This is a genomic window from Amycolatopsis sp. NPDC024027 (assembly GCF_040638975.1).
Classification (GTDB): Bacteria; Actinomycetota; Actinomycetes; order Mycobacteriales; family Pseudonocardiaceae; genus Amycolatopsis.
Genome location: NZ_JBEZYY010000002.1, coordinates 344,663 through 400,092, shown reverse-complemented (window position 1 = coordinate 400,092; position 55,430 = coordinate 344,663). Strand labels below are relative to the sequence as shown.

Sequence of the window (55,430 nt, the reverse complement as noted above, 5' to 3'; positions counted from 1 at the left end):
GGCGTCGTTCTCCGTGGCCTTCTTGATGTACTGCTGGGAGATGGTCGACCCACCGCCCTGCCCGCCGGTGGCCTGGTTGAACACCGCGCGGAGGATGCCGGTGACGTCGAAGCCGGAGTTGGTCTCGAACGTCGCGTCCTCGGCCGAATACACGGCGTGCTTGACGACGTCGGGGATCTCGCCCGGCTTGAGCAGCTGGCGGTTGCCGCTCTTGGGCACTTCCTTCCCCATCACCGTCTTGCCGTCGGCGTAGTAGTAGGTGATCGGCTGGCTCTGCAGGGCCGCGACGCTCTCCGCCGTCGGCACGTCGACCATGAAGTAGGTGATCACGAACGCGATCGCGGGAACGACGAAGAAGACGCCGACGCAGGCGTAGGCGACCCGCCGGATGATCTTCCAGCGGCGCTTCTTCCGCTGCGCCGGCGTGAGGACCTTGCGGCCCTTCTCGTCGAGCTCCTGCTGGGGCTCGACGTCGTCGGCGAACTCGTCGAACCGGTCGTCGTCGTACGGCTCGTAGCCGTCTTCGGTCCCGTTGTGCGCGTGGTGGGTGATGAGATCCGGCTCACGCTCGGGTTCCGGCTCCGGACGGCGGCCGCCGGGCGGGGGCTGCCGGAAGCCCTGCGGCGGCGAGCCGGGTGGCTGACCGGGACGGCGACCGCCGGACGGGGGCGGCTGGCGCCGGCCGGCGGCCGCACCGCCCTGGCCGCGGGGCGCCTGCGGGCGTCGTGGCTGCTCACCGGGCCACTGCTGGCCACCTTCGTCGCCGGCGGGCCAAGCCGGACCGCCCTGCCCGGCGCCACCGCGCGGCGGGTTGGCGCGCCGGGGCGACTCACCGGGCCACGCCGGTCCCGCCTCTTCACCCGGCCACTGGCCGCGGCGGGGTGCGTCTGGCTCCTGGTTCGGCCAGGAGCGGTTGTCGTCGGTCACGGATGGGCCTCCCGGATCAGTACCCGCAGGGGCACTGACCTGCGTGTTGCGATGGTCGTACGGTGGCTCACCGGCGTGCGGTCCTTCGTGGATCCGCCGGTTCCCCTGTGCCCAGGACGTATGACCGGACCAAGTGGTTCCAGTGGCACGCCCGGCACACTTCGACGTCGTACACGGTGAACTCGGCGAACGAGCCCGCCATCCTGGCCAGCTCTTCGGGGTTCCGGGCCGAGCCCGCGACGTGCTTGAGTTCGTCGCCGTAGACCCAGGACACCAGGGTCAGCGGCTCCTGGCGGCAGATCGGGCAGGGGAGATCACCGTCCCGGCCGTGGAACTTCGCCGCCCGCAGCAGGTACGGGCTCGCGTCGCAGGCTTCGTGGCTGCCGACGCGCCCGGAGCGGACTTCGGCCAGCAGCGCACGGCGCTGCAGCGCGTAGTCCACGACCTGCCGCTGGTTAATCACGAGAACAGAGTACGGGCTCTTCCTGTGACGTCCACGCCCCCTAGCGCCGCCAAGCCCCGGACCGGCCCGGACACGCCGGACGTTCGATAACTCTCCGGTGAATTTCGTCCCCGATGGGTGGTGGGGGAGGTTAGCTTCGCCACTTCGATGTATCGGCGCGATATAGTGGCTGAGTAGGTTGGATCGAGGCGCTCGTTCGGAGCAACGCGGGTGATCTCGGTTTGTTCCCGGAAGGGGGTGCGGTGTGCTGGAGTTCGCGATCCTCGGTCTTCTGCACGAAGCGCCCATGCACGGGTACGTGCTGCGCAAGCGGCTGAACGAGACGCTCGGCACGTTCCGGACGTTCTCGTACGGCTCGCTGTACCCGACCCTGCGGAAGCTGCTGCGGGCCGGGTACCTGGTCGAAGAGCTGGACGAGGCCGACGACCGGGCGTGGTCGCGGCGCGGACGGCGCGTCTACAAGCTCACCGCGGAGGGCAAGGAGCGCTTCGGTGAGCTGCTCGGCGACGCCGGGCCGCAGACCTGGGACGACGAAGGTTTCGGCGTCCACCTGGCCTTCTTCTCGCGGACCCCGGCCGACGTGCGGATGCGGATCCTCGAGGGCCGCCGCCGCCGCGTCGAAGAACGCCGTGAGGGTATGCGGGCGGCGCTGGCCAGGGCCGAGGAGAAGATCGATCGCTACACCCGTGAGCTGCACCGGCTGGGGCTGGAGACCAGCGAACGGGAGGTGCGCTGGCTCAACGAGCTGATCGCGCACGAACAAGCCGAACGGCAGGGTCCGGATACCTGAGCCGCCCGGCCCGGGCCGCAGCGTGGCGGCACCAGACCTACTGAACGAATACGGATTGAAGGAGAAACCCCCATGGGCGAGAACCGCCGCGTACGGGTGGCCATCGTGGGCGTCGGCAACTGTGCGGCGTCGCTGGTCCAGGGTGTCCAGTACTACCGCGACGCGGACCCGGCCACCCGCGTCCCCGGTCTGATGCACGTCGACTTCGGCGGCTACCACGTCCGCGACATCGAGTTCGTCGCCGCGTTCGACGTGGACGCCAAGAAGGTCAGCCGCGACCTGTCCGAGGCGATCTTCGCCTCCGAGAACAACACCATCAAGATCGCCGACGTGCCGCCGCTCGGCGTCACGGTGCAGCGCGGCCACACCCACGACGGCCTCGGCCGCTTCTACCGCGAGACGATCGAGGAGTCCGACGAGACCCCGGTCGACATCGTCGCCGCGCTGCGCGAGGCGCAGGCCGACGTGCTCGTGTCGTACCTGCCGGTGGGCTCCGAGGTGGCGGACAAGTTCTACGCCCAGGCCGCGATCGACGCCGGCGTGGCGTTCGTCAACGCGCTGCCGGTGTTCATCGCCTCCGACCCGGAGTGGGCCAAGAAGTTCGAAGACGCCGGTGTCCCGATCGTCGGTGACGACATCAAGTCCCAGGTCGGCGCCACCATCACGCACCGCGTGCTGGCGAAGCTGTTCGAGGACCGCGGCGTCCAGCTCGACCGGACGATGCAGCTCAACGTGGGCGGGAACATGGACTTCCTGAACATGAAGGAGCTCGAGCGGCTCGAGTCGAAGAAGATCTCGAAGACCCAGTCCGTGACGTCGCAGGTCGACCGCGACCTCGGCAAGGGCAACGTCCACATCGGGCCGTCGGACTACGTGCAGTGGCTCGACGACCGCAAGTGGGCCTACGTCCGGCTCGAGGGCCGCGCGTTCGGCGACGTGCCGCTGAACCTGGAGTACAAGCTCGAGGTGTGGGACTCGCCGAACTCGGCGGGCATCATCATCGACGCCGTCCGCGCCGCGAAGATCGCGCTCGACCGCGGCATCGGCGGCCCGATCCTGTCGGCGTCGTCGTACTTCATGAAGTCGCCGCCGGAGCAGTACGACGACTCGACCGCGCGCGACGCCGTCGACAAGTTCATCCGCGGCGAGCTGGAGCGGTAAAGCTGTCATCGTCGAAGGCCGTCACCGCTGGTGGCGGCCTTCTTCGCGTGGTGGACTAAACCGGTGGGGCGGGGTGGGCGTTGGCGGGGTGTGAGTGCGAGTGTTGGCGAAAGCGCGCCGGGGGACCTGGGCACGCCGACCTTTCACGACCTCTTCCGCGAGTACTTCGGCCAGATGACCCGGCTGGCCCACCTGCTCGGCGCGGACGACGCGGAGAACGTGGCGCAGGAGGCTTTCGTCAAGCTCCACCAGCGCTGGGACTCCCTGACCGACCACTCCCGGGTGGCCGGCTACCTCCGCACGATCGTGGTGAACATGTCGCGCTCGCGGACCCGGCACCTGCGCGTCGTCCGGCGGACCCCGCAGGAACGGCCGCCGGACGAGCTGTCGGCCGAGGTCAGGGCGGTGGCGAACTGGGAGCACCAGCGGCTGCGCGCGGTGCTGGTGCGGCTGTCCCGGCGACAGCGCGAGGTGCTGGTGCTTCGCTATTGGCTGGACCTCAGCACGGCGGCCATCGCGGAGACCCTGGGCATCTCCCAGGGCACGGTCAAGGCGACGACGCACCACGCGATGGAGTCTCTGCGCAAGCACCTGGGGGACGACCTGGGAGGTGAGCGATGACCGACCTCGAACGCAAGCTGGCCGAAGCACTGCGCGGACAGGCCGGGGAGGTCGCGCCCAACCTCGACGCGGCCTGGGCCGAGCAGCAGCGCCGGCAGCGGCGGCCGTCGCGCCGTCGCCGGGCGGCGGCGTGGGGTGCGCCACTGGCCGCGGTGCTGGCGGTGCTGACGAGCGTGTTGCTGGCCACGAACCTGAACACCGCGCAGAGCCCGGGGCCGGAGCCGGCGGCCCGCCAGGGGCAGGAGCTGGTGCTCGCGCGGCCCCTGCTCTCGCTGCGCTTGAACTCCGCGGGTGAGCTGAAGGCGCTCACCGACTTCGTGGGGCAAACGAACACCTGGACCTCGTACGCCTCCCAGGCCCTCGACGACACGGGACGGCCCGTGTTCTGCATCGAGGCGCTGCCCAAGGGAGCGACTCACAGCGGGCCGGAATCGTACTTCGGCGTCGAGTCGCCGTCGTGCGTTCCCGTGTCGGGATCTCCCGTGCGCGCCGGGTACATCGGCAAGAACGGCGGGCCGCTGCCCGCGGGCAAGGCGGTCTTCCTCGTCGACCGGGCGGTGCACGTGCTGCGCCTCTACGACGCCGCGGGTGACCTGAGCCAAGGCAAGCTGATCACCTCGACGGACTCGGGCCAGGTGTTCCTCGCCGACGTCAACCCGGGCTCGCCGCCGGTGCGCTTCGAGGTCAGCTGAGGCCGAGTGCGCCCGGCAGGTCGGTGATCTTCTCCACCACCGCCGTGGCCTGCTCCAGCACCTCGGGATCGGGCGGAAAATGCGGGTTGGGCACCGCGTACACCGCCATCTTCGCCGCCAGCGCGGACCGCAGCCCGTTCGTCGTGTCCTCCACGGCCGCGCAGTCCGCCGGAGCCACGCCCAGCAGCCCGGCCGCCCGCAGGTAGACGTCCGGCGCCGGTTTTCCGGCCCCGACCTGCTCGGACGACACCGCCGCTCCCACCGGCAGGCCCGTCACGTCGAGGAACCCCTTGATCAGGATCACCGGCGACGAGCTCGCGATCGCCACCGGCCACCGCGCCGACACCTGCCGCACGACGTCCACCGCACCCGGGATCAACGGTGGCTCCGCCGCGTACCGGGCGGCCATCCGCTTGACCACGACCGTCGCGATCTCCGGCGGCGTGAGCCGCGCGCCCAGCTCCTCCACCAGGTAGCGGGCCCACTCCGGGGTGCTCATCCCCTGCTGCGCACGGGTCGCCTCCTCGCGCCAGGTGCCGCCGTGCTCGGCGACGACCGCGCGCCGCACTTCGTCCCAGATCCGCTCGGAGTCCACCAGCACGCCGTCGAGGTCGAAGATCACCGCGTCCATGGCCCGAGCCTAGCCTGTGAGCCGACTTACTTAGCTACCCTTACTAAATTTTGTTAGCCTGGCTAAGTGACTTCCGCGATCGCCGACCTCGCCCACCGGCTGCGGCCGCTGGTCTTCCGGCTCTACCACCAGGTGCGCCGCCAGACCCCGCGGCTGACGCTGACCCTCACCCAGGGTTCGGTGCTGAGTGAGCTGGTCAACGGCGGTCCGCGCCGGATGAGCGCGCTGGCCGAGTACGAACGGGTCAAGCTGCCGTCGATGACCGACGTCGTCGGCCGGCTCGAACGGCTCGGGCTCGCCACCCGCCGCCCGGACCCCGCCGACGGCCGCGCGGTGCTGGTCGAAGTCACCGACGAGGGCCTGCGTTTTTACGCCGAACTGGTGACGGCTCGCGAGGAGTTCCTCCGCGAGCGGCTGATCGCCATGGACGAACCCGACCGCGCCGCGATCGAGGCCGCCCTGCCCGCTCTCGCCAAATTGCTCGTCGACACCAAGAAGGAGGAACTGATCAGCGATGAGCGCTGAACACCACTCGAGCCTGCTGGACGCCGTCAAGGACCAGCCCAAGCAGGTGTGGATCACCGCGTTCGCCGCGGTCATCGCCTTCATGGGGATCGGCCTGGTCGACCCGATCCTGCTGTCCATCGCCAAGGGCCTGGACGCGACGCCGTCCCAGGTCACCCTGCTCTTCTCGTCCTACCTCGGCGTCCAGGTCGTCGCGATGCTGGTCACCGGGGCGGCGAGCGCCCGCTTCGGCGCGAAGCGCACGGTGCTCGCCGGGCTGACGCTGATCGTCGCCGCCACCGCCCTCTGCGCGGCCGCCGGGTCGATCGAGCAGCTCGTCGGGCTGCGCGCGGTCTGGGGGCTCGGCAACGCGTTCTTCATCGCGACCGCGCTTTCGGTGATCGTCGGCGCCGCGACCGGCGGCCAGTCCGGCGCGATCCTGCTCTACGAGGCCGCTCTCGGCGTCGGCCTGTCGGTCGGTCCGCTGCTGGGCGCGCTGCTCGGCTCGATTTCCTGGCGCGGCCCGTTCCTCGGTACCGCGATCCTGATGGCCGGCGCGCTCGTGCTGTGCGCGGTGTTCCTGAACAGCGACAAGCACGAGAAGCGCGAGCCGATCAAGCTGCTCGACCCGCTGCGCGCGCTGAAGCACACCGGCCTGCTGCGCACCTCCGTCGCCTCGGCGCTGTACACCGCCGCGTTCTTCGCGGTGCTCGCCTGGTCGCCGTTCGTCCTCGGCTGGAGCGCGATCGCCGTCGGCCTGGTGTTCTGCGGCTGGGGCCTGTGCGTCGCCGTCGCCGGGGTCGCCCTCGCGCCGCGGCTGGCCGCCCGGCTCGGCGAGCGGCACGCCGCCGCGGCCGCCGTCTTCGGGTATGCCGTGCTGATGCTGGTCCTCGCCGTGCCGAGCAAGCCGGTGCTGGTCGCCGGGATCATCGTCTCCGGGCTGGTGTCCGGCCTGCTGAACACGCTGTTCACCGGCACCGCGATGGCGATCAGCGACGCGCCGCGCCCGGTCGCCAGCGCGGGCTACAACTTCTGCCGCTGGCTGGGCGGCGCGGTCGCCGCGACGCTCGTCGGGCACGTCGCCGAGTGGTTCGGCTCGCCGCAGGCGCCGTTCGTCGCCTCGGCCGTGCTGTGCGTCGTCGCGGGCGCGCTGCTCTCACTGCGGGAGAAGAAGGCGGACCCGCACACCCTGCCGAAGGAAGCCGTGCTCGTCGGGGAAGAGTTCTGACACCTCCGTTCGGGGCAGCAGTACACCCGCCGTTCATCTGAATGTCTGGAATGGCTGGTTTTGGGAGCTTAGGTTCAGTGCGTTCCCGAACTCCCACCATGGAGGCGAAGTGCTCGACCGCCTGCTCCCGCTGCTGCCCACCCACCCGGGCGGCCGCTCCCCGATCACCTGCGAATACCGCTGCGGCAACGCGTGCGCCCACCCCGAGGCGAACGAGTCCGCGAACGAGTACTTCGGCGACGTCGTCAAGGACATCTCGCGCCGCCGGGTCTTCAAGGCCGGTGCCGTGATGGCCGCCGCGGCCGGTGGGTTCGCCGCCCTGTCCGGCACGGCGGCGGCCGCGCCCGCCGGGCACGCTCCGAGGCCGCCGCGGCCGGTGCCCGGCACCGACTTCACGCCGGTCCCGCCGAACAAGCTCGACGCGGTCAGCGTCCCCGACGGCTACGCCCAGCGCGTCGTCGTCCGCTGGGGAGACCCGGTGGTCGCGGGCGCGCCGAAGTTCGACTTCGCCCGGCAGACCGCGGCCGCGCAGGCCAAGCAGTTCGGCTACAACAACGACTTCGTCGGCCTGATCCCGCAGGACCCGCTGGGCCTGTCGAACCTGCTCGTGGTCAACCACGAGTACACGACCGAGGTCCACATGTTCCCGGCCGACCAGTACGACCCGGCCAACCCGACCGAGGAGCAGGCGAAGATCGCCTGGGCCGCGCACGGCCTCTCGGTGCTGCAGGCCCGCCGCGACCCGATCCACGGCGGCCTCGAGGTCGTCCCGAGCCGGTACGGCCGCCGGATCACCCTCGACACGATCTTCGAGGTCCGCGGCCCGGCCGCCGGCTCGAAGTTCCTCAAGACCTCGGCGGACCCGAGCGGGCGCAAGGTCCGCGGCACGCAGAACAACTGTTCCGGCGGCGTGACGCCGTGGGGCACGGTGCTCTCCGGCGAGGAGAACTTCGACCAGTACTTCGCCAACTCCGACAAGGTCACCGACCCGGTCGCGGCGGCGCGGCTCAAGCGCTACTCCGTCGGCGCCGGCACGAGCACCCGCAAGTGGGAGCGGTTCGACAAGCGCTGGGACGTCTCGAGCGAGCCCAACGAGCCGAACCGGTTCGGCTGGGTCGTCGAGATCGACCCGAACGACCCCACCTCGACGCCGGTCAAGCACACCGCGCTCGGCCGGTTCAAGCACGAGGCCGCGAACATCAAGATCACCGCCGACGGCCGTGTCGCCGTCTACTCCGGTGACGACAGCCGGTTCGAGTACATCTACAAGTTCGTCTCGAAGGGCAAGTACAAGCCGGGCAACAGCGCGCACGCGCGGCGGCACAACTCGGCGTTGCTCGACGAGGGCACGCTCTACGTCGGCCGCTTCACCGGCGACAGCCCGGCCGCGGAGATCGACGGCAAGGGCACCCTGCCGGCCGACGGCGAGTTCGACGGCACCGGCGAGTGGATCCCGCTGGCGAGCGGCGACAAGTCCTTTGTGGACGGCTTCACCGCCGAAGAGGTCTACGTCTTCACGCGCCAGGCCGCGGACAAGGTCGCCGCCACGAAGATGGACCGGCCGGAGGACATCGAGCCGAACCCGGTCAACGGCCGGATCTACGCGGCGCTGACCAACAACAGCGACCGCGGCGCGACGGGCAAGGCCGGCGCCGACGAGCCGAACCCGCGGGTCGGCAACAAGAACGGCCACGTCCTGGAGTGGGAGGAGGACCGCGGCGACGCGGCGTCGACCCGGTTCTCCTGGCGGCTGCTGCTGGTCTGCGGCGACCCGAAGGCGGCGGACACCTACTTCGGCGGGTTCCCGAAGGACCAGGTCAGCCCGATCTCCTGCCCGGACAACGTGGCCTTCGACCGGCACGGAAACCTGTGGGTCGCCACCGACGGCAACGCCCTCGGCGCGAACGACGGCCTGTTCTCGGTGCCGGTCGCCGGTCCGGAGCGCGGGCACGTCAAGCAGTTCCTCTCGGTGCCGGTCGGCGCCGAGACGTGCGGCCCGGTCGTGACCGACAACCTGGTGCTCGTCGCGGTCCAGCACCCGGGTGAGAACGCGGCGAGCTCGGCGAACCCGACGTCGCACTGGCCGGACGGCGGCACCGCGCAGCCGCGGCCGGCCATCGTCTCGGTGTGGAAGAAGGGCCGCTTCGGGCTGCCCGGCCGCATCGGCGAGCGCTGACGCACCGGGCCCGCGCCGGCCGAATTTCACTCTTAAGTGGACGGTTCTCGGCCGGTGCGGGCCCGCACCGCGCGCCATAGTCGAGAGGTGATCTTCTCGGGGCGCACGGCGGCGGTGGCGGTGGTGGCGATCGCGGCGGCGGTCGTGCCCGCCTCCACGTCCACCGCCGCGGACGCGCCGCCGGTCTGCGGCGGGCTCGCGGCGAACCCGAGCGTCGAGCTCGCGGCGCGCAACGGCGCCCCGGACGGGTACGTGTTCGCCCCGGCCGCCCCGGTCCCGCCCGGCACACCGGCCGCGAAGGTGCCGAAGCTGCTGACCGAGCGGGAGTACGCCGTCGACGGGCAGCGGGCGGCGGTCGTCCAGACACCCGACGGCAAGACCAGCACCGCCTACCAGACCGAACGGTTCGTCCCCGGCGGCGTCTACACCCTCAGCGTCTGGACCGCTTCGCGCGCGCCGAGGTACGAACCGGCCACCGGCCTGCGGTTCTACGACGCCACCGGCACGCAGATCCAGGAGACCAAGCTCGTCGCCGACCACTTCGCCGGCGACGGCGCCCTCGACCGGCAGGACTTCCCGGCGGCGACGGCGCCGGCGAAAGCGGCCGCGGTGAAGTTCTTCGCCACGACCACCCTCGACCGGCTGCACTGGGACTGCGTCGACCTCCGGCTCGCGGCGTACTCGGTGAAGAAGGAAGTGCAGAACCCGGCGACCGGCGCGTGGGCCTCGTTCGCGACGATCACCGCGGGCGAAACCGCGCACTACCGCATCACCGTGACCAACGAGGGCACCGAGGACCTCACCGGGATCACGGTGCAGGACCCGTGGTGCCCCGGGACGTTCGAGCCCTTCGCGCTGGCCGCAGGCGCGAACCGGCAGCTGACCTGCGACCACCCGGACCTCACGGTGGCCGACAGCGGGCACGTGAACACGGCGAAGGTGACCGGCGTGCACCACCCGGGCGGCACGCTCGGCGACAAGACGGCGTCGGCGACGATCACGGTGTTGCCGCCGCCGGCCATCGCGAAGATCGGCGACTTCGTCTGGGCGGACCGCAACCGCGACGGCTTGCAGGACCCGGCCGAGCCCGGCGTCGCGGGCGTCAAGGTGACGCTGAAGGACGGCGCGGGCGGCACGGTCAGCACGGCGACGACCGACGACAAGGGCAAGTACGGCTTCGAGAAGCTGAAGGACGGCACGTACCAGGTCTGCTTCGCCGTCCCCGCGGACTTCACCGTGACCCGCCGCGATGCCGGCAGCGACGATCGCGATTCCGACGCCGGCCCGGACGGCTGCACCGCGCCGCGCACCGTGGGCGGCCCGTCCCACGAAGACTTCACGGTCGACCTCGGGCTGCTCTCCCCGGTGAACCGGGTCGGCGACTTCACCTGGGCCGACTCGGACGGCAACGGCCTGCAGGACGCGGGCGAACCGGGCCTCGCCGGGGTCAAGGTGGTGCTGAAGGACGCGAGCGGCAAGGAAGTGGCGAGCGTGGTCACCGGCGCGGGCGGGGCGTACGGCTTCGACGGCCTGGAGGACGGCACCTACCAGGTGTGCTTCACCGCCGACGGCCACCACCCGACGGTCAAGGACACCGGCGACGACGCCCGTGACTCCGACGCGGACCCGGCGTCCGGCTGCGCGGGCCCGCACCCCCTCGGCCCCGGCAAGCGCGAAGACCACACGGTGGACGTGGGCTTCGCGTAGCTACGGTGGAGGCATGACGGATCTTCCTCTCGCCCTGGTGACCGGCGCTTCCCGCGGAATCGGCGCGGCGGTCGCGCACCAGCTGGCCCCGACGCACCGCCTGCTCCTCGGCGGTCGCGACGCCGACGCGCTGGCCGCCCTGGCGAAGGAGCTCCCGGGCGCGACGCCGTGGCCGGTGGAGCTGACGGACTCCGCTTCGCTCGCTTCGGCGGTCGCGGACATCTCGTCCCTCGACGTCCTGGTCCACTCGGCGGGGGTCGCCCGGCTCGGCCGCATCGAGGAGGCTTCGGCCGGCGCGTGGCGCGACAACTTCGAGATCAACACCTTGGCGGTGGTCGAGCTGACCCGCCTGCTGCTCCCCGCCCTCCGCGCGGCCCGCGGCCACGTGGTGGTGATCAACTCGGGTGCGGGCCTGAACGCCCGCCCGGGCTGGTCCCCGTACGCGGCGAGCAAGTTCGCGGTCCGCGCCTTCGCCGACGCCCTCCGCGAGGAGGAGCGCGACATCCGCGTGACGTCGGTCTACCCGGGCCGCACGGACACGGAGATGCAGCAGGCGATCTTCGCGGGCGAAGGCCGCGAGTACGACACGTCGCACCTGCTGAAGGCGGACTCGGTGGCCACCGCGGTGGTGACGGCGGTGTCGGCCACCCCGGACGCCCACCCGACGGAAGTGATCCTCCGCCCGCGTTAAGCCCGCAGCCGGGCCGCCGTCTCGGCCACGCCGGCCTGCACCTTCGCCCGGTCCACCTTCACCGGCTCGCCCTCGGCCACGACCTGCTCACCCGCGACCCAGACGTCCCGGACCCGCCGCGAACCGGCCGCCCAGACGAGGTTCGACAGCAGCTGCGCGTCCGGCACCTCCAGGCCGCACGCGAACGCCGGGTCGTCCAGGTCGATGTGCACCAGGTCGGCCCACCGGCCCTCCTCCAGCGCCCCGATGTCGGGCCTGCCCAGCGCCGCCGCCCCGCCGCGGGTGGCCAGCAGGAAGACGTCCGCCGCCGTCAGCACCGTCGAGTCGCCCGTGGCCAGCCGGGCGAACATGGCCGCGAGCTGCAGTTCCTCCCACAGGTCGAGGTCGTCGTTGGAGGCCGGGCCGTCCGTGCCCAGGCCGACCGCGACCCCCGCCGCGCGCAGGTCCGCGATCCGCGCGATGCCCGAAGCCAGCTTCGCGTTCGAGCCCGGGCAGTGCGCCATGCCGACCCCGTGCGCGGCGAACAACGCGATGTCCTCGTCCGAGAGGTGGATCGAGTGCGCCGCCAGCACCCGGCCGTCCAGCATGCCCAGCTCACGCAGCAGCGCCGGCACCGAACCGTGGGAAGCACGAACCGCGGTGTCCTCCGCCGCCGCCTCGGCGACGTGGATCTGCACCAGCGCACCGCGCGAAGCAGCGGACTCCGCGGTCGTCCGCAGGCCTTCCGCGGACAGCATGTACGCCGAGTGCGGGCCGTAGCCCAGCTCGATGCGGTCGCCGTGGCCGAAGCGGAGGCCATCCGTGTCGATCCAGCGCTCGATGCCGGCCAGCTGGGCGCGCCAGTCGAGGCCGGGCAGCTCCATCACCGGCGGCGCGACCAGCACGCGGCCGCCCGTCGTGAGGACCGCGTCGACCAGCTGCTCGCCTTCGAAGTACATCTCGGCGCTGGTCGTGACGCCGTGGCGGAGCATCTCGACCGAGCCGAGCAGCATGCCGGTGCGGACGTCCTCGGGGCGCAGCTTCGCCTCGGCCGGCCAGATGATCTCGTTCAGCCAGGGCAGGAGCGGCAGGTCGCCGCCCATGCCGCGCAGCAGCGTCATCGGGCTGTGTGCGTGCGTGTTGACCAAGCCGGGCAGCAGGATGCCGGTCAGGGTGGTGACCGGTGCGGCGGATTCGGGGGCGGTGGCCACCGGTCCGCAGTACGAAATGCGCCCATCGGCGTCGACATCGACGACCGCGTCACGGAGAAGCGAACAGGACGGGTCGGCCGGGAGAACGACAGGGGCGTGGAAACGGCGTTGCATCTCTGGATACTACGCACCGGGAATTACGAGACGACTCCGCTCCGCCACGCCCAGGCCGCGGTCTCCACCCGGTTCCTGGCGCCGATCTTGCTCTGCACCGACGCCAGGTGCGTTTTCACCGTCGACAGCGACATGAACAGCTCCGCGCCGATTTCGGTGTTCGTCAACCCGCGCGCGGCCGCCTTGACGACGTCCAGCTCCCGGGCGGTCAGCGGCTCGGACGGGGGCGCGACCTGCCGCTTCGCCGAGCCGGACCCGTTGAAGTGCTTCAGCAGCCGCACGGTGATCTGCGGCGAGACCAGCGCGTCGCCGCGGTCGGCCGCCCGGACGGCTTCGATCAGCAGCGCCGGGCCCGCATCCTTCAGGAGGAAGCCGTGCGCGCCGTTGCGCAGCGCCGTGTGCACGTACTCGTCGAGGTCGAACGTCGTGACGACGACCACCTTCAGCGGGTCGGTCACGTCCGGCCCGGCCAGCTGCCGGGCCACCTCCAGGCCGTCGAGGCCCGGCATGCGGATGTCGAGCAGGCAGACGTCCGGGCGCAGTTCGCGGGCCTTCGAGACCGCCGAGACGCCGTCCGCGACGTCGGCGACGACCTCGATGTCGTCCTGCGCGTCCAGGATCATGCGGAAGCCCATCCGCACCATCTCCTGGTCGTCGGCGATCAGTACCCGGATCACTCGTCCCCTTCCGTGTCTTCTCCGGCCGCCAGCGGCAGCCAAGCTTCGACGCGCCAGCCGCCGTCCGGGCCCCGCCCGGCCGACAACCGGCCCTTGAGCAGCGCGACGCGTTCGCGCATGCCGACCAGACCGTAGCCGCCCGACCCGCCGGCCGGCCGGTGTGCCGTCGCGCGCCCGTCGTCCGTCACCCGCAGGTGCAGCTGGGCGCCCACCACCTCGGCGACGACGAGCGCCTCGGTCGCGCCCGAGGCGTGCTTGCCGACGTTCGTCAGCGACTCCTGCACCAGCCGCAGCGCCGAGCGGCCGACCTCGTGCGGCAGATCCGGCGGCAGGTCCAGGTGCATCGACGTCGGCACGCCGTGGTTGGCGGTTTCGACCAGTTTCCGCAGGTCGGCGCCGAGGTCGGTGGTGGCCTGCTCGCTGAACTCGCTCGACCCGGCCGGTGCGTCGCCCCGCATCGAGCGGACCAGCCGCCGCATCGCCGCGAGCGCTTCGACGCCGGCGTTCTCGATCCGGGCCATCGCCTCGACCGCGACCTCGGGCTTCTGCGCGGCCATCATCCGCGCGGCCTGCGCCTGCACGACGATCCCGGTGACGTGGTGGGCGACGACGTCGTGCAGCTCCCGGGCCAGCGCCATCCGCTCGGCCGTCTGCGCGTCGCTCACCGCGGCCTGCACGATCTGGGTGCGCTCGGAGTCCCGCGACCGCAGCATCAGGCCGACGGCGATCGAGATGCCCAGCATCAGCGTCGCGGCGAAGGCCAGCACCGACAGGACCTGCGGATCGGTTTGCAGGCCCCGTCGCGCGTCGGAGTTGAGGATCGCCGCGAGCGCGACGACGCTCGACAGCACGGCGACCCGGGCCCAGGACTGGCCCAGCCCGCGGGCCCGGGTCAGGTTCACCACCACGCCCATGCCCGCGATGACCTGCGTGGCCGGCACGCCGCCCGGGACCGGGTAGTCGTAGGAGTGCAGCTGCAGGAACGGCGTGATGACCGCCGACAGCAGCATGATCCCGGCGAGGCCGAGGAGCGCGTCCGCGGGCCGCCGCGGGGACAGCACCGCGATCACGGCCGCGAGGATCGAGCAGAACAGGATCGGGAACCCGCGGGCGGTGTTCGAGTAGGTGTAGCCGAACTCGAAGAGCAGGGCGAAGGCGAGCAGCCCCATCAGCGGCCACTGCCCCATCGCCAGCTCGTTCACCCGGCGCAGCAGCCGGGTCCGCGGAGTGGCGCGCGGGCCGCGGTCGCGGGCCGCGACCGCGGGCACCAGCGGGCCGACGAGCAGCAGCAGGCCGAACAGCAGCGCCTGGGTACCCGTGCCGCCGTCGATGTCACCGACACCGGCGTACCGGCCGAACACGGCGACGAGGCCGGCGACGACCAGGAAGCTGATCACGCAGAACGCCACGCCCGCCCGCGCCCGGCGGGCCACGTAGTAGACCATCAGCACCCCGGCCACGACCTCGGTGATGGTCACCTTCGGCAGCACGCTGGAGTACGGCGGGATGCGCAACGTGTGGATGATGAGGGTGGAGAAGATCAGCACCCCGCCGCCGGCCACTGCGGCGACGGCGGCGCGCTTCTGAGCCCAGAGCCCACACGCCGCCATCACGAAAATGCCGGGGAAGAGCCCGAAGTCGACGAAGCGCGGACCGGCGTCGTCGAGCGCCGCCTGCGTCGTGTAGATGACGTCGAACAGCAACGCGGCGAGCAGGACGGCCGAGGGCACGCCGATGCGCCGCACCAGGGCGGTGACGCGGGTGGAGAGCGTTTTCGGTGGAGACGCGGCGGGCACAACGTGACGTTACGTGATCCCCCGGCGCCCGCACCTTGGCCGAGTGGCCCGCACTCCCTCGGCCGATCGGCCGAGGCGGGCCGGGGCGTGACTGGCCGTCTGCCCGAAGTGGGCGCCCCCGATCTCGGCGAAGCTCATCGGCGTCAAGATCCGAAACGGCAGGGAGAACCTCGTGGACCCGAACACTCCACACGCGACGAGCGGCCCGGTGCTGTCCGGCCGCGGGCTGGTGAAGCGCTACGGCACTCAGCACGCCCTGGCCGGCATCGACATCGACATCCAGCCGCGGGACGCCGTCGCCATCGTCGGGCCGTCCGGCTCGGGCAAGACGTCGCTGCTGCACGTCCTGGCCGGCATCCTCCGGGCCGACGACGGGCAGATCTTCCTGGGCGGGCAGCGGATCGACCACCTCGGCGAGAAGAAGCGCAGCGAGCTGCGCCGCACCGAGTTCGGGTTCGTCTTCCAGTCGGGGATGCTGGTCGCCGAGCTGTCGGCCGAAGAGAACGTCGCCCTGCCGTCGCTGCTGGCGGGGCTCGGGCGCAAGGAGGCCATCGACGCCGGCCGCCTCTGGCTTTCGCGCCTCGGCCTGGCCGGCAAGGAACGCCGCCGTCCCGGCGAGCTCTCCGGCGGCGAGGCCCAGCGCGTCGCGATCGCGCGGGCGCTGACCCACCGGCCGAAGGTGATCTTCGCGGACGAGCCGACCGGCGCGCTCGACACGCGCACCGGCCGCGAAACGATGGACGCCCTCCTCGGCGCCGCCCACGAGACCGGCGCCGCGGTGCTCGTGGTGACGCACGACCGCGAGCTGGCCGAGTCGATGCCGAAGACCGTCGCGATCCGCGACGGCCTGATCGCGACGAGGCTGGCGGCGTGAACTCCCTCCAGATCGCCCTGCGGGTGCTGAAGGTGGACCGGCGGACCCGGACGTCGGCGATCCTCACCGCGATCGGGGTGGCCGTCGCGACCGGGCTGGTGCTGCTGCTGGCGACGCTGCCGTTCGCCACCCAGAACCGCGAACAGCGGGCCCTCTGGCAGGGCGAGCAGTTCTACAGCCGCGGCACGGACGGCCCGGTCACCATGCTCTTCACCGCGACGAAGGATTACTTCGACGGCAAGCAGATCCTCCGCGTCGACGTCGCGCTGGCCCCCGGCGCCACGTCCGCGTCGGTCCCGCTGCCGCCGGGCGTGCCGCAGCTGCCCGGGCCGGGCGAGACCGTCGTGTCGCCCGCACTGGGCCGGCTCCTGCAGGCCAACCCGGCCGGGCAGCTCGGCGACCGGTTCGGCAAGCCCGTCGGCGCGCTCGGTGAAGACGGCCTCCGGTTCCCGGAGCAGCTCGTCGCGTTGACCGGGCACACCCCGGACGCCATGCCGGAGCGCTCCTCGCAGCTGTCGGGCTTCCCGAGCGGCAAGGCGAGCCCGGACGCGCTGCTCATGCTGCTGTCCTGGGTCGGGATCATCGTGCTGCTGGTGCCGAGCCTGGTGCTGGTCGCGTCGTCGGCGCGGCTGACCGCGGCCCGGCGGGAACGGCGGCTCGCCGCGATCCGGCTGGCCGGGGCGACCCCGGGGCAGGTCACGAACATGGTGGCCGCCGAGACGACGTTGTCGGCGGGCATCGGTGCGCTGCTCGGGCTGCTGATCAGCCCGGCGCTGCACGGCCTCGCGTCGTTCGTCCCGTGGGCCGGCGGCACCTGGCTGGCCTCCGACTTCGCGCTGCCGGTCGGGCTGACGGTGTTCATCGCCCTGGCCATCCCGGTGCTCGTGGTGCTGGCCGGTGTCCTCGGCCTGCGCCGGGTCCTCAAGAACCCGCTGTTCGCCACCGGCGGCCACACGAAGAAGCCGCTGCACTGGTGGCGGCTGCTGGCGCTGCCCGCGGCCGGGGTGTTCTTCCTGGTCGCGGTGACGACGGCGAAGGAGTACGGCGGCATCGGGTTGGTGATGGCGGGGCTGTTCTTCCTGGTCGGCTCGGCCGCGATCGTCGGGCCGTGGGTGACGTCGGCGGTCGGCGGCACGTTCGTCCGGATCTGGCGGCGCCCGTCCGCGCTGCTCGCCGGCCGCCGTCTGCGTGACGACCCGAAGGGCGCCTACCGGGCCTCCGCCGGGATCGTGCTGGCGGTGTTCGCCGGGTCGATGGCGCTGACGCTGCTGCCGACGTTCGAATCGATGGCCGGTGGCGGGCGGTCGTTCGCCGACTCCGTGCTCTACGTCGACACCGACGGCCAGCACGCGCGCACCATCGTCGACCAGGCCAACGCCTCCCTGCAGAAGTACGGCCAGCCGGACAAGGCGGTCGCGGTCGGCGAGGTCTACCTGGTGAAGGGGCAGGCACCCAACCGGTACGGCCACCGCGCACTGGTGATGACCTGCGCCGACGCCGTCAAGCTGACCCGCTTCGGGCTCACGCCGGAGAACTGCACGGGCGGCCCGGCCGTCTTCGGCGACTCGGCGCTCGACCTGGCCCAGTACAAGATCGCCGACAACTGGGAAGGGCCGGCCTCGGCCGTGAAATCGGGGACCCGGGCGGAAGCCGTCCGCGTTCCCGACCCGGACCTGTCGAGCACGTCGATCATCGACCCGGCCGCCCTGCCGGACGGCTTCACGCCGAAGTACGTCACCGTGGTCGCGCCGACCACCGACGCGAACCGCGAGATCGTCCGGACGGCACTGGCCGCGCCGGCCGCGGGCGAAGAGATCGGCAGCCGCGACCAGTACCTGTTCAACCAGCAGACCGAACTCGGCGACCTGCGCCGGGTCACCGTGATCGGGTTGATCGCGGCGGGAATCCTGGCCGGCTGCAGTGCGGCGGTCGCGACCGCGGGCTCGGTGATGGACCGCCGCCGCACGTTCGGTGCGCTGATGGCCGCGGGCACGCCGGTGCGGGTGCTGGCGAGGGCGTTGCGGATGGAAGCCGCGCTGCCGGCGCTGGTCGCCACCATCGGCGCGGGAATCGTCGGGGTACTGGTCGGTGTTGGGCTCTACAGCATGGTCGACGCGCGCGGCATCGTGCTCAGCCCGTGGCTGCTCGCGCCGGTCGTGCTCGGGGTCGGGGTGGCCCTGCTCGGCGCTTCGGTCTGCACGCCCGCGCTCAAGCGGGTCCAGGCCGAGCCGCTGGCCGAGGAATAGGCGTCCGCTCCCGGAGTCGGGGCCGGGGCGGATACCGGGGGTAGTGAGCTGAAGGGGACTTTCTCCGCAGGGGATCCGGGGAGAGTCCCCTTCAGCCTTTCTTGGATCAGCGCCGTTCGAAGATCAGCGCTTCTCGAAGATCAAGTCGTGCGAGACGCGGCCTTCGACATCCGCGCGCTGCTCGAACTTCGTCACCGGCCGCCACTCCGGCCGCGGCGCCCAGCCGCCCGGTTCGTCGGCGTACCGGTTGCGCAGCGCGGGCTCGGCGGAGCAGACCTCGAGCATCTGCTCGGCGTAGTTCTCCCAGTCGGTCGCCATGTGGAAGGTGCTGCCGGGCGCGAGCCGCGACGCGACGAGCGCGGCGAACGAAGGCTGCACGATCCGCCGCTTGTGGTGCTTCTTCTTCGGCCACGGGTCGGGGAAGAACAGCCGCACACCGTGCAGTGTCTCCGGCTCGACGTGCTCGGTCAGCAGCACGACGGCGTCGCCGTGCAGCAGCCGCAGGTTTTCGACGCCGAGCTTTTCGGCGCGCAGCATCAGCTGGCCGAGGCCCGGGTCGTAGACCTCGGCCGCGACGTAGTTGAGCTCCGGCGCCGCGGCGGCCAGCTGCGACGTCGTCTCGCCCATGCCGGAGCCGATCTCCAGCATCACCGGCGCCTCGCGGCCGAACCACGCGGTGAAGTCCAGCGGCCCCGCGGGCAGCTCGCTCACCGTGCGGCCCAGCCGCGGCCAGTGGTCGTCCCACGCCCGCTGCTGCCCGACGGTCATCCGGCCACCGCGCTTGACGTAGCTGACCACGCTGCGCAGCCGGGGTTGGTGCTCGTTTTCCACTCGCCGAGGCTAACGAACGGCTTCGAACACCCCGAGACGAGATCGCAGGCCCGCCAGCCCGGCCACCGGGATCGGGTCCGGCGTACGCCCGGTGTGCGCGGGCAGGACGTCGATCCAGCCGGGGTGCCGGTCGGTGTTCATCACCGTGGTGGGAATCGCGTGCCCCGATTTCCCGCGTTCGGACGGCATGAACTCCCAGTAGCCGGATTCGCCGTCCGCGGCCCACGGGACGAATTCCCACCCCGGACGCGGGCCGAGCAGTTGCGCGATCCGGTCTTCGACGCGGAACCCCTGTTCCCGGGAATCGAGCTTGCCGTCCGCCATCGCGCGCAGCCACCACGGCGCGGGGATCTGGCCCGCCATCCCGGCCGAAGCGCGGAACAGGGCCAGGACACTGTCCTGAGGCGCGCGGTGCACCCACGCGCGGCGGAGTTCGGACGGCGTCGCCGCCGTCATCGCGGCCTGTGGGAGTTCGATCGCCCGCGACCATTCGAGGTCGAGCATGGGTTCGAGCCGGGGAGCGTCGCCTTCGACGCGGGCTCGGGGAATCGTGCCACCCAATTCTTGCCCGGTGTCCACCGTCAAGATTCACCTCCAGGGGGAGTTCAGACGGGTCCGGTGCGTTCACTTATGAATCTTGCCTGGTCATAGCAGTATGTCCGGTGGCTGTGAGAGAAGCCACAGTTGTTTCACCTTTTGTTAACAAGGTTTTGTGCGCTATTGAGACGGCGGTCACGCTCAGGCGTCGCGCCGTGCCGTCACGAGCACGCCGGCCACGTACAGGGCAACGGCGATCGCCGCGAAGTAACCGAGGTTGCCCCACGGGCCGAGCGGCGCGGACGGCAACCCCAGCGGGCCCGTGGTGAGCCCGCTCGCGCCGACGAACTCGTCGGCGGCGTGGAACGGCATCCACTGGTAGACGTACTTGCCGAAGCCCGGGATGAAGACGAACAGGCCTTCGAGCACCTGGGTCCACACGATGACCACCGTCAGCGCGAAAGCCACGCTGCGCAGCAGGAGCGCCACGCCCACCCCGGCCACCGCGGTGAACAGGAAGACCAGGCCCTGGCCGAGCACCGAGCGCCAGTCGGCGCCCGTGTGCAGCGCGAGGTCCGCGTCCGGCCGCACCAGCGACGCCAGCCCCCAGGAACCGAAGCTGATGACCAGCCCGAGCACCGTGCCCAGTGCGCCGACGACCACGACCTTGGCCAGCAGCGCGGGCACCCGGCCCGGCACCGCCTGGAACGTCAGCCGCATGGTGCCCCAGTTGAACTCCGACGCGGTCGCGAACACCGCGAGGACGAGCAGCACGGTCCGGCCGTTGCCGCTCACCAGCTGGGTGTTGCCGACGGTCGGCGGGATCTCCGGGCCGGCCAGCGCGAAGATCAGCATGGTGAGGGCGAGCGGCGCGATGATCGCGATGGCCAGGCACCACCACGGCGCGCGGGTGCTGAAGAGCTTGATGCGCTCGGCGCGGAGCAGGTTGGCGATCATCGGGAGGCCTCCGGGGCCGGCACCGCGAATTCGACGGCGTCGCGGGTGAGGTCGAGGTAGGCCTGCTCGAGCGAGCCGGTGATCGGGCTCAGCTCGTGCAGCGTCGCGCCGGCGTCGAAGGCGAGCTGCCCGATCCGGTCACTGTCCACCCCGGACACCACGAAGGCGCCGTCGGCTTCGGTGAACTCGGCCTGCCCGGTCAGCGCCGTCCGCAGCCGGTCGGCGTGCGGGGTGCGCACCCGCACGCCGTGTTCACTCGTCTGTGCGATGAACTCCTCCATGGTGCCCTGGTAGATCAGCCGGCCGCGGCCGATCACCACCAGGTCCTGCGCGGTCTGCGCCATCTCGGGCAGCAGGTGGCTGGACACGAACACGGTCCGGCCGTCGGCGGCCAGCGAGTGCAGCAGCTGCCGGATCCACGCCATGCCCTCGGGGTCGAGGCCGTTCACCGGCTCGTCGAACAGCAGCACGCGCGGGTCGCCGAGCAGGGCGGCGGCGATTCCGAGCCGCTGCTGCATGCCGAGGGAGTACTGCAGGACGCGCATCGAGCCGACGCTCGTCAGCCCGACCAGCGCCAGCACCTCTTCGACGCGCTTGTCCGGGATGCCGTTGGTCGCGGCCAGCCAGCGCAGGTGGGCGCGCCCGCTGCGGCCGGGGTGGCGCCAGGTGGCGTCCAGCATCGCGCCGACCGTCCTCAGTGGATCTTTCAGCTGCGGGTACGGGACGCCGTCGATGAGCACCCGGCCCGCGTCGGGGCGGTCGAGGCCGAGGACCAGCCGCATCGTCGTGGACTTGCCGGCGCCGTTCGGGCCGAGGAAGCCGGTGACGCGCCCGGAGCGCGCGGTGAACGTCAGTTCGTTGACCGCGGTCGTGGCGCCGTACCGCTTGGTCAGTGCTGTCGCCTCGATCATGGGCTCCCCCGTCCGTCCAGGCGAGCCTACTGCGAAACACCGGATCCGGGTCGCCCCCCGACAGTGCGACCCGGATCCGGTGTTTTCCCCTGTTCCCCTTTTTTCTCCCCTATGCGTCCCGCTTCTTCGCGACCCCGAGCGCGACGAGCAGGAACACGAGCGCGATGCCGGCGAAGTACGCCAGCGCCCAGCCGGGGCTCAGCGGCGAGTCCGACGGCGCCGGGCCGTCGACGACGGCGGAGCCGCGCAGGAACTTGTTCGCCACGTTGAACGGCAGCCATTCGTGGATGTGGTGCCCGACCTTCGGGATCAGCTGCACCAGCTCTTCGGCGACCAAGTAGTAGATGAGCAGCGCGGCGATCGCGCCCGCGCTGTGCCGGATGAGGATGCCGAGCGCGACCGCCAGCACGGCGCTGATCGCGAACACCGGGCCGAGCCCGGCGACGTTCATCCAGTCCTGTGAGGTGTGCAGGCCGAGGTGGTCGTCGGGCCGCATCAGCATGGCCAGACCCAGCGCGCCGAACGCGCCGATCTCACCGATCACCAGCGCGGCCAGCGCGACGACGACGGCCTTGGCGACCAGTGCCGGCGAGCGGTGCGGCACGGCCTGGAACGTCGTGCGGATCGTGCCGAAGCGGTATTCGGTGGTCACCGTGAGCGCGGCGAGCACCATGACGACGGCGATGCCGAACTGGGAGCCACCGAACTGGGTGGCGGACAGGGCGACCGGCGTGTCGGCGGGCGTGTTGGCGGCGAGAATGGCGGCGAAGCCGATGGACAGGACGAGGGTGATGAGCGCGCACCACCACGGCGAGCGGGTGCTGAACAGCTTGATGCGTTCGACCGCGAGCAGGTTCATGATCTTGGTTTCCCCGGTTACTTGGCGGACTCGAGCACGTGCTGCGCCTCGGCGTCGAGGCCGGTGTGGTACTCGACGGAGTCGCCGGTGATCTGCATGAAGGCCTGCTCGAGCGAGCCGGTCTGCGGGCTCAGCTCGTGCAGCACGATCCGGTTGGCGGCGGCGATCTCGCCGATCTTGTCGCTGTCCATCCCGGACACCACGAGCGCGTTCGCCTCGTCGGCGACCCCGGCGCTCGCCCGCTGCAGGACCTCGCGCAGCTCGGCCAGCTGAGGCGAGCGCACCTTGACGGTGTTCTCCGCGGCGCGGGAGACGAATTCCTCGGTGGTGGACTGCGAAATCAGCTGCCCGCGGCCGATCACCACGAGGTTGCTCGCGGTCAGCGCCATCTCCGAAAGCAGGTGGCTCGACACGAACACCGTGCGGCCTTCCTCGGCCAGCCGGTGCATGAACTTCCGGATCCAGAGGATGCCCTCGGGGTCGAGGCCGTTCACCGGCTCGTCGAAGAGCAGCACCTCGGGGTCGCCGAGCAGGGCGGCCGCGATGCCGAGCCGCTGGGACATGCCGAGCGAGAACCCGCCCGCGCGCTTGTTCGCGACGCTGGTCAGCCCGACCGTGTCGAGCACCTCGTCGACGCGGGTGGCCGGGATGCGGTTGGACTTCGCCATCCACAGCAGGTGGGCGCGCGCCGAACGGTTCGGGTGCACCCACTTCGCGTCGAGCAGCGCGCCGACGGTGCGCAGCGGTTCCTTGAGGTCGTGGTACTTCTTGCCCCCGATGGTGACCTGGCCGCCCGTCGGGTTGTCCAGGCCCAGGATCATCCGCATGGTGGTGGACTTGCCCGCCCCGTTCGGACCGAGGAAGCCGGTGACCTGCCCCGCGGCCACGGAGAACGACAGGTTGTTCACCGCCAGTGTCTTTCCGTACCGCTTGGTGAGGCCGGTTGCCTCGATCATGACTGCTCCTCTTCCGCCCCTCGCTTACGACGCGTTCATCGTCGCGGGTCGGGGATGGTTCGCGCGTCACCCTGTAGGCCGAACCGGTCCCCCTACCTGAGTAGTACCTTGCTGGCTCTTCGGCCGATGCGCGATCAGTGATGACCCTGAGTCGACCCTGATTCGACGCCATTAATGAACTGTGGTTCAATAATGCCGTGGCCCGGCCGAGGAGCATCACCGACGAGCGGCTGCTGGGTGCGGCGGAGACCGTGATCGGCCGCTGTGGCCCCGGTTTCACGCTCGCGCAGGTCGCCGCGGAAGCGGGTGTCTCGGTCGGCACGGTCGCGCAGCGCTTCGGTTCCAAGAGCGGCCTGCTGCAGGCGATGAGCCGGCGGGCCACGCGGCGGGCGGTCGAGCACATGCGGGCGTGCGCCGAGCGGGCGGACGACCCGGTCGACGGCCTGCGCGCCGCGGCGGTGTCGGTCTACGCGGTGCTCGGTGACGCCGAAGAAGCGGCGAACCACCTGGGCCAGCTCGGCGTGGACATCGGTGATCCGGTGCTGCGGTCGCTGCTGGGCGAGCACTTCACGGCGGTCGAGGACGAGCTGCGGCGGCTCGTGCGTGCCGCGGCGGGTTCTCTGCCGCACGCCCCGGCCGTGCCGCGGGCGGCGCGTGCGGTGCTCGGCGTGATCAACGGGGTGTCGATCGACTGGTCGATCCGGCCGCACGGGCGGCTGGCCGACCGGCTGGCGGAGGACGTCGACGCGGTGCTGTCCGCGTGGCGGGGACGGGAGGACACATGAGTGAGCTTGCGAACGAATCAGGATCAGCACTGAGTTTGCAGGGCAAGGTCGCGGTGGTCACGGGAGCGACCCGGGGCTGCGGGCGGGCGATCGCGGTGGAGCTGGGCCGCGCGGGCGCGACGGTGTACGTCACCGGCCGTACGACGCGCGAAACGGTGTCGCCGATGAAGCGCCCGGAGACGATCGAAGAGACGGGCGAACTGGTCGAGGCGGCCGGCGGCAAGGCCGTCGTGGTCCGCTGCGACTTCACCTCCGTGTCCGATGTGGACGCACTGCGGGCGCGCGTCGAGTCCGAAGTGGACGGAATCGACATCCTGGTCGACGACGTCTGGGGCGGCGACATGTACTTCCACTTCGACGCGCCGTTCTGGGAGACGCCACTGGAGGACGCGCTCACCCTCACGCACAACGCACTCGACACGCACCTCATCGCGCTGCACAAGCTGCTGCCGCTGGTGGTCGCCCGCCGCGGGCTGGTGCTGGAGGTGACCGACGGCGACAACGACGACTACGTCGGCGCGGGCCTCCCCTACTACCTGGCCAAGTGCGGCATCCGCGCGCTCGGCCGGGCGCTGGGCGTCGAGCTGAAGAAGAACGACTGCGTCGGTCTCGCCGTCACCCCGGGGTTCCTGCGCTCGGAGTCGATGCTCGACCACTTCGAGGTCACCGAGGAAAACTGGCGCGACGCGGTCGGCAAGCTCGCCCCGGTCGACTTCAAGATCTCCGAGACGCCGTACCTGCTGGCCCGCGGCGTCGCGGCCTTGGCGCAGGACCCGGAGGTCGCCCGTTTCGCCGGGCGGACGCTGGCGTCCTGGACGCTGATGAGGGAGTACGGCTACACCGACGTCGACGGCGACCGCCCGGACTTCGGCCGCTGGATCACCGAGGTCCGCAACGCGGGCAAGGACCCGGCGACCACGCCGCCGGACGGCTTCCGCTGATTCAGGCGATGCCGGGGCGGGCGAGACCGGTTTCGTAGGCCAGCACCACGGCCTGCACCCGATCTCGCAGCTCCAGCTTCGCCAGGATCCGCCCGACGTGCGTCTTCACCGTGGCCTCGGACAGGAAGAGCGCGTCGGCGATCTCCAGGTTCGACATGCCCTTGGCGATCAGCACGAGCACCTCGCGTTCGCGGTCGGTGAGCACGTCCAGCTCGGCGGTGTCCCGCATCGGGGAGCCGCCGGTGCCGACGAAACGGTCCAAGAGACGGCGGGTCACCGACGGCGACACCACCGCGTCACCCGAAGCGACCGCGCGCAGCGCCGACACCAGGTGGTCGGGCTGGGTGTCCTTGAGCAGGAACCCGCTCGCCCCGCCCTGCAGCGCCGCGTAGACGTACTCGTCGAGGTCGAACGTCGTCATCACCAGCACGCGCGCGGTGCCGTCGGCGACGATGCGCTTGGTGGCCTCGACGCCGTCGAGCACCGGCATCCGCACGTCCATCAGCACGACGTCGGGACGCAGTTCCTCGGCCATTTCGATGGCCTGCGCGCCGTCGCCGGCTTCGCCGACGACGTCGATGTCGGCCTGCGCACCCAGCACCATGCGGAACCCGACGCGCATCAGTTCCTGGTCGTCGACGACCACCACCCGGATCACTTGTCCAACCTAACCGGCAAGGCCGCGCGGACCTGCCATCCTCCGCCCGGGGCCGGGCCCACGTCCAATGTCCCGCCGTACACGTGCGCGCGTTCGCGCATGCCGATCAAGCCGTTCCCGCCCGGCAGCCGGGGGTCGCGCCGCCCGGTGGGGACCAGCTGGGGGACGCGGCCGGCGCCGTCGTCGGACACCAGTACCTCCACCAGGTCGCCGGTCCGCTGGACGCGCACCGCGGCGGTCGCGCCGCGCCCGGCGTGCTTGAGCGTGTTGGTCAGCGATTCCTGCACGATCCGGTAGACGCCCAGCGAGACGCCGGCCGGCAGGTCGCCGAGCTCGCCGAGTTCCAGGTCCACCGGCACCCCGGCGGCGCGCATCCGGTCGGCCAGCTCGGCGAGGGCGTGCGCGTCCGGCTGCGGTACCCGGGGCTCGCCGTCCGCGTCGTCGCTGCGGAGCACGTCCAGCAGGCGCCGCAGTTCGCCGAGCGCCCCCCGGCCGGTCTCGGAAATCGTTTGCAGGGCCCGTTGCGCGAGCTCGGGGTTGCTCTGGATCGCGTACGAAGCGCCGTCGGCCTGCACGACCATGACGCTCACCGCGTGCGCGACGACGTCGTGCAGCTCGCGCGCGATCCGCCCGCGCTCCTCGGCCACCGCGATCCGGGCGGCCTGGTCCCGTTCGGTCTCCAGCAGGTGCAACCGGGCCTCCACTTCCACGTCGTAGGCGCGCCGGGCCCCGACGAACTCGCCGAGGGTCCAGCACAGGGCGATCCCGAACGCGAGGAGCAGCACGGAGATGCCGAGCTCGTCGGTCTGCTCCAGCGCCAGCTGCAGCGCCGACGCGGCCACGACCGCGCCGACGAAGATCAGCCCCTGCCGCCGCCCCGCGTAGACGACGACCGAGTAGATGCTCAACGCCAGCCCGGCGACGCTGGCGATGCCCAGCGCCAGCGTCGCGTGCACGACGCTGAGCACCAGCACGACGTAGGCCGACCACAGCGGCGACTTCCGCCGGAACACCAGCGGCAGCACCATCGCGATGTCGACCGGCACGGCGACGTACCAGGGCGGCAGCCCCCCGAGCTCGTCCAGGCCGTCCGCGGTGAACAGCAGCAGGTCGAAGAGGCCGAGCAGGACGGCGAACACGGTGTCACCCGCCATGGGGTGGGCACGCATCCAGAGGCTCAGCCGTCGCACCACACAACACTAGGTCGCCCGGTGGAGTTCGCGCGTCGGTCGCCGGTAGCACCTTCGGTGCGACCTGGGGATGAGGCACATGGCACGATTCACCGGGGGTGGTCGCCTACGACGGGGAGGGCTGGGGGCCGTGACGTCACCGGAGCAGGGCCGGCTCGCGGGCCCGCTGTCGATGTCGGTGGCCAACCTGTGCCACCGCCTGCAGCCGCAGGTCTCCGCGCGCACCGCCGCCGGGTTCGCCGAAGTGCTGCGCCGCCTCGGGGCGCCCCTGCAGGTGGCCGTGGCCGGCCGGATCAAATCGGGCAAGTCGACGCTGGTCAACGCCCTGATCGGGCGCCGGGTCGCGCCGACCGACATCGGTGAGTGCACGCGGCTGGTGACCCGCTTCCAGTACGGCACGGTGGACCGCGTCGAGATCGTCTTCACCGACGGCCGCAAGCAGGTGCTCCCGTTCGCCTCCGACGGCATGATCCCCGCCGAGCTGGGCGTCGACATCGAGCAGGTGTCGCACATCGAGGCGTACCTGACCAACGCCGTCCTCCAGGGCATGACGGTGATCGACACCCCGGGCCTCGGCTCGCTCGACGCCGCTTCGGTGTCCCGCACCGAGCAGCTGCTGGGCGCGGCGAAGCACCGCAAAGACGAGGACGACGAGGGCTCGGACGAGCTCGACGACACCTCGCGCAACGCCGTCGCGGGCGCGGAAGCCGTCCTGTACGTCGTCACCCAGGGCGTTCGCGCGGACGACCAGCAGGCCCTCGCCGCCTTCACCGCGGCCACGGCGAGCCGCGAGGCGGGCCCGGTCAACGCGATCGCCGTCCTCAACAAGGCGGACACCATCGCGCCCGAGTCCGTCGAGGGTTCCGGCGGCGACGTCTGGAAGGCCGCGACGCTGCTCGCCGAGAAACAGGCGTCGACCTTGAAGCCGCGGGTCGCCGACGTGCTGCCGGTGATCGGGCTGATCGCCGAGTCCGCCGAGTCCGGCGGCTTCACCTCCGCCGACGCCGACGCGCTGCGGCAGCTCGCCGCGCTCGACGACGACGTCCTGCAGACCATGCTGATCTCGGCCGACATCTTCACGAGCTGGGAGTGCGACGTCCCGGCGGGCACCCGCCTGCGGCTGCTGGAGAAGCTCGACCTGTTCGGCGTCTCGCACGGCGTCGAGGCCGTCCGCAAGGAGCCGGAGATCACGGCGGGCGCGTTGCGGCGGGCGCTGCTCGACGCGTCCGGCCTGGAGGCGGTCCGGCAGCGGCTGGCGGTGGTGTTCGCCGCCCGCGCCGACGGCATCAAGGCGGCCGCGGCGCTGGCCTCGGTGACCGCGCTCGCCCACGCCTCGGCCGATCCGGCCGAGCGCCAGCGCGTCCACGACGCCATCGAGGTGCTGCTCGCCAAGCCCGAGGCCCACCAGCTGCGGCTGCTCGAAGCGCTGACGCTGGTCGCCTCCGGCGCGGTCGACATGCCGGAGGACCTGTCCGAAGAGGTGCTGCGGGTCGGCAGCAACGCCGACATCGGCGCCCAGCTCGGCAAGCCCGGCGCCCCGCGGCCGGAGCTGGCCGCGCACGCGCTCGAGCGCGCCGGCTGGTGGCGGTCCTTCGCGTCCTTCGGTGCGACGCCGGCGCAGAGCCGCGTCGCCCACGTCGTCCACCGGGCGTACTTCTTGATCTGGCAACAGGTCCGGGACGCCTGAGCTTGTTTCCGCCTTGCCGAATTCCGCTGGTGAGCCCGCCTTTCCGCGTACTGTTGAGGCGTGCGCCTAGAAAACACGACATCCTGGCGAGCCGGCTGGAGCAGCGAGACCGAGGTCGACGCCGCGCTCTACATTCGTGACGCCCTGGCGCTGTCCGTTTCCGAAGGACAGGTGCTGCCGCCGGTCGAGCCCCAGGTCCCGGTGCACATCCCGGCCGGGCTCGACCGCGCGGCCGTCCAGGCGCAGTGGGCCGACTGGTGGGTCGACCTGCTGGCCTTCCTGCGCAACCGCGAGGACCCGGACCCGCGCAGCCCGCGCTCCCGCTACGGCCGGCCGGCGCTCGCGCAGGGGTCGGCGATGCGGCAGGCGCTCGAGTTCTACGGCCCGGCCGCGGCCCGCCACTTCGCCAACGCCCGCGGCCCCGCCCTGCGCGGGACGAACGAGCCGTCGGGCACCACCCCGTGGGCACCCGGCTTCTACCGCCGCCAGATCGTGGCCGGCGAGCGGCTCGGCCAGCTGGTGCGCGAGGCCGAGGTGAAGCAGGGCCGCCGCGCCTACCCGTTCCGCCTGAACGTCATCGAGATCTCGGTCGCCGGTTCGATCTGGCTGCGCACGGCCGAAGACCAGCTGCTGGTCTCCTCCCGCCTCGCCGAAAACGGCCCGGGCCTGGAAGCGGTCCTCCGCCAGGTCATCGACGACCTCGTCTAACCCGTGATGCCCCGCCAATCACGCGAGATGCGCTTCTGATCACGCGAGATCCGCCCCGGCTTTCATAAACCGAGCACGCGGTCTAATAATGGTGGCATGGAGACGACCGTCGACGAGCCGCCGTGGCTGCGCACCGGGTCCTGGGTCGGCTGCCCGCTCGTCGGGGGCGCGCTCGGTGTGGGCGTCTGGGCCATCGCCGCCTGGGTGAGCGACCTGCCCGCCTTCCCGTTCCAGGGCGTGTTCAAGGTGCTCACGAAGCTGCCGCAGCCGTGGGCGACGCTGGCCGCGGTCGCCGGCGGGCTCGTGCTCGGCCTGGCGTTCGCCGCGATCTGGGCGCACGAGCGGCTCGTCGTCACGGTGTCACCGACCCGGGTCACGCTGGTCCGCGGCGACAAGACCCGGCGCATCGAGGCCGACCTCGAAGCCGTCTACCTCGACGGCAAGGAGCTCGTCCTGCGCACCACCGACGGCCGGGAGATCGCCCGCGAAAAGACCGACCTGCGCAACCACGAGCTGGCGCCGGCCTTCGCCGAGCACGGTTACCCCTGGCAGGACGAGCCGCCGGTCGAGCGATGAGGACGGTCGACCCCGCCAAGCACGCGGCCAAGCGCCGCGCGATCGTCGACGCCGCCGCCGGCTGCTTCGCCGAGAAGGGCTTCGAGCGGACGACGACGGCGGACCTCTGCCGGGCCGCGGGCATCAGCTCCGGCAGCCTCTTCCACTACTTCCCCAGCAAGCGCGCGGTGTTCACGGCGATCTTCACCGACGACGCCGCCGAGACGGCCGGACGCCTCGAAGCCGCGGCGAAGACGGCCGATCCGCTGGCGGCGCTGCTCGACGTCGTCACCGAGCTGGCCGGCCAGCTCGCGCACCCCGCAGTCGCCCGGCTCGTGCTGGAAGCCGCCGCGCAGGCCGCCCGCGACGACGACTTCGCCGAGCTGATCCGCCGCAACGACCGCGCCCTGCGGGACGGCTTGGCCGTGCTGGTCACCCGCGCGGCCGACGCCGGGCTGATCGACCCCGGCGTCCCCCCGGGCGCGGCCGCCGGCTGGGTCGCCGGCCTGATCGACGCGATGATTTCGCGGGCCAGTCTCGAGCACGACCTCGATCTGCCCGCCGAGCAGGCGATCCTCCGGACGATCCTGATCCGGTTCCTTCGTCCGGTTCCGCACCCGGAGGGCGGCTGAGTCAGTCAAACTGTGGTCATGGCGTGGTTTCGCAAGGACGGAACCGACCGCGGTGCCGCCGCGTCGGACACCGATGTGCACCCCTTGCAGCAGCAGGTCACTGCGTCTTCGTCGGGGCTTCGCCCCGAGCCGGGGGCTCCGCCACCCGGAACCCCCGAAAAGACGGCCGATCTCGACCGTGCCCTCGCCGATCGCCAGGCACTGATCCAGATGTGCCTCTACGCCCTGGACCGCGCCCGCAGCGGCGGCGTCGTCGAACGGCTGGAAGAAGGGCTCGCCGCGATCGGCGTCCAGGCCCTGCGGCCCGACGGTGAGCGGTTCGACCCGGCCCACCACGAAGCGGGCGGCGCCGTCCCGACCGAAGACCCCGCGCTCGACGGCATCGTCGCGGAAACCGAGGTCGCCGGCTTCGCCGACCACGACCGCCTGCTGCGCGCCCCGATCGTCACCGTCTACGCGAAGAAGAACCCGTGAGCGCACCGACCGCGCCGAGCCTGCCCGCGCAGGTCGCCGCGACCCGAGACCAGCTGCTGACCATCGTCCGCGAGGCCGATCCGGACGCCGCCAAGTGGGTCGACGGCATCCGGCGGGCCCGGCCGAAGAAGCCGGCCGTCGTGGTCGTCGGCGAGACGAACCGCGGGAAGAGCTCGCTGGTCAACGCGCTGCTCGCGATGCCGGGACTGTCCCCCGTGGACGCCGACGTCGCCACCGCGACCTACCTGGTGTTCGACCACGCGGACGCCTGGGCCGCGCACGCCTGCTACCCCGGCCAGCTCGCCCCGGTGCCGATCGGCCTCGGTCAGCTGATCAACTGGGTCTCCGCCGCGCACGAGCTGCCGCCGGGCCAGATCCCGCCGCGGTACGTCGAGGTCACCGGGCCGGTGCCGCTGCTGGAGCGGCTTTCGCTGGTCGACACGCCGGGCGTCGGCGGGCTCGACTCCATGCACGGCGAGCTCGCCAAGGAAGCCGCCGCGGGCGCCACCGCGCTGCTCTTCGTCGTCGACGCCTCGGCGCCGTTCACTTCGAGCGAGCTGCAGTTCCTGCGTGACGTCGGCGAGCGCGTCGAGACCGTGGTGTTCGCGCTGACCAAGGTGGACATGTTCCGCGGCTGGCGCGAGATCATGGAAGCCGACCGGCAGCTGCTGCGCGAATACGCGCCCCGCTTCGCCGACGCGGTGTTCCACCCGGTGTCGGCGCGGATGTTCGAGACCGCGGCGAAGGCGCCCAACGAGCAGATGGCCGCGATGCTGCGCGAGAAGTCCGGGGTCGCCGCCATCCAGACGGCGTTGCAGGAGCTGCTCGTCGGCCGCTCGGCGATGCTCGGCGAGGCGAACACGCTGCGTGCGCTGTCCAGTGCGCTCGGCGAGCTCAAGGCGAAGCTGCAGGCCGAGAGCCGGGCGTTGTCCGCGGGTGAGGCCGAGGCCGAGCAGCTGCGCGAGCGCCGTGACCGGCTGCAGGCCGAGCGGCGGACGTCGACCCGCGGCTGGCAGCTGAAGCTGCGTGGCGAGGTGCAGCGCACCCGCGTCGAGATCGGGCACGAGAGCGCCCGACAGATGCGGGACGCGCAGACCCACTTCCGCCAGCTGATCGACGCGGCCAAGCGCGACGAGCTGGCCGCGCTGCCCCAGCAGGTCGACATCGCGCTGCAGACGACGTCGCAGCGGATTTCGATGCTGCTCTCGCAGCGCCTGAACCAGGTCACCAACGTTTCGCTGTCGGAGCTGTTCTCGCCCGAAGAGCTCGACGTCATCCGCGCGCAGTTCGCCCGGGCGGGCGGGCCGCCGGTGGTCCTGCGCCCGCCGGACAAGAAGCCGCCGACGGCCGAGGACAAGCTGCTCGTCTTCATGGGCATCTCCGGCGGCGTCGGGGCCGGCAAGGTCGCCGCGCTCCCGCTGGCCGGCGTCGCCATCCTCAACCCGGTGGTGCTGCCGGCGACGATCATCATCGGCCTCGGGGCCGGCTGGTGGATGGCCCGCACGCGCAAGCACGCGGCCGACAAGCAGCACATGAAGCAGTGGCTGGTCGAGGCCATCGCGGACGCCCGTTCGACGCTCGACCAGCTCGTCGCCGAGCAGCTCATCGAGGCCGAGCAGCAGCTGTCGATGGCGCTCGACGAGGCGCTGGGCCGGCGCATCGACGCGATCGAGGCCGAGCTGAAGGAAGTCGACAAGACGATCAAGATGGGTGCGCAGGAGCGGGCCAAGAAGATCGCCGTCGTGTCGAAGCGGCTCAAGGAGGTCAGCGACGGCCGCGACCGCGCCGAAGCCTTCCTGACGCGGATCCGGGCCCTCCGGGACAAAACGGCCTGACCGCCGGTCCGGTTGTGGAGCGGAACCGAACGGGCCTACGGTGAGTCATACCCTCAGACAGCAGGTCGGAGCGTGTTACCCGGTTCGAAGGGGGAAGTCCCATGTGGGTCGACGAGAGCGGCGGCAGCGACACCGACGCGAGCAGCCCGGACGCGATGCACGTCCACGTCGACGGCCAGGAGTACCAGGCCGAGGTCAACTACGACGTGAACGAAGACGGGGTGAACGACACCGCGATCATCGAGCACGACGACGGCTCGGCCCAGGCCTTCATCGACACGAACCACGACGGCGAGGCCGACCACTACGCCGTGCTGGACGAGAACGGGAAGGTCGTCGAGCAGGCGGTCTACGACGAGGCCAGCGGCCAGTGGGTGCACGACGGCGCCGGCGGTGGCCACGACGACTCCGGCACCGGCCGCGATGACAGCTCCGGCGGCCACATCCACGCCGACCTGCCGGACGGTGAGGTGGACGCCGGGGTCGCGACCATCGACACCGACCACGACGGGCACAACGACACCGCCATCGTCGAGACGAAGAGCGGCGGCACCATCGCCTTCACCGACAAGGACGGCGACGGCGAAGCGGACATCGCGGTGCAGACCGAGTCCGACGGCACCACCACGACGTTCGAGCACGCCGGCCCCGGCCAGTGGACCGAAGTCTCCAGTGGACTGATGAACGCCGAAAGCGACCCGGCCGCCGACGCCGCCTGGGGCGAGGCCGGCACGCAGACGCTGGAAGGCGTCGCGCGCATCGACTCCGGCACGGGGCAGTGGATTTCGCCGAACTGAGTGATCCAGGTCATAGTTTGAAAGCCCGGGGCCGCGGCCCCGGGCTTTCTTCATGTCGTCAATGAAAACGACCAGGTCACAGCTGTGTCCCGGGCCACCGGAAGATTTTCAGCGAATACACCGATCAAGTGACATCTGAATCGATTCCCTTATCGTTCTTGTGAGAGAACCTACACGTCAGCTCTCGGTTACTTGCCGGTCATGCGGCTACTCTCGGGGAATCCCAAATCGCAGACACCGGTTCGCCAGCCGGTGTGCGAAGCCATTCGGTCGCCGGCAATGACGCCCGCACCGGGACAACGTCGTTCCGGTGCGGGCGCATTTGTCGTCGGAAGTCAGGAGTAGAGATGACCGCAGTCGCCATCCCCGGACTGGACACCGCGCCGACGACGCACACCGGCGTGCTGTCCTTCGTCCGGGAGGTCGCCGAACTGACCACCCCGGACCGCGTGGTGTGGGTCGACGGGTCTGACGAAGAAGCCGCCCAGATCAACCAGGAGCTGGTCGAGGCCGGCACGTTCGTGCAGCTCAAGGCCAAGCCGAACTCCTTCTGGGCCACTTCCGACCCGAACGACGTCGCCCGCGTCGAAGACCGGACCTTCATCTGCTCGGAGCGTCCCGAGGACGCCGGTCCCACCAACAACTGGATGGACCCGGCCGAGATGAAGGCCACCATGACCGAGCTGTTCCGCGGCTCGATGCGCGGCCGCACGATGTACGTCATCCCGTTCTGCATGGGCCCGCTCGGTGACGACAATCCCAAGCTGGGTATCGAAATCACGGATTTCGCCTACGTCGTCGCTTCGATGCGCGTGATGACCCGCGCCGGCAAGGCGGCGCTCGAGAAGTTCGTCGCGCCGGACGGCAGCGAGCGTGAATTCGTGCCCGCGCTGCACTCCGTCGGCCACCCGCTCGAACCGGGCGAGAAGGACGTTTCCTGGCCCTGCAACGAAACGAAGTACATTTCGCACTTCCCCGAGGAGCGCGCGATCTGGAGCTACGGCTCGGGTTACGGCGGCAACTCCCTGCTGGGCAAGAAGTGCTACTCGCTGCGCATCGCTTCGGTGATGGCCCGTGACGAGGGCTGGCTCGCCGAGCACATGCTGATCCTCAAGCTGATCTCGCCCGAGGACAAGGTCCACTACGTCGCGGCCGCGTTCCCGAGCGCCTGCGGCAAGACCAACCTCGCCATGCTGCAGCCGACCATCCCGGGCTGGCGCGCCGAGACCCTGGGCGACGACATCGCCTGGATGCGCTTCGGCGAGGACGGCCGCCTGTACGCGGTCAACCCGGAGTTCGGCTTCTTCGGCGTCGCGCCGGGCACCGACTGGCACACCAACCCCAACGCGATGCGCACCATCGAGAAGGGCAACACGGTCTTCACGAACGTCGCCCTGACCGACGACGGCGACATCTGGTGGGAGGGCATGGAGAACAAGCCCGCCCACGCCACCTCGTGGAAGCAGCAGGACTGGACGCCGGACTCGGACGAGAAGGCCGCCCACCCGAACTCGCGCTACTGCACGCCGATGTCGCAGTGCCCGATCCTCGCGCCGGAGTGGGACGACCCGAAGGGCGTGCCGATCTCGGCGATCCTGTTCGGCGGCCGCCGCAAGACCACGGTGCCGCTGGTGAACGAGGCCCGCGACTGGCAGCACGGCGTGTTCATGGGCGCCACCATGTCGTCGGAAACCACCGCCGCGGCCGCCGGTGCGGTCGGCAACGTCCGCCGCGACCCGATGGCGATGCTGCCGTTCCTCGGCTACCACGCCGGTGACTACTTCAAGCACTGGCTGAACCTGGGCAAGAACGCCGACGCGAACAAGCTGCCGAAGATCTTCTACGTCAACTGGTTCCGCCGCGGCGACGACGGCCGCTTCCTGTGGCCGGGCTTCGGCGAGAACTCGCGGATCCTCAAGTGGGTCGTCGAGCGCGTCGAGGGCAAGGGCAACGCCGTCGAGACGCCGGTCGGTTTCGTGCCGCGCGCCGAGGACCTCGACACCGAGGGCCTGACCGAGCCGCTCGAGGACATCCAGGCCGCCCTGGACGTCAAGCCCGAGGAGTGGCGCGAGGAGCTGCCGCTGATCGAGGAGTGGTTCGAGAAGATCGGCGACCGGGTGCCGACGTCGCTGCGTGACGAGCTCGACGCGCTGGCCCAGCGCCTGAGCTGAACTTCCTGACCGAAGACGGGGACGTCCCTTGGGGCGTCCCCGTCTTCCGTTTCGGGGTAGTTTCGCGGCCATGAGACCGTTCCGCTTCGGGGTGGCGTTGTACGTGCCCGGCTCACGGGCCGAGTGGGTGGCGAAGTGCCGCCGGGCCGAGGACCTCGGCTACGACGTCGTCGGAGTGGTCGACCACCTCGGCCGGGTCGCGCCGGTGCCCGCGCTGCTGCTCGCCGCCGAGGCGACCGAGCGGATCCGGCTCAACACCTACGTCCTCAACGCGAGCTTCCACAACCCGGTGCTGCTGAGCCGCGACCTCGCCGCGCTCGACGAGTTCACCGGCGGCCGGGTGGAGATCGGTGTCGGCGCCGGGTACGTCCGCGCGGAGTTCGAAGCCGCCAGGATCGACTGGGGCACACCCGGCCTCCGGTTCCGCCGGCTCGTCGACGTGGTCACCGAGATCGAGCGCGCGTTCACCGGCCGCCCGCGGCCGCCGCTGCTGCTCGGCGGCCGCGGCGACCGGATGCTGACCTTCGCCGCCGAGCACGCCGACACCATCGCCCTCACCGGCACCGCGCCCGGCGCGGCCGAGGGACGGCTGGCCCTGGCCGATTCCGCCGCGCTGGCCGAGCGCGCCGGCTTCGTCAAGCGGGTGCTCGGCGGCCGGGACGTCGAGCTGAACCTGATGGTCCACTTCGTCCGGATCACCGATGACCGGCGGACGGCCCTGGAGACGGCACACCGGCTCGTGCCGCACCTCGGCGTCGAGGAGCTCGGCGAGCTGGCCACGGTCCTCGTCGGCTCGGCGGAAGCGGTGGCCGAGCAGCTGCTGCGCACCCGCGAGACCCTCGGCGCCAGCTACTTCACGGTGCTCGAAGACGACCTGACCAGGCTCGCCCCGGTGATCGGAAAACTCCACTGAGTACCTTGGGCGGCATGACTGGGGATTTCCGCTTCGGCGTCAACATGGTCGTGCCGGACACCCGCGCCGCCTGGGTCGAGAAGTGCCGCCGGGCCGAGGATCTCGGCTACGACGTCCTGTCCGCGGCCGACCACCTGGGCATGGCGCCGCCGTTCCCGGCGCTGGTGCTCGCCGGCGAGGTCACTTCGCGCGTCAAGCTGAACACCTTCGTGCTGAACGCGCCGTTCTACAACCCGGTGCTGCTGGCCCGGGACGTCACCGGCACCGACCAGTTCACCGGCGGACGGCTGGAGCTGGGGCTCGGCGCCGGGTACGTCAAGGAGGAGTTCGAGGCCGCCGGGATGCCGTTCCCGTCCGCCCGCGAGCGCGTCGACCACCTCGAGCGGACGATCACCGAGCTCAAGCGGTTGTACGCGGACCCGGAGCACAAGCCCGCGCCGGTCCGCCCCGAAGGGCCGCCGCTGTTGCTGGGCGGCCGCGGCGACCGGATCCTGACGCTCGCCGCCGAGCACGCCGACATCATCGGCTTCACCGGTACGGCGAAGACACCCGACGGCGCCGCGCTGGCCCCGGCGACGGCCGGGGACATCGAGGAGCGCGTCCGGTTCGTCCGGTCGAAGCTGGGCGACCGCGTCGCCGAGTTCAACCTGCTCGTCCACTTCGTGCACATCACCGATGACCGCAAGGCCGCGCTCAGGCAGTTCGAAGACACCTTCCGGGGCCTGCTGACGGCCGAACAGCTCGCCGAGCTGCCGACCGTGCTGGCCGGCACCCCCGCCGAGGTGGCCGAGCAGCTCCACGCGCACCGCGAACGGTTCGGCCTGACCTACTACACCGTCCTGGAGCACAACATGGACCAGTTCGCCCCGGTGCTCGAAGCCCTCCGATGATCGACGCGAAGGCAGTCGGCGTCCGGGCCGGCGAGCTGTGGCTGTTCGACGACCTCGACTTCTCCGTCGACCCCGGGGAGTGCGCCGCGATCGTCGGGCCCAACGGCGTCGGCAAGTCGACCTTGATGCGCTGCTTCTACGGCATGCAGAAGCCGCAGCGGGGCCGCGTGCTGGTCGACGGCAAGCTGCCGGACGAGCGGGACGTCGAGTTCCGGCGCAAGGTGTCGGTGCTGTTCGACGACTCCGACTTCTTCGCCGAGCTGACGCCGTTGCAGCACCTCGAGCTGCTGTCCGGCTCGTTCGGCGCCGACCTCGGCGACCACGAGGAACTGCTGCGCGACGCGGGCCTCGGCGAACGCATGCGCGTGACGTCCGGGCACTTCTCCGCGGGGCAGCGCCGTCGCCTGCTGCTGCTCGGCGTCACCGCCCGGCCCCACCGGGTGCTGCTGCTGGACGAGCCGGAACGCGCGCTGGACACGGCGGGCAAGGAGTGGCTGGTCGAGGTGATCGCCCGGTCGACGGCGGCCGGCGCGGCGGTCGTGGTGGCCACCCACCACCCGCCGCTGCTGGAAGCCGCGGACAGCGTGCTCGAACTGTGGTGACACTGACTCCGAGGCGGATGCGGATCCCGGGGCGCAAACGGTTCGGCGGCATCTTCAGCGGCGACACCGCGACCTTCGTCCTCCTGTTCGGCTTCGGGTTCCTGTTCACCGCGTTCTTCCACGTCGACGGCTGGCGCCCCGCGCTCTACGGGTCGTCCATTGTGGACTTCCCGGCCGTGCTCGGCCTGCTGACGCTCTGCTGCGCGGTGGGCTGGCGCGGCCTGCTGCGGCGCGGCTTCGCGTGGGTCGAACCGGCCGAGCTGACCTGGCTCGACTTCGCCCCGGTGGATCGCGGCCGCGTCGTCACGCTGCGGCTGCTCGGCGCGTGGACCGGCGTGGTCGTGGTGACCGGCTACCTGGCCGCGCTGCTGCTCGCCGTCGGGGGCGCCGGGCTGGAGCAGTGGCGGGCGGCGGTGGCGATCGTCGTCGCGACCGGGGTGGCGGCTTTCGCTTCGGCTCGGCGGACGTCGCTGCGTCTCGACGCGCTCGGTCCGCTGGCGCTCGCGGTTCTCGGCCTGGTGATCGCCGCGCTGGGCCTCGGCCCGGCCACCGTCCAGTTCGTCGCGGCCGGGGTGCTGGCCGCCGCGCTGCCGCTGGCCTTCGGCGGCGAACCGGTGTCGCGCGCGGGCCGGGCGGCGCTGCTCGCCGGGTGGGACGGCCGGGTGCTGCGCTCGGTCGCCGTCACGTTCCTCGACCCGATGATGCTGCTCCCGCCGTCCGCGCCGGCCGGCGGGCTTTCGCTGCGCCGCCCGACGCCGCTGCGGCTGGCCTGGGCGGGCACCCTCGGCCGGGTGCGGTACGCGGGCGCGGCGCTGCTGGTCGGCCTGGCGGTCGTCGTCGCGCACATCGCGGTGCCGACGGTGCCGGGCGCGGTCCTGGTCGGCATCGGCGGGTACGTCGCGCTGATGCCGTTCGGCGGCGGGCTCGGCGAGCTCTGGCGCAATCCGGGCCGGCGGCGGTGGGTGGGCTCGGCGGACCGTGCCCTCGTGCTGGCCCACGGCCTGGTGCTCGCCGGGGTGGGTTCGCTCTGGGGGACGGTGCTCGTCGTGGTCACCCTCGCGGGTGGGACGTCGTTCGCCGCGACGGCGTGGCTCGCCGTGCCGCTGTCGGTGCTTTCGATCCTGCGCACGGTCACCCGGACCGCTGTTGACTACGCGAATCCCGGGTTCGTCGACACCCCGATGGGCCCGATGCCGGCCAACCTCGCCCGCCAGCTCTTCCGCGGTCTCGACCTCCAGCTGGTCGGCATCGTGCTGCTCGCCGCCGCCGTTTGACCTACCCTCGGTGCGACGAAGGGAGCAGCGAGTGGGCGGCGGGCACGCACCGGGCGTCGGGCGCAGGGCGACCAGCGAGTTCCCGGCCGGCTGGACCGACGAGCAGATCATCTCCGTGGTCAAGGACGTCGCGAACGACCCCAGCGAGGCCCGGCGGCAGCAGCGCAACGGCCGCTGGCGCTGTGCCGGCGAGCGGTTCAACGTCCACCTGATCGTGCTGGTCGAGGACAACGGGCACGTGCACACCGCCTACCCGGTGGCCGGGCCCGGCGTGGTCCGCAACCCCGACACCGCGCGCGACCCGGCGAACCCGACGGTCGCCGACCTCAAGGGCAACCGGATCAGCTTCTTCGCCGACAGCGTCCTGACCACGATCGGCAACCGGCTCTCCCCGGAGGACTACACGCACTACCGGACGTTGCTGTGGGCCGGCGAGTGGGAGGAACTGGCCGACGTGCTGGCCGCGCACGCGTACCGGGTCGGCTTCGGCTTCTCCGCCGACGAGTTTTCGGACTTCGAGAAGCTGCTCAACAGCTACGACCTGCCGGTACCCGGGTGCGTGTTCCTCAACGACCGCGAACACATCCTCAAGCAGCTGCGGCCGGCCTAACGGAAGTCGTACCCCTGGAAAGCCGCGATCGGGGCGTAGCCGAGGCGCCGGTACAGGGCGTTGCTGGTGACGTTGGCGGGATCGGTGTAGAGGACGACGTCCGTCGCACCGGCGGCCAGCGCGGCCTGGCTCACGGCGACCGTCACGGCGCCGGCGTAACCCCGGCCGCGGAACCGGGCCGGGGTGTAGACGGGGTCGACCCGGACCATGCCCGCCAGCACCGGGGTCGATCCCGCCATGGCGACGGGCGCGCCGGTCTCCCAGAACGTGAACGGCTTGCCGGCGAAGTTCGACGCGGCCCAGGACCGCTCGTCGGCGATGGGCGCCTGCCCGACCGCGGTGGCGAACTCGCTGCACCAGCGGATGACCTCCGCACGGTCCCGCGCGGCCAGAGCGCGGCCTTCGGGCATCGGCTCCGGCGGGGTGAGGGTGCCGAGCCGGTAGAGCCGGACCCGCACCCCGCGCACCGGCACCGCGTCGGTGTGCCGTTGCCACGCCTCGGCGAAAGCGCCGGCGGTGTCGTCCTCCGCGGTCACGCCGGACAACGGCTGGCCGGCCAGCTCCGCGGCGAGGGCGTCGGCCTCGTCGGGTGCGACCGCGGTGAGGATCAGGCGTTGCGCCGGGCGGCAGTAGCAGATCGCGCGGACCTCGCCGTCCTGCTCCAGCCGGCCGAAGAGCGTGCCCTTTTCCTCGTGCGTCCGCAGCTTTTCGAGCCGGGTCAGCTGCGAGGTGTGCAGCGCGGGACGCGAGCGCAGGAAGTCGCCGGTCCGGGCGAGGAAGTCGTCGATGTCCTCGGTGAGGTGCCAGGGCATTTCCGCAGGTCAGCTCGCCTGCGAAAGCGGAGGTGACGCGGCGGGTGTGACGGCCGCGCGCAGCTCCTCCAGCGGCAGGCCGACGGCATCGGCGATCGCCGCGACCGTGAAGAAGGCCGGTGTCGGGATGCGGCCGGTTTCGATTTTCCGGAGCGTCTCCACCGAGATCCCCGCCTCCGCGGCGACGTCGACCATGCTCCGGCCGGCCCGCGCCGCGCGCAGTGCCTGGCCGAGGCGTTCGCCCCGTTCGCGCTCTTCATCCGTAAGCGGTACCCGCACCATGGGTGGCATTCTAATACCACTCGAGTTGTCCACCGCCTGTGGACAACTCTGTGCACAGGTGTGGAAAGGCCCCGCCGAACGTCCGTTCGGCGAGGCCGCCACTAGCCCTTGTGGTGTCAGGCGCCCGCGGGCACCGGAAGTGGCATGCCGGGCAGGCTCTGGTCGTTCGGCACCACGCCGTCGACGAGGTAGGCCTCCACGACCTTGTCCACACCCGCGTTGCCGCCGGCGTAGATGCCGTGGTCACCCTCGCCGGTGATCGTCAGCATCCGCGAACCCGCGAACGCCTTGTGCGCGCGCCGCGCGCCCTCGATCGGCGTCGCCGGGTCGTGCTCCGACTCGACGATCAGCACCGGCGGGACACCCTTGCCGTCCAGCACCGGGAGCGGGGCCGGCGGCTTCTTCCAGAACAGGCACGGCTGGATGAACCAGCCGGCACCCAGGAGCGGCAGCTGCTGGTCGATCAGCTTCTGCGAGTCCTTGATGGCGCTGTTGGGCGAGCCGGTCCACGGACCCTCGTTGCACGGGATGGTCCAGAAGCTAGCGTCGTAGGAGTCGCCGTCGGCCGGCACCATCAGCGGCTGCGGGCCGTAGGTGACCGTGCTCTTGTCGCCGGCCTTGACCTTCTGCGCGGCCGCGGACTTGGCCTGCGCCGAAGCGGTGCCCTGGGTCAGCGTGCGGACGCTGACCAGGTAGTCGGCCAGGCCGGGGAAGGCGCGCTTGGAGTAGATCTGCGACGCGATGAACGAGTCGAGGCCGTTGGCCGAGACGGTCGAACCGTCGGGCAGGGTGACCGCGCCCTGGGTCAGGGCGTAGCGCACCTGCTCGTAGGTCTGGCGGGCCGCTTCGCCGGTGGTGCCGAAGTGGTAGAGCTTGTCGTACTTCGCCACCCACGGGAGGAAGTCGGCCCGGAAGCGGCGCTCGAAGCCGAGCGGCTGCCAGTCGAACGACTTCTGCCAGGTCGTGGTGAACTCCGTCGAGGAGTCGAGGACGAACCGGCCGGTGCGGGCCGGGTAGGCCTGCGCGTAGTGCGCGCCCATCCAGGTGCCCGCGGAGTAGCCGACCCAGTTGATCTTGTCGCGGCCGAGCAGCACGCGCAGCAGGTCGATGTCCTTGACCGTCTGGTCGGTGTTGATCAGCGGGCCCAGCTCGCCGGACTTCTGCTGGCAGGACAGCGCCGCGTACTTCGTCGCCTGCAGGATCAGGTTCAGGTTGCCGCGGTCGCGGTCACGCGGGTCCAGGTCCGACCCGGTCCCGATGGCGCCGCCGCAGGTGATGTTGGTGCTCTTGCCGGTGCCGCGCGGGTCGAAGCCGACGATTTCCTGGTGCTCGCGCAGCTTCGGCTGGTTGCGCAGGCGGGCCGGGAAGTTGCGGCCGGGCGCGCCGGGGCCGCCGGGGTTGGTGACGACGCTGGCGGTCGCGTCCTTGGTCGCCTTGAGCCGGCTGACCGCGATGGTCAGGTCGATCTGGGCGTTGGCCTGGTACCAGTTGCGCGGGGTCTTGTAGGTCGCGCACTCCATGTCCTCGGCACCCGCGGGCGGGGCCGTCGGCAGCTCGGAGGGGACAGCGCACTTGTGCCAGTCCAGCTTCTGGTTCGCGTACTGCGCCGGGATGTTCGTGGAGTTCAGCGGCTGCTTACCGGCCGCGACCTCCTGACCTGCGAACGCAGGCGTGAACCCGGCCAGCAGGGTGCCGGCGATGGCCGGGATCACCACCGCGTAGCGGAGTCGTGTCATACGGTTGCCCCTTTTGGGTTTGCGCGTGCGGAGTCGGGCTATTGATATAGGGCCCGCGGGGGTGGGGCAACCGACGTTGGTCGGCATCGGCGACCGGGGCGATCAAATCGATATCGGACAGACGTGACGCGCCGTCACCGAGGTCATAAGGTCAGGCAGTCGGTTACGGGAGTGTTAGGTGAGGTCCGATGTCGACTGTGAAGCACGACGGAAAGGTGCGCGGGTTCCAGTTCAGCCCGTGGAACCTGCTCCTGATCGTCCCGCTGCTGGTCCTGGTCACGCCATTGTTCAACATGGACGGTCCACGGTTGTTCGGGATGCCGTTCTTCTACTGGTTCCAGTTCCTCATGGTCGGCGTCGGGGTGCTGAGCACCTGGATCGTCTACCTGATGACGCGGGACAAGCGGACCGTTGACGCCCCGGACAAGCTGAGCGTCGAAGACCTGGACGAGGGGGACGCTCGATGAGCAACCTGCAGTGGCCCGAGCTGATCATCTTCACGATCCTGTTCGCCCTGGTCACCGTGCTCGGTTTCATGGCGTCGCGCTGGCAGCGCGGCAGCACGCTGGACCACCTGGACGAATGGGGTCTCGGCGGCCGCAAGTTCGGCTCGTGGATCACGTGGTTCCTGCTCGGCGGTGACCTCTACACGGCGTACACGTTCGTCGCGGTGCCCGCGCTGGTGTTCAGCGCCGGCGCGCTGGGCCTCTACGCGCTGCCGTACACGATCGTCGTCTACCCGATCGTCCTGCTCCCGGCGCTGCGGATGTGGTCGGTTTCGCGGGTGCGCGGCTACGTCACCCCGGCCGACTTCGTGCGCGGCCGCTTCGGCTCGCCGATCCTCGCGCTGCTGGTCGCGATCACCGGCATCGTCGCGACCATGCCGTACATCGCCCTGCAGCTGGTCGGCCTCGAAGCCGTGCTGCGGACGATGGGCATCAACGGCTCCGGCATCGTCGGGCACCTGCCGCTGCTGGTCGCCTTCGTCATCCTGGCCTTTTACACCTACCAGTCCGGCCTGCGGGCGCCCGCGCTCATCGCGTTCGTCAAGGACATCCTGATCTACATCGTGATCCTGGTGGCGATCATCTACCTGCCTTCGAAGCTGGGCGGCTGGTCGCACATCTTCGACACGGCGGCGAAGAAGCTCGGCACCCCGAGCCCGGCCACCGGCAAGCCGGCCGGGTCGATCCTGCTCACGGCCAACAACCAGCTGCAGTACGCGACGCTGGCACTGGGCTCGGCGCTCGCGCTGTTCCTGTACCCGCACTCGCTGACCAGCGTGCTGGCCTCGCGCGGCCGCAGCGTGATCAAGCGGAACATGGTCGCGCTGCCGGCGTACTCGCTGGTGCTCGGCTTGCTGGCGCTGCTCGGGTACGTGGCGATCACGGCGGGCGTCAAGCCGCTGACGAACGCGGCCACCGGCAAGGCGGACGGCAACACGATCGTCCCGGTCCTGTTCGACAGCCAGTTCTCGTCCTGGTTCGCCGGCATCGCCTTCGCCGCGATCGGGATCGGCGCCCTGGTGCCGGCCGCGATCATGTCGATCGCCGCCGCCAACCTGTGGACGCGCAACATCTACAAGGAGTACATCCGCAAGAACGCGACACCGCAGGAAGAAGCGAAGCAGGCGAAGCTCGCTTCGCTGGTCGTGAAGCTCGGCGCGGTCGCCGTCATCATCCTGATCGACCCGCAGTTTTCGATCGACCTCCAGCTCATCGGCGGCGTGCTGATCCTGCAGACGTTGCCGGCCGTGGCGCTGGCGCTGTACACGCGCTGGTTCCACCGCTGGGGCCTGATCGCGGGCTGGATCGTCGGCATCGGCTGGGGCCTGATCATGCTGTACGGCATCCCCAACCCGGCCAACGGCAAGCAGCACTTCGGCGGTTCGGCGCTGTCACTGGGCAATCTGTCGCTGTTCGGCTGGCACCCGTTCGCGGGTTCGGCGGTCCAGATCTACGTCGGTTTCGTGGCGTTGATCGGCAACCTGGTGATCGCGGCGATCGTGACGGTGATCGCCCGGCGGATGAAGGTGTTCAACGGCACCGACGACACCGAGCCCGCGGACTACCACACCGACGAGCACGACAAGAACCTGCGCCCGATCGGTGTCCACTAAGGACTGTTGCGGCGGACCAGCGTCCGTGACACGAGGTAGAGCACCACGCCGGTGAGCAGGTGCCAGAGGAAGTGCGTGCCGGCCGGGACGTAGACGCACACGTCCCGGTCGAGCCCGCGCAGGCTCAACGAAAGCGCGAAGATCGCGCCCGCCACGGCGAAGTGCGTCCAGTGGGCGTCGCGCGTGAAGGCGAGTACGGCGGCGAAGACGCCGAGGCCGACGAGAGCGCCGAGGTAGAGCCCGCCACCCAGCAACGCTGAGACGAGGGTGAGCGCGAGGAACACCGGCGCGGCGACCCACGCCCAGCGCGGGCCCCAGTTTTCGCGGGTGAACAGCACGGCGTACACGGCCGCGAAGAGCAGGAGAGTGCCCGAATCCCCGACGGCCGCCCAGCGCGTCGCGAGCAGGTGGAAGACGGTGCTCGCGACGAAGACGAGCCCGATCAGCCCGGCGAGCACCCGCCCGGTCCGATCCCCGTTGGCCAGCCGCCACACGAGCACGGCGACGACGAGGAAGGCGAGGTTGCTGAGACTGTTGAGCGGCTCACCCCAGAGCCCGGGCGCAAGGCGTTCGCAGTACCCGTCGACGTAGTCCGTCACGCCGACAGCCAACCAGGGATCACCGGGACTCGGCCAGGCGCTGCTCCAGGAAGGACCGCTGCGGCCCGGAACAGGGCAGGGCCGGCGCCCGCCGGTAGCGCCGCGCCGCCTCGTCGAAGTCCCCGGCCCGCCGGGACAACGCCCCAGCGCGGCGGACCACGGCAGGTGCCCGGCGAGTTCGGACCGCAGCGCGTCCACCTCGGCGATGCCGGCGCGGGGCCCGTCGACCTCGGCGAGCGCGATCGCCCGGTTGAGCCGCACGACCGCCGTCGGCCGGACGAGCAGCAGGTCGTCGTACAGCGCCAGGATTCGCCGGTGGTCGGGTTCGGCCGTGGTGTGGCACAGCGCGATGGCCGCTTCGACGTGGAACGCCGACAGTTCGGGCCCGGCGCACGACCGCTCGAAGGCCTGCGCGCCTTCCCGCACGAGTTCGCCGTCCCAGCGGCTCCGGTCCTGTTCGCCGATCGGCAGCAGCTCGTCGCGCGCCGGCAGCCGGCTGGCCTGCAGCAGCTGCAGCGCCGGCAAAGCGCCGACGCGCGGCAGGTCGGTTCGCGCGTCGGCGGTCAGCAGCCGGGTCAGCCGGACCGCCTCGGCACACAGCTCGCGGCGCACCACCCGCTCGCCGGCTGTGGCCTGGTAGCCCTCGTTGAACAGCAGGTAGAGCACGTCGAGCACACCGTCCAAGCGTGCCTCCAGCGGCTCCGGCACTTCGACCGCTTCGCCGGACTCGCGGAACCACTTCTTCGCGCGCACGAGTCGTTGCGCGACCGCGGATTCCTTCGCCAGCAACGCTGTCGCGATCGCCTCCGGCACGTCCCCGGTCAGCAGCGGCAGCTTCGCGCGCAGCGTCTTCTCGCGGCGCACGACGTCGAGCGCCCGATTGCGGGCGACCCGGAAGAGCCAGCCGTGGGGGTTGGCCGGCACGCCGGAGACCGGCCAGCTGCGCAAAGCGAGTTCCAGCGCGTCGGCCAGGCAGTCTTCCGCGAGGTCCAGCCGGTCCGGGCCGAGCGCCCGGGTCAGGGTCGCGAGGATCGGTCCCGTGCTGTGCCGGAACAGCCGCTCGACCACCCCGGCCGGGGTCATCGCAGGTGGGGCTTCCCGGGCGTCCTGGTCGGTCAGCGCGATCTCGTGCAGCACGAACCGGCCGATCCCGTCCTCGGCGATCGGGTGCTTGAGGAACAGCTTCGCCGCTTCAGCGAGGCTGTCGGCTCGAACGACGATGTCGCCGGCGATCACCTCGCTCGACTCCGTGAACGGCCCGCAGCTCCTCCTGCCAGGAACAAGGCGCCACGGAATCGACACGGCTAGCGTGAAGCCCATGAGCGACGTGAGCCGGTTTCCGGTGGTGGACCTCGAAGACCTGCCCGACGACCTGCGTGAACGCGTCGGTGCGATCGCGGAGAAGTCGGGCTTCGTGCCCAACATCTTCCGCGCGCTCGGCCACCGCCCCGCCGAGCTGCGTGCGTTCCTCGACTACCACGACGCGCTGATGGAACGCACCGACGGCCTCACGAAGGCCGAGCGCGAACTGGTCGTCGTCGCGACCTCCGGCGCGAACCACTGCACCTACTGCGTCGTCGCCCACGGTGCCATCCTGCGCATCCGCGCCAAGGACCCCGAGCTGGCCGATCGCGTGTCGAGCAACCCGTGGCAGGTGGAACTCGGCGAACGCGGCCGCGCGATCGTCGACCTGGCACTGGCGCTCGCCCGGGACTCCGCGCTGTTCGGCGAAGGCGACCTCGAAGCCGCGCGCAACGCCGGCCTGACCGACGACGAGATCTGGGACGTCGGCGCGATCACGGCGTTGTTCGCGATGTCGAACCGCCTCGCCCACCTCACCGCGCTCCGCCCGAACGCCGAGTTCTTCCTGCTGGGCCGCGTGCCGCGCTAGAACTCCAGGCGCCAGAACTGCTGGACCAGCGCCGGCCCGAAGCCGTCGTGCGGCTCTTCCTCGACGAGCTGGAACCCGGCGGCCCGGTAGATCGCGTGCGCGGCGGTGAGCACGGACATCGTCCAGAGCTCCATCGCCCGGTAGCCGTGCGCCTTGGCGAACTCGACGCATTCGGTGACCAGCCGCTTGCCGACGCCGTGCCCACGGGCCAACGGCTCGAGCAGGAGCAGCCGCAGCTGCGCGGTGCCGTCGTTCTCGCCGCGCTGGCAGCCGATGCTGCCGACGCGCTCGCCGTCGAGTTCGGCGATCCAGAACGCCTGCTTGGGGTCGTCGTGACGGTCGGCGAAGCCGGCGGCCGCACGGGCGACGAGCGCCTCGAACCGGGCGTCGAAGCCGTACTCGCGGGCGTAGAGGGCGCCGTGCCGTTCCACCACCCAACCGAGGTCACCCGGTCGTGGCGGGCGGAGGACGAGGGCCGGATCGCGGCGGCGGTCACCGACCAGGTCGCCGATCGTGTGCATCGCGGCCAGCAGGCGTTGCTGGTCTTCGTCGGCGAAGCGGCGTAGCAGCCCGCCGATCTGGTCGGTGGAGCGGCGGTTCAGCACCGCGAAGGCGTCCCGACCCGCCGCGGTGGGCCGCACGAGCTGGCGGCGGGCGTCCTCCTCGGACCGTTCGCGCACGATCAGCCCGCGGGACTCGAGCCGCGCGAGCAGCCTGCTGGCGTAGCCGGCGTCGAGGTCGAGACGTTTCCGCAGGTCCGTCACCGGCAGCGGGTCCTGGTGGGCGAGCTCGAAGAGCACGCGGGCTTCCGGCAGCGAGTACTCGGCGTCCGCCGGTCCTTCGTCGAGCACACCGATGACACCGGTGTAGAGCCGGTTGAAGGCCCGGACCGCGCCTACCCGCTCGGCCAGCTGAGCTTCGTTCATTGACCACCTCAACAAGTTCGTTGACGAAGTCAAAGATTACTGCGGCAAGCTCCGCCGGCAAGGGGTTTTCGGGGAAATGGGAAACCCCGCGATGCTGCCAGGTCGGGGGTCCGCCAGCATCACGGGGTCGTAATGGGTATCGACACCTCTTCGGGTGGCGTTACAGCGTGAGCACGATGTGGCCTAGGTCACTCGAATGGGCGACCGCCACGGGGTGAAGAGATCAGCGCATGTAGCCCGAGCGAGCCTGCGCGATCGCGATGAGTTCCTGACGGACCGTCGCGGTGGCGGCGGTGTCGATCGCCCGGTTCAGCGCCCGGCGAGTGCGAACCTCGGCGCGACGGGCACGGAGCTTGGCGGCGATGTTGTTCATCGGTTTCTGCATCCCCTTCGAGGGTCTTGGTGGCTGTGCTTCTAGTATGCACCTTTTTTCACAAGGAATCCAACGAACGTCCGGTGATGTGGCGCACTCGCCGATGAATCATCGGCAAACTCGGGCATTTGCCGGAGAGATTCAGGGTGGCCGCAGTCACGTCAAAGCAACCCGCTACAGCTCTCTAGAGTTATCTATCGAATTCACTAGATAGTCGTAGCGACGCGCATAGACCGGAAGAAAGCCGTAAAAGCCCAGGTCAGTCGCGGCTGAGCAGGTAGTGGCCGAAGTGCGGGACGGTGAAGGCGATCTGCCCCCGCTCGGCGGAGTACACGAGGCCCTTCTTCATCAGGCTGTCGCGCGCCGGCGACAGCGACGACGGCTTCCGCCCGAGGAACACGGCGACGTCGGCGGTGCCGGCCGGCTCGTCGCGGCCCTGGGTCAGCGAGGCCATCGCCTGCAGGTACTCCCGCTCGGCCGGCGTCGCGCGCTCGTAGCGCGACCCGAAGAAGCCGACCGCCAGCTCCGACTCCGCCTCGGGCGCCGCGACCTGGACGTCCTTGACGGTGATCGGGTCGGACGGCGCCGCGTCCCAGGCCGCCTTGCCGTAGGCCTGGATGAAGTAGGGGTAGCCGCCGGACGCGTCGAACAGCGCGTCGAGGGCTTCCGGCTCGATGCCGGCGTCCTCGCGCTCGATCGGCGCCATCACGGCGAAGTCGGCGTCCTCGCGGTTGAGCCGGTCGATCCGCGCGTACCGGAAGAGCCGCTCGGAGTAGGACTTCGACGCCGAGAGCACCGCGGGCACGTGCGGCAGCCCGGCCCCGACGACCACCAGGGGCGCGCCGGACTGGGACAGCTCGTGGCAGGCCGCGCACAACGCCGAGACGTCGTCCGGCTGCAGGTCCTGGATCTCGTCGATGAGCAGCGCGACGCCGGTGCCGACGTCCGCGGCCAGCTCGGCGACGTCGGTGAACAGCTCGACGAGGTCGATCTCGATGTCCCCGGAGTCGGCCCGCCCCTGGGCGGCGGGCACGTCGATGCCCGGCTGCCACCGGTCGCGCAGCTTGGCGTCGGCCTTGTTGGCCCGCAGCGCGAACGCCTTCAAGACCCCGAGCACTTCTTCGACCCGGTCCGGCGCCCGGTGCCGCACGGCGAGGTCCCGGATGGCCCGGTGCAGTGCGGCCGACAGCGGCCGCCGCAGCTCCGCGTCCGGCCGGGCCTCGATCTTGCCCGCGCCCCACTTGTGCCGCACGGCCATCGCGCGCAGCTCCCCGAGGAGCACGGTCTTGCCGACGCCACGCAGCCCGGTGAGCACGAGACTGCGTTCGGGTCTCCCCCGCGCCACCCGCTCCAGCACCACTTCGAAGGCTTTGAGCTCACGCTCGCGCCCGGCCAGCTCGGGCGGCCGCTGCCCGGCGCCCGGCGCGAAGGGGTTGCGGATGGGGTCCACTCTGCCAAGTTATCGGCGTTTCTAGGGTGAGCCCGATATTCCGCCATAGACGGCTAGGCGTGTCGCCGAGGTTCGACCGGTCGGCCCAGGCTGTGCCAGGGTGGCGAGGTGACCGGCTTCGAGGTGGGTGCCGCGGTGACCGGCACGGTCTCCGCGATCCCGCGGCCCGGCGCCATCGGGCTGTTCGTGGAGCTCGACGGCGAGCGGCAAGGCTTCGTCGACGTGCTGATCCTGCCGCGGCGGCCGGAGTCGTGGCCCGCGGTCGGCACGAAGACGACGTTCGAGGTGCTGGCCGGCAGGTCCGGGCAGGTGCGCTTGTGGCCGCTGGATCCGGAGTTCCGGTCGGGGCCCCTCGACAACGGGGTTTCGGACGAGCAGTGGCGAGCGCGCAAGGCACGCCACCCGGTGGGCACGGTCCTCACCGCGGAGGTGAGCGACGTCTACGTCGGCTCGTACCTCGTCCGGTACGAGGGCGGCTGGTCGCTGCTCGAAGACGACGAGGCGTTGCCGGAGGTGGGCACCCGCGCCGCTTACGAGGTGATCCGCCACCTCGACACCACCCGGCGCACGCTGCTACGGCCGAGTACATAGAGACGAACAGGTCTGCAGCCCTGCTCGTCCCTACCCCCAGTGCGCCTCTTACGACGCGCCACTAGTCACTGAGGTTCCGTTCCGCGTAGATCTTCATCGCGTCGCGGACGAATTCCGCTTCTCCGCCTTCGAGCCCGTAGCGCGAGTCGTCGACGTACAGCTGTCCGAGGCCCGCGAAGTAGCCCTTCGACACGGTCGAGACCGCCGGTCGCAGCCACTCGTGCAGCCGTCGCGTGATCGTCTGGACCTCGTCGGAATCCGGCGTCGAACCCGAAGCCCGCGCCGCGCCGAACGCCGCCGCGATGTCGAGCTGCTCCTGCTGGTGGGCCTTCTTCTCCTCGGCCGGCAACGAACTCCACCACTGATCACCGTGCCGGTACGCGTCAGCGCCCCAGCGCGAAGTCACTTCCTTCTCGTACTTCGTGTGGTCGAAGCCGTCGAAGACTTCTTCTGCCATCAGTCGTTCACCTCCCTTCAGTTTCCGGAGGGTCGTGCGGACCGACTCGATCTGCCGTCCGATCCGCCGCTGCTCCTGTTCGAGCAGCTCCAGGTGGGTTTCGAGCGCCGCGGCGCTGTCGCGCTGCCCGTCGAGCACCTCGGCGATGGCCGGCAGCCCGAGACCGAGCTCGCGCAGCAGCAGGATCCGCTGCAGCCGGACGAGCGCCTGCTCGTCGTAGTAGCGGTAGCCGTTGCCGCCGATCCGGCTGGGCTCGAGCAGGCCGACCGCGCCGTAGTGGCGCAGCGTCCGGCTCGTGGTCCCGGCCGAGCGGGCGATGTCCTGGATCGACCACTCCATGACTTCGACGATAGAAGTTGACGCAGCGTCAAAGTCAACCGCTAGAGCCTTATAAGACTTTCTAGCGTCAGGACTATAAAGCCGCAGAAAGGCCGATGAGGATTCGAGCACGGGCCGAGCGGGCACCCACGGAGTAGGTTCGACCAGGCAGCGGCCCGTACGAGGAAGGCTATGACCGTGATACTCCGTCGAGTGGCTCGTCCCCTGCTCGCCACGATCTTCGTGACGGGCGGGATCAATGCGCTGAGGCAGGCCGAGGGCCACGCCAAGGCGGCGGAACCGTTCCTCAACAGCGCGTTCGAAAAGTACGGCGACGTCGTGCCGGCGCAGATCCCCCGGGACCCGGTGACGCTCGTCCGGATCGACGCCGCGGTGAAGATCGGCGCCGGCCTCGCGTTCGCGGCCGGCAAGGCCCCGCGGCTCGCGGCCGGGCTGCTGCTCGGCAGCCTGGTGCCGACGACGCTCTCGACGCACAGCTTCTGGGCCATCCAGGACCCGGGCGAGCGCCAGCAGCAGCAGATCCAGTTCTTCAAGAACGCGAGCCTGGCCGGCGGCCTGCTGCTCGCGGTCAGCGACACGCACGGGAAGCCGTCGGCGGCTTGGCGGGCCCGGCACGCCGCGAAGGACGTCGGCGCCGCGGCCGGAAAGCTGAGCCGCAAGGCCGAGAAGCGCGCGAACAAGCTCGCGAAGCGGGCGCAGAAGGCGCTTCCCAACTGACGACTGACGCTTGTACGCGTAAGTGCCACCCTCGGGTGGCACTTACGCGTACAAGCTACTTCTCGAGGATCGCGGTGACGCCCTGGCCGCCGGCCGCGCAGATGGAGATCAGGCCGCGGCCGGACCCCTTCTCGTGCAGCAGCTTCGCCAGCGTTGCGACGATCCGGCCGCCGGTCGCGGCGAACGGGTGCCCGGCCGCCAGCGACGAGCCGTTGACGTTCAGCTTCGCCCGGTCGATCGCGCCGAGCGGCTCGTCCAGGTCCAGCTTCTCCTTGGCGAACGCCGGGTCCTCCCATGCTTTGAGCGTGGCCAGTACCTGCGACGCGAACGCCTCGTGGATCTCGTAAAAGTCGAAGTCCTGCAGCGAGAGCCCGGCCCGCGCGAGCATCCGCGGCACGGCGTAAGCGGGCGCCATCAGCAAGCCTTCGTCGCCGTGGACGTAGTCGACGGCCGCGGTCTGCGAGAACGTCAGGTAGGCCAGCACCGGCAGCTTGTGCGCCTTCGCCCACTCGTCGGTGGCGAGCAGGACCGTGGACGCGCCGTCGGTCAGCGGCGTCGAGTTGCCCGCCGTCATCGTGCCGTCCGGGCCGCCGAAGGCCGGCTTGAGCTTGGCGAGCTTCTCCGCGGTCGAGTCCGGGCGCAGGTTCTGGTCGCGCGCGAGCTTGAGGAACGGCGTCACGAGGTCGTCGAAGAACCCGCGGTCGTAGGCGGCGGCGAGCTTCTGGTGGCTGCTCGCGGCCAGTTCGTCCTGGGCCTCGCGGGTGATCTCCCAGACCTTGGCCGTCAGCGCGGCGTGCTCCCCCATCGACAGCCCGGTGCGGGGCTCCTCGTTGCGCGGGATCGCCGGGACGATGTGCCCGGGCCGGATCTTCGCGACGAGCTTGAGGCGGTCGCCGAGCGTCTTGGCCGCGTTGAGCTGGATGAGGATCTGGCGCAGGTCCTCGTTGACGGCGAGCGGGGCGTCGCTCGTGGTGTCGACGCCCCCGGCGATGGCGGAGTCGAGCTGGCCGAGCGCGATCTTGTTGGCGACGTTGACGATCGCCTGCAGGCCGGTGCCGCACGCCATCTGGACGTCGGACGCCGGCGTCGCGGGCGAAAGCTTGCTGCCCAGCACGCTCTCGCGGGCCAGGTTGAAGTCCTTCGAGTGCTTGAGCACGGCGCCGGCGGCGACCTCGCCGATCACCTCGCCCTGCAGCGAGAAGCGGCTCACCAGACCGTCGAGGGCGGCGGTGAACATGTCCTGGTTCGAGGCCTTCGCGTACGGCCCGTTGGACCGCGCGAAGGGGATCCGGTTGCCCCCGATGATCGCGACCTTGCGAACGGCAGGCGTTTTCTTCGGCGGCATGACTTCCACCTCTCTGGTCGTGTCCCTCACACTGTAACCTACTAGCGAGTAGGTTAGACTGCGACGTGACGCAGACTGCACGGGAGGCAACCGATGGCTGACAGGTACCAGCAGTTCACGAAAACCCCGGTGGGGAAGTTCGTGGTGCCGAAGCTCGGCCTGCCCAACCCCGCCACGCTGCGCCGGTACCGGCCCGGGCAACCCGCCCTCGAGGGTCCCGCACTTCTGGGCGCCGCGCCCGGCGGACGGCTGGAGAAGACCCTGCGCGACCAGCTGGCCGACGCCGGCATCGAGGTGATCACCACCGCCGCCGACCGGCACGCGGCGCTGGTCTTCGACGCCACCGGCGTCACCGACCCCGCGCGCCTGCGCGAGGTCTACGACTTCTTCCACCCGGTGATCCGCAGCGTCGGCCCGTCCGGCCGGGTCGTCGTCCTCGGCACCCCGCCGGAGCAGGTCGAGGGCCGCGAGCGGATCGCCCAGCGCGCGCTCGAAGGCTTCATCCGTTCGGTGGGGAAGGAGCTGAAGCGCGGCGCGACCGCCCAGCTCGTGTACGTGGCCGACGGCGCCGAAGAGGCAACCGACTCGACGCTGCGCTTCCTGCTCTCGGCGAAGTCGGCGTTCGTCGACGCGCAGGTGATCCGGATCGGCACCGAGGGCAAGACGGCGTCTCCGCCGGCGAACTGGGAAAAGCCGCTGGACGGCAAGGTCGCGCTGGTCACCGGTGCGTCCCGCGGCATCGGTGCGGCGATCGCCGAGGTACTGGCCCGCGACGGCGCGCACGTCGTCGCGCTCGACATCCCCGCCCAGGGCGGGGACCTGTCGAAGGTGGCCAACAAGGTCGGCGGGTCGTCGCTGCAGCTCGACATCACTTCGCCGAGTGCGCCCGCGAAGCTCGCGGAGTACCTGAAGGAGCGGCACGGCGGCGTCGACATCGTCGTGCACAACGCGGGCATCACGCGCGACAAGACGCTGGGCAACATGAGCGAGAGCGCGTGGGACTCGGTGATCGCCGTGAACCTCGCCTCGCAGCTCGCGGTGAACGACAAGCTCCTCGCCGATCGCGTGCTGAACGAGAACGGCCGCATCATCGGCGTCTCGTCGATCGCGGGCATCGCCGGCAACGTCGGCCAGACGAACTACGCGACGTCGAAGGCGGGCGTGATCGGCATGGTGAACGTCGGCGCGCCGCAGCTCGCGGCCTACGGCGGCACGATCAACGCCGTCGCGCCGGGGTTCATCGAGACCAAGATGACCGCGGCCGTGCCGCTGTTCATCCGCGAAGCCGGGCGGCGGCTGTCCAGCCTCGGCCAGGGCGGCCTCCCGGTCGACGTCGCGGAGACGATCGCCTGGTACGCGAACCCGGCGTCGGCCGCGGTGAACGGCAACGTGGTCCGCGTCTGCGGCCAGGCCCTGCTGGGGGCCTGAGGTGGCGATCCGCGAACTGGACAGCACGCCCAGCCTGGCCACGCTGTACCCGAAGGCGCTGCTCGGCGGCGTCCTGCGCAAGCCGTCCGGGGATTCGCTGCCGG

The 55,430-nt window shown here is 71.0% G+C and carries 56 protein-coding genes and 1 pseudogene (2 of these 57 running past the window's edge); 33 read left to right on the top strand and 24 right to left on the bottom strand.

Features of this window, described 5'->3' with window-relative positions:
* Window positions 1-927 carry the 5' portion of a transglycosylase domain-containing protein gene (locus AB0F52_RS06795; protein ID WP_360165387.1) on the bottom strand. 1,761 nt of this gene lie to the left of the window's left edge, so 927 of the gene's 2,688 nt are visible here — the first part of the coding sequence; it begins with the start codon at window positions 925-927; its stop codon lies beyond the left edge, outside the window.
* A gap of 67 nt (window positions 928-994) precedes the next feature.
* A complete protein-coding gene (locus AB0F52_RS06790; RefSeq protein WP_103340315.1) occupies window positions 995-1,390 on the bottom strand; it encodes a DUF5318 domain-containing protein in 396 nt (131 codons plus the stop codon).
* A gap of 244 nt (window positions 1,391-1,634) precedes the next feature.
* On the opposite strand from AB0F52_RS06790, the gene AB0F52_RS06785 reads away from it, so the two are divergent.
* The 4 genes from AB0F52_RS06785 (at window position 1,635) to AB0F52_RS06770 (ending at window position 4,654) form a co-directional block, all read left to right on the top strand.
* Window positions 1,635-2,180, top strand: a complete 546-nt coding sequence (locus AB0F52_RS06785; protein WP_103340316.1) for a PadR family transcriptional regulator — start codon at window positions 1,635-1,637, stop codon at window positions 2,178-2,180.
* 72 nt (window positions 2,181-2,252) lie between these two features.
* Entirely contained in the window at window positions 2,253-3,341 is a 1,089-nt protein-coding gene (locus AB0F52_RS06780; RefSeq protein WP_360165383.1) for an inositol-3-phosphate synthase, read from the top strand.
* Between the two features lie 90 nt (window positions 3,342-3,431).
* A complete protein-coding gene (locus AB0F52_RS06775; RefSeq protein WP_360165380.1) occupies window positions 3,432-3,962 on the top strand; it encodes a SigE family RNA polymerase sigma factor in 531 nt (176 codons plus the stop codon).
* Window positions 3,959-4,654, top strand: coding sequence for a hypothetical protein (locus AB0F52_RS06770; protein ID WP_360165377.1), 696 nt, complete (start codon window positions 3,959-3,961; stop codon window positions 4,652-4,654). Before AB0F52_RS06775 ends, AB0F52_RS06770 begins: the two co-directional genes overlap by 4 nt.
* Here the strand turns inward: AB0F52_RS06770 and AB0F52_RS06765 are convergent.
* A complete protein-coding gene (locus AB0F52_RS06765; RefSeq protein WP_360165374.1) occupies window positions 4,647-5,285 on the bottom strand; it encodes an HAD family phosphatase in 639 nt (212 codons plus the stop codon). The two genes, AB0F52_RS06770 and AB0F52_RS06765, sit on opposite strands and share 8 nt — an antisense overlap.
* Window positions 5,286-5,351: 66 nt before the next feature.
* Between AB0F52_RS06765 and AB0F52_RS06760 the strand changes: the two genes are divergently transcribed.
* The 5 genes from AB0F52_RS06760 (at window position 5,352) to AB0F52_RS06740 (ending at window position 11,591) form a co-directional block, all read left to right on the top strand.
* On the top strand, window positions 5,352-5,810 hold the full coding sequence (locus AB0F52_RS06760; protein WP_360165371.1) for a MarR family transcriptional regulator: 459 nt from the start codon (window positions 5,352-5,354) through the stop codon (window positions 5,808-5,810).
* A complete protein-coding gene (locus tag AB0F52_RS06755) occupies window positions 5,800-7,017 on the top strand; it encodes an MFS transporter (RefSeq protein ID WP_360165368.1) in 1,218 nt (405 codons plus the stop codon). The genes AB0F52_RS06760 and AB0F52_RS06755 overlap by 11 nt, the downstream gene beginning before the upstream one ends.
* Before the next feature lie 109 nt (window positions 7,018-7,126).
* Window positions 7,127-9,193: a PhoX family phosphatase gene (locus tag AB0F52_RS06750; protein ID WP_360165365.1), complete on the top strand. Its 2,067-nt coding sequence runs from the start codon at window positions 7,127-7,129 to the stop codon at window positions 9,191-9,193.
* A gap of 87 nt (window positions 9,194-9,280) precedes the next feature.
* Window positions 9,281-10,900, top strand: coding sequence for an SdrD B-like domain-containing protein (locus tag AB0F52_RS06745; RefSeq protein ID WP_360165362.1), 1,620 nt, complete (start codon window positions 9,281-9,283; stop codon window positions 10,898-10,900).
* Window positions 10,901-10,913: 13 nt separating this feature from the next.
* A complete protein-coding gene (locus AB0F52_RS06740) occupies window positions 10,914-11,591 on the top strand; it encodes an SDR family oxidoreductase (protein WP_360165359.1) in 678 nt (225 codons plus the stop codon).
* Here the strand turns inward: AB0F52_RS06740 and AB0F52_RS06735 are convergent.
* Genes AB0F52_RS06735 through AB0F52_RS06725 form a run of 3 tightly spaced genes read right to left on the bottom strand, consistent with a single transcriptional unit; the run spans window position 11,588 to window position 15,368 of the window.
* Window positions 11,588-12,895, bottom strand: a complete 1,308-nt coding sequence (locus tag AB0F52_RS06735; protein ID WP_360165356.1) for an amidohydrolase — start codon at window positions 12,893-12,895, stop codon at window positions 11,588-11,590. The two genes, AB0F52_RS06740 and AB0F52_RS06735, sit on opposite strands and share 4 nt — an antisense overlap.
* Window positions 12,896-12,918: 23 nt before the next feature.
* The gene (locus tag AB0F52_RS06730) at window positions 12,919-13,572 is read right to left on the bottom strand and encodes a response regulator transcription factor (protein ID WP_360165353.1); all 654 of its coding nucleotides are present in this window, start codon (window positions 13,570-13,572) and stop codon (window positions 12,919-12,921) included.
* The gene (locus AB0F52_RS06725; protein ID WP_360165350.1) at window positions 13,569-15,368 is read right to left on the bottom strand and encodes a histidine kinase; all 1,800 of its coding nucleotides are present in this window, start codon (window positions 15,366-15,368) and stop codon (window positions 13,569-13,571) included. The genes AB0F52_RS06730 and AB0F52_RS06725 overlap by 4 nt, the downstream gene beginning before the upstream one ends.
* A gap of 172 nt (window positions 15,369-15,540) precedes the next feature.
* Between AB0F52_RS06725 and AB0F52_RS06720 the strand changes: the two genes are divergently transcribed.
* On the top strand, window positions 15,541-16,242 hold the full coding sequence (locus AB0F52_RS06720; protein ID WP_360165347.1) for an ABC transporter ATP-binding protein: 702 nt from the start codon (window positions 15,541-15,543) through the stop codon (window positions 16,240-16,242).
* Window positions 16,239-18,488 carry an ABC transporter permease gene (locus AB0F52_RS06715; protein ID WP_360165344.1) on the top strand — a complete coding sequence of 750 codons (2,250 nt, stop codon included), beginning with the start codon at window positions 16,239-16,241 and terminating at the stop codon, window positions 18,486-18,488. Before AB0F52_RS06720 ends, AB0F52_RS06715 begins: the two co-directional genes overlap by 4 nt.
* A 123-nt stretch (window positions 18,489-18,611) precedes the next feature.
* Here the strand turns inward: AB0F52_RS06715 and trmB are convergent, their stop codons facing one another.
* The 6 genes from trmB to AB0F52_RS06685 form a co-directional block, all read right to left on the bottom strand.
* The gene (trmB, locus tag AB0F52_RS06710) at window positions 18,612-19,319 is read right to left on the bottom strand and encodes a tRNA (guanosine(46)-N7)-methyltransferase TrmB (RefSeq protein ID WP_360165341.1); all 708 of its coding nucleotides are present in this window, start codon (window positions 19,317-19,319) and stop codon (window positions 18,612-18,614) included.
* Between the two features lie 9 nt (window positions 19,320-19,328).
* Window positions 19,329-19,898, bottom strand: a complete 570-nt coding sequence (locus tag AB0F52_RS06705) for a hypothetical protein (RefSeq protein ID WP_360165338.1) — start codon at window positions 19,896-19,898, stop codon at window positions 19,329-19,331.
* A 159-nt stretch (window positions 19,899-20,057) separates the two neighbouring features.
* Window positions 20,058-20,813 carry a hypothetical protein gene (locus AB0F52_RS06700; protein WP_360165335.1) on the bottom strand — a complete coding sequence of 252 codons (756 nt, stop codon included), beginning with the start codon at window positions 20,811-20,813 and terminating at the stop codon, window positions 20,058-20,060.
* A complete protein-coding gene (locus AB0F52_RS06695; RefSeq protein WP_360165332.1) occupies window positions 20,810-21,724 on the bottom strand; it encodes an ATP-binding cassette domain-containing protein in 915 nt (304 codons plus the stop codon). Before AB0F52_RS06695 ends, AB0F52_RS06700 begins: the two co-directional genes overlap by 4 nt.
* Before the next feature lie 109 nt (window positions 21,725-21,833).
* Window positions 21,834-22,583: a hypothetical protein gene (locus tag AB0F52_RS06690; RefSeq protein ID WP_360165329.1), complete on the bottom strand. Its 750-nt coding sequence runs from the start codon at window positions 22,581-22,583 to the stop codon at window positions 21,834-21,836.
* A gap of 17 nt (window positions 22,584-22,600) precedes the next feature.
* Complete coding sequence (locus AB0F52_RS06685; RefSeq protein ID WP_360165326.1) at window positions 22,601-23,539, bottom strand: ABC transporter ATP-binding protein; 939 nt, start codon at window positions 23,537-23,539, stop codon at window positions 22,601-22,603.
* A gap of 197 nt (window positions 23,540-23,736) precedes the next feature.
* Here AB0F52_RS06685 and AB0F52_RS06680 point away from each other — a divergent pair, with 197 nt between their 5' ends.
* Window positions 23,737-24,324 carry a TetR/AcrR family transcriptional regulator gene (locus tag AB0F52_RS06680; RefSeq protein ID WP_360165323.1) on the top strand — a complete coding sequence of 196 codons (588 nt, stop codon included), beginning with the start codon at window positions 23,737-23,739 and terminating at the stop codon, window positions 24,322-24,324.
* Entirely contained in the window at window positions 24,321-25,265 is a 945-nt protein-coding gene (locus AB0F52_RS06675; RefSeq protein ID WP_360165320.1) for an SDR family NAD(P)-dependent oxidoreductase, read from the top strand. Before AB0F52_RS06680 ends, AB0F52_RS06675 begins: the two co-directional genes overlap by 4 nt.
* 1 nt (window position 25,266) lies before the next feature.
* Here AB0F52_RS06675 and AB0F52_RS06670 read toward each other — a convergent pair whose 3' ends face one another.
* Complete coding sequence (locus tag AB0F52_RS06670; protein WP_360165317.1) at window positions 25,267-25,923, bottom strand: response regulator transcription factor; 657 nt, start codon at window positions 25,921-25,923, stop codon at window positions 25,267-25,269.
* On the bottom strand, window positions 25,920-27,077 hold the full coding sequence (locus tag AB0F52_RS06665) for a sensor histidine kinase (protein ID WP_360166596.1): 1,158 nt from the start codon (window positions 27,075-27,077) through the stop codon (window positions 25,920-25,922). Before AB0F52_RS06665 ends, AB0F52_RS06670 begins: the two co-directional genes overlap by 4 nt.
* Before the next feature lie 208 nt (window positions 27,078-27,285).
* Between AB0F52_RS06665 and AB0F52_RS06660 the strand changes: the two genes are divergently transcribed.
* The 13 genes from AB0F52_RS06660 to AB0F52_RS06600 all read left to right on the top strand — a co-directional run bounded on the left by AB0F52_RS06660 (window position 27,286) and on the right by AB0F52_RS06600 (window position 40,261).
* Window positions 27,286-28,800, top strand: a complete 1,515-nt coding sequence (locus AB0F52_RS06660; RefSeq protein WP_360166593.1) for a dynamin family protein — start codon at window positions 27,286-27,288, stop codon at window positions 28,798-28,800.
* A 60-nt stretch (window positions 28,801-28,860) separates the two neighbouring features.
* Complete coding sequence (locus AB0F52_RS06655) at window positions 28,861-29,508, top strand: hypothetical protein (RefSeq protein WP_360165314.1); 648 nt, start codon at window positions 28,861-28,863, stop codon at window positions 29,506-29,508.
* A gap of 96 nt (window positions 29,509-29,604) precedes the next feature.
* Window positions 29,605-30,084, top strand: a complete 480-nt coding sequence (locus AB0F52_RS06650; RefSeq protein WP_360165311.1) for a hypothetical protein — start codon at window positions 29,605-29,607, stop codon at window positions 30,082-30,084.
* Complete coding sequence (locus AB0F52_RS06645; RefSeq protein WP_360165308.1) at window positions 30,081-30,695, top strand: TetR/AcrR family transcriptional regulator; 615 nt, start codon at window positions 30,081-30,083, stop codon at window positions 30,693-30,695. Before AB0F52_RS06650 ends, AB0F52_RS06645 begins: the two co-directional genes overlap by 4 nt.
* 18 nt (window positions 30,696-30,713) lie before the next feature.
* Window positions 30,714-31,169, top strand: a complete 456-nt coding sequence (gene grpE, locus AB0F52_RS06640) for a nucleotide exchange factor GrpE (protein WP_360165305.1) — start codon at window positions 30,714-30,716, stop codon at window positions 31,167-31,169.
* Complete coding sequence (locus tag AB0F52_RS06635; protein ID WP_360165302.1) at window positions 31,166-33,004, top strand: dynamin family protein; 1,839 nt, start codon at window positions 31,166-31,168, stop codon at window positions 33,002-33,004. Before grpE ends, AB0F52_RS06635 begins: the two co-directional genes overlap by 4 nt.
* A 101-nt stretch (window positions 33,005-33,105) precedes the next feature.
* Window positions 33,106-33,801 carry a hypothetical protein gene (locus tag AB0F52_RS06630; protein WP_360165299.1) on the top strand — a complete coding sequence of 232 codons (696 nt, stop codon included), beginning with the start codon at window positions 33,106-33,108 and terminating at the stop codon, window positions 33,799-33,801.
* A gap of 347 nt (window positions 33,802-34,148) precedes the next feature.
* Window positions 34,149-35,972: a phosphoenolpyruvate carboxykinase (GTP) gene (locus AB0F52_RS06625; RefSeq protein ID WP_360165296.1), complete on the top strand. Its 1,824-nt coding sequence runs from the start codon at window positions 34,149-34,151 to the stop codon at window positions 35,970-35,972.
* Between the two features lie 70 nt (window positions 35,973-36,042).
* The gene (locus AB0F52_RS06620; protein ID WP_360165293.1) at window positions 36,043-36,885 is read left to right on the top strand and encodes a TIGR03621 family F420-dependent LLM class oxidoreductase; all 843 of its coding nucleotides are present in this window, start codon (window positions 36,043-36,045) and stop codon (window positions 36,883-36,885) included.
* A 14-nt stretch (window positions 36,886-36,899) separates the two neighbouring features.
* A complete protein-coding gene (locus AB0F52_RS06615; protein ID WP_360165290.1) occupies window positions 36,900-37,775 on the top strand; it encodes an LLM class F420-dependent oxidoreductase in 876 nt (291 codons plus the stop codon).
* Window positions 37,772-38,377: an ABC transporter ATP-binding protein gene (locus AB0F52_RS06610; RefSeq protein WP_360165287.1), complete on the top strand. Its 606-nt coding sequence runs from the start codon at window positions 37,772-37,774 to the stop codon at window positions 38,375-38,377. Before AB0F52_RS06615 ends, AB0F52_RS06610 begins: the two co-directional genes overlap by 4 nt.
* The gene (locus tag AB0F52_RS06605; protein WP_360165284.1) at window positions 38,371-39,651 is read left to right on the top strand and encodes a hypothetical protein; all 1,281 of its coding nucleotides are present in this window, start codon (window positions 38,371-38,373) and stop codon (window positions 39,649-39,651) included. Before AB0F52_RS06610 ends, AB0F52_RS06605 begins: the two co-directional genes overlap by 7 nt.
* Window positions 39,652-39,682: 31 nt before the next feature.
* Entirely contained in the window at window positions 39,683-40,261 is a 579-nt protein-coding gene (locus AB0F52_RS06600; protein WP_103340370.1) for an EndoU domain-containing protein, read from the top strand.
* On the opposite strand, the gene AB0F52_RS06595 is transcribed toward AB0F52_RS06600, so the two are convergent.
* From AB0F52_RS06595 to AB0F52_RS06585, 3 genes are all read right to left on the bottom strand, one after another.
* On the bottom strand, window positions 40,258-41,073 hold the full coding sequence (locus AB0F52_RS06595) for a GNAT family N-acetyltransferase (protein WP_360165280.1): 816 nt from the start codon (window positions 41,071-41,073) through the stop codon (window positions 40,258-40,260). The genes AB0F52_RS06600 and AB0F52_RS06595 overlap by 4 nt on opposite strands.
* 9 nt (window positions 41,074-41,082) lie before the next feature.
* Complete coding sequence (locus AB0F52_RS06590; protein WP_043787181.1) at window positions 41,083-41,355, bottom strand: helix-turn-helix transcriptional regulator; 273 nt, start codon at window positions 41,353-41,355, stop codon at window positions 41,083-41,085.
* Window positions 41,356-41,471: 116 nt separating this feature from the next.
* A complete protein-coding gene (locus AB0F52_RS06585; protein WP_360165276.1) occupies window positions 41,472-43,091 on the bottom strand; it encodes an alpha/beta hydrolase in 1,620 nt (539 codons plus the stop codon).
* Window positions 43,092-43,279: 188 nt separating this feature from the next.
* Between AB0F52_RS06585 and AB0F52_RS06580 the strand changes: the two genes are divergently transcribed.
* Both AB0F52_RS06580 and mctP read left to right on the top strand, forming a co-directional pair.
* Window positions 43,280-43,558 carry a DUF3311 domain-containing protein gene (locus AB0F52_RS06580; RefSeq protein WP_360165273.1) on the top strand — a complete coding sequence of 93 codons (279 nt, stop codon included), beginning with the start codon at window positions 43,280-43,282 and terminating at the stop codon, window positions 43,556-43,558.
* Entirely contained in the window at window positions 43,555-45,210 is a 1,656-nt protein-coding gene (mctP, locus tag AB0F52_RS06575; protein ID WP_360165270.1) for a monocarboxylate uptake permease MctP, read from the top strand. The genes AB0F52_RS06580 and mctP overlap by 4 nt, the downstream gene beginning before the upstream one ends.
* Here the strand turns inward: mctP and AB0F52_RS06570 are convergent.
* Both AB0F52_RS06570 and AB0F52_RS06565 read right to left on the bottom strand, forming a co-directional pair.
* The gene (locus AB0F52_RS06570) at window positions 45,207-45,809 is read right to left on the bottom strand and encodes a hypothetical protein (RefSeq protein WP_360166590.1); all 603 of its coding nucleotides are present in this window, start codon (window positions 45,807-45,809) and stop codon (window positions 45,207-45,209) included. The two genes, mctP and AB0F52_RS06570, sit on opposite strands and share 4 nt — an antisense overlap.
* Window positions 45,810-46,262: 453 nt before the next feature.
* A pseudogene (locus AB0F52_RS06565) lies at window positions 46,263-46,892 on the bottom strand (DUF6596 domain-containing protein); the annotation flags it as partial.
* 235 nt (window positions 46,893-47,127) lie between these two features.
* Between AB0F52_RS06565 and AB0F52_RS06560 the strand changes: the two are divergent.
* The gene (locus AB0F52_RS06560) at window positions 47,128-47,700 is read left to right on the top strand and encodes a peroxidase-related enzyme (RefSeq protein WP_360165267.1); all 573 of its coding nucleotides are present in this window, start codon (window positions 47,128-47,130) and stop codon (window positions 47,698-47,700) included.
* On the opposite strand, the gene AB0F52_RS06555 is transcribed toward AB0F52_RS06560, so the two are convergent.
* The 3 genes from AB0F52_RS06555 to AB0F52_RS06545 form a co-directional block, all read right to left on the bottom strand.
* Window positions 47,697-48,626 carry a helix-turn-helix domain-containing GNAT family N-acetyltransferase gene (locus tag AB0F52_RS06555; protein WP_360165264.1) on the bottom strand — a complete coding sequence of 310 codons (930 nt, stop codon included), beginning with the start codon at window positions 48,624-48,626 and terminating at the stop codon, window positions 47,697-47,699. The genes AB0F52_RS06560 and AB0F52_RS06555 overlap by 4 nt on opposite strands.
* 223 nt (window positions 48,627-48,849) lie before the next feature.
* Complete coding sequence (locus tag AB0F52_RS06550; RefSeq protein ID WP_167379635.1) at window positions 48,850-48,999, bottom strand: hypothetical protein; 150 nt, start codon at window positions 48,997-48,999, stop codon at window positions 48,850-48,852.
* Window positions 49,000-49,258: 259 nt separating this feature from the next.
* The gene (locus AB0F52_RS06545) at window positions 49,259-50,449 is read right to left on the bottom strand and encodes an ATP-binding protein (protein ID WP_360165260.1); all 1,191 of its coding nucleotides are present in this window, start codon (window positions 50,447-50,449) and stop codon (window positions 49,259-49,261) included.
* Between the two features lie 108 nt (window positions 50,450-50,557).
* Here AB0F52_RS06545 and AB0F52_RS06540 point away from each other — a divergent pair, with 108 nt between their 5' ends.
* On the top strand, window positions 50,558-51,040 hold the full coding sequence (locus tag AB0F52_RS06540) for a hypothetical protein (RefSeq protein WP_360165257.1): 483 nt from the start codon (window positions 50,558-50,560) through the stop codon (window positions 51,038-51,040).
* A 61-nt stretch (window positions 51,041-51,101) separates the two neighbouring features.
* Here the strand turns inward: AB0F52_RS06540 and AB0F52_RS06535 are convergent, their stop codons facing one another.
* Window positions 51,102-51,836 (bottom strand): MerR family transcriptional regulator, encoded by a 735-nt coding sequence (locus tag AB0F52_RS06535; RefSeq protein WP_360165254.1) that lies wholly within the window; start codon window positions 51,834-51,836, stop codon window positions 51,102-51,104.
* 171 nt (window positions 51,837-52,007) lie between these two features.
* On the opposite strand from AB0F52_RS06535, the gene AB0F52_RS06530 reads away from it, so the two are divergent.
* On the top strand, window positions 52,008-52,553 hold the full coding sequence (locus tag AB0F52_RS06530; RefSeq protein ID WP_360165251.1) for a DoxX family protein: 546 nt from the start codon (window positions 52,008-52,010) through the stop codon (window positions 52,551-52,553).
* Window positions 52,554-52,608: 55 nt separating this feature from the next.
* On the opposite strand, the gene AB0F52_RS06525 is transcribed toward AB0F52_RS06530, so the two are convergent.
* Window positions 52,609-53,898, bottom strand: a complete 1,290-nt coding sequence (locus AB0F52_RS06525) for an acetyl-CoA C-acetyltransferase (RefSeq protein WP_013230941.1) — start codon at window positions 53,896-53,898, stop codon at window positions 52,609-52,611.
* 93 nt (window positions 53,899-53,991) lie between these two features.
* On the opposite strand from AB0F52_RS06525, the gene AB0F52_RS06520 reads away from it, so the two are divergent.
* Entirely contained in the window at window positions 53,992-55,326 is a 1,335-nt protein-coding gene (locus tag AB0F52_RS06520) for a 3-oxoacyl-ACP reductase (protein ID WP_360165247.1), read from the top strand.
* 1 nt (window position 55,327) lies between these two features.
* Window positions 55,328-55,430 carry the beginning of a MaoC/PaaZ C-terminal domain-containing protein gene (locus AB0F52_RS06515; RefSeq protein ID WP_360165244.1) on the top strand. It continues 740 nt past the right edge of the window, so only the first 103 of its 843 coding nucleotides appear in the window; the start codon lies at window positions 55,328-55,330; its stop codon lies off the right edge, out of view.

Bases quoted from the DNA above. Each gene is read 5' to 3' on its own strand.
- AB0F52_RS06525 (WP_013230941.1), bottom strand. From the start codon at position 53,898: ATGCCGCCGAAGAAAACGCCTGCCGTTCGCAAGGTCGCGATCATCGGG.
- AB0F52_RS06695 (WP_360165332.1), bottom strand. From the start codon at position 21,724: ATGATCGAGGCGACAGCACTGACCAAGCGGTACGGCGCCACGACCGCG.
- AB0F52_RS06580 (WP_360165273.1), top strand. From the start codon at position 43,280: ATGTCGACTGTGAAGCACGACGGAAAGGTGCGCGGGTTCCAGTTCAGC.
- AB0F52_RS06585 (WP_360165276.1), bottom strand. From the start codon at position 43,091: ATGACACGACTCCGCTACGCGGTGGTGATCCCGGCCATCGCCGGCACC.
- AB0F52_RS06630 (WP_360165299.1), top strand. From the start codon at position 33,106: ATGTGGGTCGACGAGAGCGGCGGCAGCGACACCGACGCGAGCAGCCCG.
- AB0F52_RS06660 (WP_360166593.1), top strand. From the start codon at position 27,286: ATGTCGGTGGCCAACCTGTGCCACCGCCTGCAGCCGCAGGTCTCCGCG.
- AB0F52_RS06770 (WP_360165377.1), top strand. From the start codon at position 3,959: ATGACCGACCTCGAACGCAAGCTGGCCGAAGCACTGCGCGGACAGGCC.
- AB0F52_RS06595 (WP_360165280.1), bottom strand. From the start codon at position 41,073: ATGCCCTGGCACCTCACCGAGGACATCGACGACTTCCTCGCCCGGACC.
- AB0F52_RS06530 (WP_360165251.1), top strand. From the start codon at position 52,008: ATGACCGTGATACTCCGTCGAGTGGCTCGTCCCCTGCTCGCCACGATC.
- AB0F52_RS06645 (WP_360165308.1), top strand. From the start codon at position 30,081: ATGAGGACGGTCGACCCCGCCAAGCACGCGGCCAAGCGCCGCGCGATC.
- AB0F52_RS06615 (WP_360165290.1), top strand. From the start codon at position 36,900: ATGACTGGGGATTTCCGCTTCGGCGTCAACATGGTCGTGCCGGACACC.
- AB0F52_RS06535 (WP_360165254.1), bottom strand. From the start codon at position 51,836: ATGGAGTGGTCGATCCAGGACATCGCCCGCTCGGCCGGGACCACGAGC.
- AB0F52_RS06685 (WP_360165326.1), bottom strand. From the start codon at position 23,539: ATGATCGAGGCAACCGGCCTCACCAAGCGGTACGGAAAGACACTGGCG.
- mctP (WP_360165270.1), top strand. From the start codon at position 43,555: ATGAGCAACCTGCAGTGGCCCGAGCTGATCATCTTCACGATCCTGTTC.
- AB0F52_RS06625 (WP_360165296.1), top strand. From the start codon at position 34,149: ATGACCGCAGTCGCCATCCCCGGACTGGACACCGCGCCGACGACGCAC.
- AB0F52_RS06560 (WP_360165267.1), top strand. From the start codon at position 47,128: ATGAGCGACGTGAGCCGGTTTCCGGTGGTGGACCTCGAAGACCTGCCC.
- AB0F52_RS06520 (WP_360165247.1), top strand. From the start codon at position 53,992: ATGGCTGACAGGTACCAGCAGTTCACGAAAACCCCGGTGGGGAAGTTC.
- AB0F52_RS06650 (WP_360165311.1), top strand. From the start codon at position 29,605: ATGGAGACGACCGTCGACGAGCCGCCGTGGCTGCGCACCGGGTCCTGG.
- AB0F52_RS06675 (WP_360165320.1), top strand. From the start codon at position 24,321: ATGAGTGAGCTTGCGAACGAATCAGGATCAGCACTGAGTTTGCAGGGC.
- AB0F52_RS06610 (WP_360165287.1), top strand. From the start codon at position 37,772: ATGATCGACGCGAAGGCAGTCGGCGTCCGGGCCGGCGAGCTGTGGCTG.
- AB0F52_RS06755 (WP_360165368.1), top strand. From the start codon at position 5,800: ATGAGCGCTGAACACCACTCGAGCCTGCTGGACGCCGTCAAGGACCAG.
- AB0F52_RS06555 (WP_360165264.1), bottom strand. From the start codon at position 48,626: ATGAACGAAGCTCAGCTGGCCGAGCGGGTAGGCGCGGTCCGGGCCTTC.
- AB0F52_RS06620 (WP_360165293.1), top strand. From the start codon at position 36,043: ATGAGACCGTTCCGCTTCGGGGTGGCGTTGTACGTGCCCGGCTCACGG.
- AB0F52_RS06700 (WP_360165335.1), bottom strand. From the start codon at position 20,813: ATGATCGCCAACCTGCTCCGCGCCGAGCGCATCAAGCTCTTCAGCACC.
- AB0F52_RS06665 (WP_360166596.1), bottom strand. From the start codon at position 27,077: ATGGCGGGTGACACCGTGTTCGCCGTCCTGCTCGGCCTCTTCGACCTG.
- AB0F52_RS06735 (WP_360165356.1), bottom strand. From the start codon at position 12,895: ATGCAACGCCGTTTCCACGCCCCTGTCGTTCTCCCGGCCGACCCGTCC.
- AB0F52_RS06740 (WP_360165359.1), top strand. From the start codon at position 10,914: ATGACGGATCTTCCTCTCGCCCTGGTGACCGGCGCTTCCCGCGGAATC.
- grpE (WP_360165305.1), top strand. From the start codon at position 30,714: ATGGCGTGGTTTCGCAAGGACGGAACCGACCGCGGTGCCGCCGCGTCG.
- AB0F52_RS06550 (WP_167379635.1), bottom strand. From the start codon at position 48,999: ATGAACAACATCGCCGCCAAGCTCCGTGCCCGTCGCGCCGAGGTTCGC.
- AB0F52_RS06690 (WP_360165329.1), bottom strand. From the start codon at position 22,583: ATGAACCTGCTCGCGGTCGAACGCATCAAGCTGTTCAGCACCCGCTCG.
- AB0F52_RS06780 (WP_360165383.1), top strand. From the start codon at position 2,253: ATGGGCGAGAACCGCCGCGTACGGGTGGCCATCGTGGGCGTCGGCAAC.
- AB0F52_RS06590 (WP_043787181.1), bottom strand. From the start codon at position 41,355: ATGGTGCGGGTACCGCTTACGGATGAAGAGCGCGAACGGGGCGAACGC.
- AB0F52_RS06765 (WP_360165374.1), bottom strand. From the start codon at position 5,285: ATGGACGCGGTGATCTTCGACCTCGACGGCGTGCTGGTGGACTCCGAG.